Below are 57,671 nucleotides of genomic sequence, written 5' to 3' on the forward strand. Positions count from 1 at the left end.
ACGTTGGTGTTTACAGGACGGATATTGCTTCGCCATCGCATTCCAAAAGCCTAAAGCACCGTCACCAATTGCCAATTTTGGGCTGGTTTCCAAACCTTTCAAACGCAAGCCAGTCAACACTTCTGACCAACTGACTTCAGATTCCCGATAGCCATCTTCAACCGCCACCAACTCGTTATGTCCTTGATCGGTCACGCCAATGATGACCAATAAGCACAGCCTGTCGTCCAATCTCACATTGCTGTAAATGCCATCCGCCCACCAATAAACATAGCGTTTGCCCTGTAAATCCCGCTGACTCCATTGACGATGTTCATCCGTCCAATGCTGCTTCAAACGACTGATGGTATTGGCCGACAAACCTTTGGCCTGCTCTCCCAATAAAGCCACCAAAGCTTGTTGATGGTCACCAGTGGAAATGCCTTTCAAATACAACCACGGCAGCAATTCTTCGATGCTTTTGGTACGCTTCAAATAAGGCGGCAACAATTGACTGTTGAAACACACACCGTCGCCACTGCGATCGCGTACCTTCGGCACTTTCACCTGTACATCACCAATGCCAGTCTGCACTGTTCGTTCCGGCAAATAACCATTTCTGACCAATGCTTGGCGACCATCGGGAAGTTTCTTGGGTGAATGTTGCTCCAGCAAAATCTGCAATTCGGTTTCAACCGCTTTGGCAATCAACTCCCTGGCTCCCTGACGCAGCAAATCGGTCAATGGGTCATTGAATGTTTGCTGTGGTTGTACGAATGCATTTGGGTTAAAATCAGTCATAGCGTATTCCTTTTGTTGGTTGAAATCTTGGCGGAAATCAATCAACAGGATACGCCTTCTTCATTTGTACGTCATACACCAGAAATGACTATAGCTCAGAATTCGCACCAATAAAGCCACTCGTGCTGTGCTAGCGTCATCTTCTAAATAAAACCGTTAAAGATTTTCATACCAAGCGTCCTGTAAAGCTTACAGGACGCTTTTTTAATGTCTTTTTATTAATACTCAATTCAAGAAAATCTTTTTTAAAACAATTACAAACAATGTTTTTTATGATTTATGGGCATATTTTACCTATGGCAATTATTGAAAATATCAATGCAAATCAAAATGTCGATTTTAAGCAAAATAGTGTGTGGTATTACGCAGTTTCTCATAAAAAGACATGCCTATACTGATCACAGATTCAAAAACCAATGTGTGTGTTTCCAACCATTTCTCATGCAGGTAAAGGATAAAAAATGACTCAATCTTTTGTGGATACTACAGGCGGTATTTATTTGATTAAAGCAGGCAGCCAACAAGCCAACGAGTTGTCTGAATTGAAAAACATACCTGAGTTAAAAGGGCAAATTTTAGACATTCCTTTGACTTTATCCAATCAGCAAGCTTTGACCTTAGGCTATTTCTCACTTCAGCCATCGGTCAGCTATGAGGCTGTTTTTAATTTTATCGAAGTCAAAATTGTCACCAAAGGCAAGATGGTGGTTCGAGATGGACGCAATCAAAAATATGTCGCTTATGCCGGTGATGTGCTGGTATTCATGCCCGACACTTTGGTGATTTTTGATGGTGAAAGCGATGGTGAAGCGGTGTATTTCAAAAATGTTGCCGCCACCGAAAGCTATTTAAGCCCAGCTGTAGCGACAATGAAAGCATAAACAATACTGGTCATTTTGTATGGCTCAAATGAATTTCAAGGAGTAAGAAACATGTATATCGATATCTCAGCAAAAAAATGCCAATGCTCAGACAGTGACTGAAACTGCCAGCCATCATTTTATTTTGACATTCACTTGTCCAGATCAAGTGGGTATTTTGTCAGCGGCCAGCGAGTTTTTGTCTTCACGAGGTTTGAACATTCGTGAGCACCAACAATTTGATGATGTGGGCAATGGCAAAGTGCATGTGCGCACCGCTTTTCACACTCAAGAAGCCAAATTTTTGAGCCAATTACAAGCTGATTTTCAAAATGTGGCCAATCGTTTTGACATGCAATTTGCCATCCATGATGCAACTCAACAATCGCGTTTGTTGTTGATGGTGTCCAAACAAGGCCATTGCTTGAATGATTTGATTTTCCGCTGGCGTACAGGTGCGTTGAATGCCCATATTGCCTTGGTGGTATCCAATCATGAAGATTTGCGTCCTATGGCCGAAGCAGCTGGCATTCCTTATGTTCACATACCTGTGAGTGCTGCGACCAAACTAGAAGCCGAAGCACAATTATTACAATTGGTTGCAGAACATAAAATTGATTTGGTGGTGTTAGCGCGCTATATGCAGATTTTTTCAGATGAATTGTCTGCCAAATTGTCTGGTAAAGCCATCAATATCCATCATTCGTTTTTACCTGGTTTCAAAGGTGCCAAGCCTTACCATCAAGCTCATGCTCGTGGCGTAAAAATGATTGGAGCCACCGCACATTATGTGACAGCTGATTTGGATGAAGGTCCTATCATTGAACAAGAAGTTATCCGTGTAAACCATACCAATGATCCACGCGCTTTGTCGCAAGTGGGTCAAACCGCTGAAGCGCAAGCTTTGAGTCGCGCAGTGCAATGGCATTGTGAGCATCGTGTGTTACTTGATGGCCACAGCACCATCGTCTTTCAATAACAATCAAAATGAAGGTTTACAGGAGCATAAAGAATGGAAAATAACAAACGAGTGGTGATTATTGGTGCGGGCATTGTGGGTACCAATGTGGCAGATGAATTGGTACAACGCGGTTGGAACCATATTACCGTCATTGAACAAGGTCCTTTGGCTTTGCCTGGTGGCTCAACGTCTCATGCGCCTGGCTTGGTATTTCAAATCAACTCATCCAAAGCGATGACGCAATTTGCCAATTACACAGTCGAAAAACTCAAATCATTGGATGCGTTCACACCTGTAGGTGGTTTGGAAGTGGCAACAACACCAACCCGTTTGAATGATTTGCGTCGAAAACATAGTTGGGGACAATCTTGGGGCACTGAAACCAAATTATTGACAGCAGCAGAATGCAAAGCCTTATATCCTTTGTTAGACGAAGAATTTGTATTAGGCGGCCTGCATATTCCTTCAGATGGTTTGGCTTTGGCAGGCAAAGCGGTAAATGGTTTGATTGAGCGCACCCAAGCTGCAGGCGTGGTTTATCGTGACCGCACCACCATTACTGGCATCAAACATGAAAACAACCAAATCAAAGGCGTTTGGATTGGCGAAGAATTGATTGAAGCCGATGTGGTGGTGTGTTGCGCAGGTTTTTGGGGGGTGAACGTCGGCAAAATGGTCGGTATGAAAGTGCCATTGGTGCCTTTGGCGCACCAATACGCCAAAACCACGCCTGTTAAAGGCTTGAAAGGTCGCAATACCGATCCTAATGGCGTGAGCTTGCCGATTTTACGTTTCCAAGACCAAGATTTGTATTACCGTGAACATGGCGACGGCTATGGTATCGGTTCTTATTTGCACAAGCCTATGCCAACTTTGTTGGAACATTTGCCTAAAATTCCTTTGGATGAATACACCAAAGACAATATGCCATCGAGCCAAAAATTCACCCCTGAGGATTTTGCCTCTTCATGGGAAGCATCAAAACGTTTGTTGCCTGATTTGGCTGATGCTGAAATTGCCAATGGCTTCAATGGTATTTTCTCGTTCACGCCTGATGGTGGCTCATTAGTTGGCGAATCGCCTAAAGTACAAGGCTTTTTCTTAGCCGAAGCGGTTTGGGTGACGCATTCTGCAGGTATTTCACGTGCGGTCGCTGAATTGATTACTACAGGACGCTCAGAAATCGACTTGTCCAGTTGTGACATCAACCGCTTTGAAGAAGTGCAATTGGCACCGAGTTTTGTCTTGGAAACCTCTAAACAAAATTTCGTGGAAATTTACGATGTGCGCCATCCTTTAGAGCCACGTTTGATTGCCAGAGATTTGCGTGTAAGCCCGTTTCATGCTCGTCAAGGTCAGTTGGGCGCCCACTTTTTAGAAGGCGGCGGTTGGGAGCGTCCATATTGGTTCCAATCCAATGCCAAACATTTTAAAGATTTGCCTTGGACTTGGCAGCCTGTCAGCCGTGATTTGTGGAGTAGTTTGCATCACTCGCCTATCGCAGCTATTGAAGCTTATAAAACGCGTACCGCTGTTGCGATGTATGACATGACGCCATTAAAACGCTTGGAAATCTGCGGATCTGGTGCTTTGGCTTTATTGCAACGACTAACCACCAGTGAAATGAACAAGTCCATTGGTTCGGTCACTTACACGTTGATGGTGGATGAAAAAGGCGGCATTCGCAGTGATATTACCGTAGCACGCTTGGATGAAGAAACCTTCCAAGTCGGTGCGAACGGCAACATTGACACCGCTTATTTTGAAGTGGAAGCCAGAAAACAAAACCAAGGTCAGTTGCCTGGTGGTTGGGTACATGTACGAGACATCACCGGCGGAACATGTTGTATCGGTTTGTGGGGTCCTTTGGCACGAGAAGTAGTGGCTAAAATCAGTACTGATGACTTTTCCAATGAAGGCTTGAAATACTTCCGCTCTATGCAAGCACATATTGGTGGCGTACCTGTCACGGCATGGCGCTTGTCTTATGTCGGAGAATTGGGTTGGGAAATTTACACTTCCGCAGAAAATGGTCAGCGCTTATGGGGCGTTTTGTGGGAGGCAGGTCAAGAGCATGGCATGGTAGCAGGTGGCCGTGCGGCATTTGCATCATTGCGCTTGGAAAAAGGCTACCGCTCTTGGGGTACAGACATGAACACCGAACACAATCCGTATGAAGCGGGTTTGGGTTTTGCAGTGAGTGCCAAAAAAGAAGCAGATTTTGTGGGCAAAGAAGCCTTGGCAGCACTGCGTCAACAGCCTCAACAAAAATACTTGCGTTGTTTGTTAATTGATACCGCCAACGACGTTGTTTTAGGCAGTGAAGCGGTTTATCACCAAAACATGGCTGTGGGCTATGTGACCAGCGCAGGTTTTGCTTATACCGTTGGCCGTCCGATTGCTTATGCTTGGTTGCCTGCCAACATTGACATTGATGACAAAGTACAGATTGATTACTTTGGCAAGAAAATTTCGGCAACGGTAACACAAGATCCCGTTTATGACCCAGAAATGCTGCGTTTGCGTGGCGTCTCAAATACCATTTCAGCAATTTAGGAGTTTGAAGAATGATTGCTAACGAAACAGTTTCGTCTTACTTGTCTCGTTTAGCATCTAACGCCCCCACCCCAGGTGGGGGGGCTGTAGGTGCTTTACATGTTGCACATGGTGCTGCTTTAATCAGCATGGTTGCCAAATTTACAGTGGGTGAACGATTTGAACATGTTCAAAATCAAATCGAACCATTGATTATTCAATCTGAACAATTAATAGAAGAAGCTTTGCTGATTGCAGATCAAGATGAATATTTATTCAATGATTTGATTCAAGCTTATCGTTTACCACGCGATACTCAAGAACAAAAAGCGTATCGCCTGCAAGTGATTCAGGCCGCCACCAAAACAGCGACCATCCCGCAAATCCGTACCGTTAAGTTGTCTGAGCGCATTTTGCAAAGTGCTGATACCTTGGTTTTAATAGGCAATAAAAGCGTCATCAGTGATGTGGCAGCGGCGGCTGAATCAGCCAAAGCTGCACTTGCAACGGCTTTGGTAACCTTGGAAATCAATATCAATTCTATTGAAGAAAAGCCAACCAAATCTGAATTGATAGATTATGCCAAACTGGCTGAGAAATTGATTCAATTTGCCGACACCATCACGGGCAAAGTTCGTCAAAAACTCAAACCCCAACCCAACAATGATGGTCAGCTAAATTCAACACTCAGCGGCAAACCAGTCGCAGAAAAGCTCAAAACCACCATACAACATCAGGTCGCTGTTTTGGCTCAACAAGATGTGACAGCATGTCTTGCTGTGATTTTGGCAACCGATAATGAAGCCACTATTTGGTATGTCAATTCCATCAAAAAAGCTGCTCAATCACAAGGCATCAAATGTGAGGTCTATACACTTCACAATCCAAGTGAAGAAGCATTAAAAACCCTGATTCTTGAATTGAATCAAAACACTGCTGTACACGGCATTATTTTACAAACGCCTTTGCCAAAAAATATCAATATCAATCATTTGATTAATTTGATTGATAAAAATAAAGACATCGATGGTGCCAATCCGTTGAGTTTGGGCTATTTAAGTGCGGGGCAAAAGGCTTTTGCACCTGCGACGGCTCGCGCTGTCATGGAAATTTTAGACTATTATGATATTCCATTGGCAGGTGAAGAAGTCACAGTGATTGGGCGCTCGAATGTGGTAGGCAAACCATTGACGCAACTGTTACTGAAACACAATGCGACGGTCACTTTATGTCATTCACACACACAAAATTTATCACAACGCACCAAAGCTGCCAAAATCGTGGTCGTGGCGGTGGGACAAATCAATTTATTAAAAGATAGCCATATCACCACCGATTCTATTGTGATTGATGTTGGCACCAATATTGATGAAAACGGCCGATTGGTTGGCGATGTCGCACCAGAAGTAGCAGAGATCGCACATGCTCTTACTCCCGTTCCCGGTGGCGTGGGCACGGTGACGACCACTTTATTGTTGTTACATACTGTGGAAGCGGCAATGAGTTTAAGCAATGCCAATGTGTTAAATGTCGCTTAAATCATTTCATTTATAAAGAAATTCTCCCATTTTTAATGGGAGTTTTTTCTTTATATCGAGCCAATTTGGATTTCAACCATCAAGCCGCCAAAACCATATTGCTTCGAACACACAGCCAATATCTGCAACTTAATCAGTAAAAATACCAATATGAAATCTGTTTTTATGACAAAACCACTCATCAATCATTGCGCCTCATATCACAACCACAGTCATTTTTCGCCCACACCATCAGGATAAAAATGACATGGAACAGTTAAATTCATATTATGAATAAAATGATTTAACAAGCGCCCTGTAAACTTTACAGGCCGCTTGATATATCTTATTACCCTTACAATAAATAATCCAAACCAATATCCAAATACGGCGCACTGTGCGTCACATAGCCCATTGCTAAAAAATCCACGCCCGTTTCAGCAACCGCCACTGCAGTGGCTGGAGTCAAACCGCCTGAAGCTTCTGTTTTGCATTTGCCCTGACACATGGCGACTGCTTGCTTGAGTTGTTCGATATTCATATTGTCCAACAACACCAAAGCCACACCTTCTTGCAATACCGCTTCCAATTGCTGCAAAGTATCGACCTCAACTTCTACTGCAATCAAGTGCCCTGCATACGCTTTGGCTTTTTGAATCGCCTCTGCCATGTCTCCGCCAGCCAAAGCAATGTGGTTGTCTTTAATCAAAATTGCATCGTCCAAACCCATACGATGGTTACGCCCACCACCCACACGCACGGCATATTTTTGCAAAGCACGCAAACCCGGTATAGTTTTACGAGTACAAGTCAATTGTGCATTTGTATGGGCGATACTGTGTTGAATTTGCTGGGTGATGGTGGCAATACCACTTAAATGAGTTAAAAAATTCAAAGCCGTGCGCTCTGCCGCTAAAATGCCACGCGCATTGCCTTGGATACTCGCCAATACCATTCCTGCTTCTAATACATCACCATCTTGCACTTGCGCTTCAAACAAAACATCCGATTGCAAGGCTTGAAAACTCAAACGTGCCAATTGCATGCCACACACCACGCCGCTTTCACGCGCCACCATGTGTAAAGTCGCTTGCTGATCAATGTCTATCATTGCCTCGCTTGTCACATCACCACGGCGACCCAAATCTTCAGCCAAAGCAGTTTGAACCAAAGGTTGTAATAAAAGATGAGGCAAAGTATGGCGCATGACTGTGTATCCTAGAAATATACTCAAAAAGAGATAATATTCTCAAATTGGGCATAAAAATTCAATATAAATATAATAACAAACGTGAAAAATGATTTATGATGATGTACAAATTCGTCACGCAGTTAAAAAACATGAACACATTTTAAACTATTTCAAGACAGCATTATCATTGATTTTTGCCCTAAACAAATAAGGACATTTACATTTTTTGCATTGGGAATCAACCATACATTCAAAGCCATTGACATAACCATACATTCAAAGCCATTGACATATTAAAAATAAAAATTATTTATATACTCAAAAAGATACATATCTAAATACTCAAAATGAGCATATTTTGATTGATTTCAAATCACTCTTACGAGCATAATCTGCTTTCCTTAAAACGTCACATAGATGTCATAAAAACCATGAACACACATACTTCTGAACGTTTGTCTTACCCGTATGAAAAACCGTCGCTTGAACACATGCAAGCCCATGTAAATGCTGCAAAGCAACAACAAGAACAACAAGCATGTATCTTGCATGAAGCTTGGGCAAAAACACCTGCCAAACTCCAAGACAATGCCAAAGCACAAGCCATTGCCCATCTTCAAAACTTACTCACCCAACACAATGCTGTCATGGTAGCGCATTATTATGTTGCGCCTGAATTGCAAGATTTGGCATTGGCTACAGGCGGTATGGTGGGTGACTCTTTGGAAATGGCACGTTTTGGACAAAACCATTCTGCGCAAACCTTGTTGGTCGCAGGGGTCAAATTCATGGGCGAAACGTCTAAAATTCTCAGCCCTGAAAAAACCGTATTAATGCCCGATTTAGAAGCCACTTGCTCTTTGGATTTGGGTTGCCCTGTCGATGAATTCACCGCCTTTTGCGACCAATATCCAGACCGTACCGTTGTGGTTTATGCCAACACCAGCGCCGAAGTCAAAGCGCGTGCTGATTGGGTGGTCACCTCGTCCATTGCTTTGGAAATTGTGACGTTCTTACACAGCCAAGGCAAAAAAATCATTTGGGGGCCTGACCGCCATTTAGGCAGCTACATTCAAAAGCAAACTGGCGCAGACATGATTTTGTGGCAAGGATCATGCATTGTGCATCATGAATTCAAAGGTTTGGAATTGAGCTTACTCAAAGAAAAGCATCCTGAAGCCTTGGTGTTGGTTCATCCTGAATCGCCTGCCGAAGTTGTTGCTCAAGCCGACGTGATTGGTTCTACCAGCAAATTGTTACAGGCCGCTGTTAATCATTCTGCAAAATCCTTCATTGTCGCCACCGACCAAGGCATTTTGCACGAAATGCAAAAACAAGCACCGCACAAACAATTTTTTGCAGCGCCTACTGCAGGCGATGGCGCGACGTGCAAATCGTGTGCATTTTGCCCTTGGATGGCGATGAATGGTTTGCAAAACTGCATCAGCACATTAGAAGACCAAAGCCATGCAGTCCAAGTATCTCACACAACTTTACATGCCGCTCGTCGTTCGATTCAGCGAATGTTGGATTTTTCTGCCGCTTACCGTGAATTTGGTGTGGCGAAAGATGGCGCGGACTTAAATGCCCACATTTCACAATTTCAACAATGGCTGGAACAAAACCATGAACATGCCCAAAAACTCGTATGATGTGGTGATTATCGGTGCTGGTTTGGCTGGTTTGAGCGTGGCTTTGTCGTTACCAACACATTTATCGGTATTGCTATTGAGCAAAGAAGATTTACACACTTGTTCTAGTAACCGCGCTCAAGGTGGCATTGCTGCGGTGATGGATTTACATGACAGTGTAGAAGAACATGTACAAGACACCCTCATTGCAGGAGCAGGCTTGTGTCATGAAACAGCAGTCCGACATATTGTCAGCCAAGGCAAGACCGCCATTGAATGGTTGTGTGCACATGGTGTGCCGTTTACATATGAGCAAGAAGATGCCACACAATTGCATTTAACCCGTGAAGGTGGTCATGGTAAACGCCGCGTGGTACATGCCGCTGACCACACAGGTTTTTCAGTCACACAAACTTTGCAACAACAAGTGCGCCAATATCCCAACATCGACATTGTGTCACATGTTCAAGTAACACAATTACAAGTGCAAAATGGCGTGTGTGTGGGTTTGTCCATACAAGATGCGCAACAACACAACCACAGCATCCAAGCTGCAAAAATCGTACTCGCCAGCGGTGGCGCAGGTCAATTGTTTGCCCTGACTACCAATCCCATCACCGCCACTGCCGATGGCATGGCTTTGGCAGCGCACGCAGGTTGCCATTTGCATCAAATGGCATTTATACAATTTCATCCAACCGCCTTGGCATTGCCACAAAATCCTTGCTTTTTGATGTCAGAGGCTTTGCGTGGTGAGGGAGCGATTTTGCGCAATGCTATGGGCGAGCGTTTCATGCCCGCTTACGATGAACGTGCCGAATTGGCGCCTCGTGATATTGTGGCGCGCGCCATTGCCGACCAAATTCAAAAAACCTCACAAGTGTATTTGGACATCACACATAAGCCTTTAAGCTTCATCCAACACCATTTCCCGAGTATTTATGAGTTTTGTTTGACACAACATCAATTGGACATCAGCCAACAATGGATTCCTGTGGCACCTGCAGCTCATTATGCTTGTGGTGGCGTGGTCACAGACGAACATGCCCGCACCCATGTAACCCATTTGTATGCAGTAGGTGAAGTGGCATGCACAGGTTTACATGGTGCCAACCGTTTAGCGAGCAACTCTTTATTGGAATGTGTGGTTATGGGCCAACAAGCGGCGCAACACATCGTCAGCAATGGCGCTTGGGATGATTTTGAACCACCCTTTTCTAACAGCTTCACATGGCAAAACATCGATTGGCACATGACACTTGATTTACAGGACGCTGAGGATGATTTTTCACCCGAGCTGTTACAACAACAAATGAGCCAATTTTTTGGCATTCAACGTCAAAGCCAAGCAATGCAAGCTTTGTACCAACGCTTATTGACTTGGTGGCAACAAAGTCTTGCCTCTGAACACAAGCGCCGTTTGATGTTGACCGCCGCCATTTTGATGGTGTATGACGGTTTACAACAAACAACCAACCACGGTGCATTTTTCAATGTGGATTTGGAAGCTGTGGTGGCGTGAGTGGGTACAATGGGCATGAAAAAAGCGTCCTGTAAAGTTTACAGGACGCTTTTTAAACATACACAATCGCTTAACGCTTCATTTGATCAAAGAAATCAGCATTGTTTTTCGATGATTTGATTTTGTCTTGCAAAAATTCCATCGCTTCCACATCGTCCATCGGATGCAAGAATTTGCGCAACAACCACATGCGTTGCAATTGATCGTTTGGCACCAACAATTCTTCACGACGCGTGCCTGAGCGGTTCAAGCTGATGGCTGGGAAGACGCGTTTTTCGGCCAAACGGCGTTCCAAATGCAATTCCATATTGCCCGTGCCTTTGAATTCTTCGTAAATCACATCGTCCATGCGGCTGCCTGTATCGACCAAAGCGGTGGCGATGATGGTCAAAGAACCACCTTCTTCCAAATTACGCGCCGCACCAAAGAAACGTTTTGGGCGGTGCAAGGCATTGGCATCCACACCACCGGTCAAAATTTTGCCCGATGCTGGTACCACAGTATTGTAAGCACGTGCCAAACGGGTAATCGAATCCAATAAAATCACCACATCTTTGCCATGTTCAACCAAACGCTTGGCCTTTTCAATCACCATCTCAGCCACTTGTACATGACGCTGGGCAGGTTCATCAAAAGTTGACGATACCACTTCACCACGCACAGAGCGGGTCATTTCAGTCACTTCTTCAGGACGCTCATCAATCAACAATACAATCAATTCCACATCAGGATAATTGGTCGTGATGGCAGTGGCGATGTTTTGCAACATCACAGTTTTACCTGTTTTAGGCGGGGCTACCAACAAAGCACGTTGGCCAAAACCAATGGGCGCAACCAAATCAATGGCGCGGCTAGTGACGTTTTTGTCCTCTTTGGTTTTACCATCGCGCTCTAATTTGAATTGGCGCGTTGGGAACAACGGCGTTAAGTTTTCAAACAAAATTTTGTGTTTGCATTTTTCAGGGTCATCACCATTGATTTTGTCCAATTTCACCAAAGCAAAATAGCGTTCACCGTCTTTAGGTGTGCGGACACTGCCTTCGATAGTGTCACCTGTGTGCAAATTGAAACGGCGGATTTGACTTGGGCTGACATAAATGTCGTCCGGACCTGCCAAATAAGACGTATCTCGACTGCGTAAGAAGCCAAAGCCATCTGGTAAAATTTCCAAAGTGCCTTCGCCTGTGAAGCTTTCGCCTTTTTTGACCAAAGCGCGGACAATGGCAAATACCAAATCTTGTTTGCGCAAGCGGTTGGCATTTTCAATGCCATTTTGTTCGGCCAAAGTCAATAATTCAGAAACGTGTTGTTTTTGTAGTTCGGAAACGTGCATTTTAATGTGTCAGTATAGAATTTTAATTTAGAAAGAATTGTCCGCATCAAGCTATGGCTAGCAGATGTTATTTTGAGCAGAACACCTAAAAGATCCATTCAGTTTATTTGGTGAATTAAGATTGAAAAGATTACTTGAAGATAACGGAAATTATGATGGTGTATGTACAGATATTCCTTTGCATGCTAATTCTTTTTGACCATTTTTGTCAAGCGGAACACCAAGATACAGTAAAGCGTCCATTCCAAAACATCTTCATCTCTTTAGCAATTTTTTTCCAAACCCACACAAAAACAGTCATACCAATAGCAAAACTAAGCAGTTTGTTTTAAAAAACGCTTTTAAGTTCATTTAATCAATCATCATATAAAAATCCCCAACTTTAGCTGGGGATTTTTTATCAGACTGACTCAATCAATTAATTAAGCAATAGAAGCATCAATAAAAGCGACCAATTGACCTTTTGCCAATGCGCCGACTTTGGTTGCTACATTTTGACCGTCTTTGAAAATCATCAAAGTTGGGATGCCACGCACACCATATTGGCCTGGAATGGCTTGGTTGTCATCCACGTTAACTTTAACAATTTTCAATTTGCCTTCATATTCAGGTGCAATATCGTCCAATACAGGGGCAATCATTTTGCAAGGACCACACCAAGGCGCCCAAAAATCAACCAATACTGCGCCTTCGGCTTTCAATACTTCTTCTTCAAACGTAGCATCAGATACGTGAACAATCAATTCGCTGCTCATAAACATTCCTTTGGATATTGAATCAATAAATTTGACTTAAAAGGATATAGACACTGCCACTTTTTTTCAAGTATGTTGCCTCGCAATAAATTTTAGGTATAAAGCTTATAGTTATTTATGCTTTCATAAGCTGAGCTTGACGCAGATTATGGCGCCATTTAAATATGACAGATGCTTTTGATTTTTATAAAAAATCACCAAACTTCTGTTAATTCTCATTTAACACGCTATGCCAAAATCTTAAGACAGGTACCTAAACCACACTGTTAAAAAAATTTATTTCAAGCGCAAATAAGCTTGATTAACATATTCCCAATACAAGTAATTTAAAAATTCTAAGGTTTTAGACAAATCAAAATTTCTAATTTGAAATGGCTTAGGATTGCCAACATAATGCAACACTTGAATGTCTTTAAATGCCAAAAAGCGCATTTTAATCAAATCTTCAATGCCCATCACAAACACATTCAAAGTCGGCTCTAATTGCAAATGTGGACTGTCCATCCAATGCGGCCACAAAGCACGGAACACGTCTTGATCATAGCCCACTTGTGCGTCCATTAAAGCCAATGCGTTATGATATTCGGATATATTAGGCTCTATCACCAATAACCCACTGTTCAAACCTTGATGACGCGCCATACGGCTTTGACCACACCAATCCCACACCGCACTGGCATGAGGCCTGTCAAACAAATCATCGATATTGGCTCTGACAATCATGTCTGAATCCAAATACACTATTTTTTCATAATCAACCAAAGACAAAATTTTCAATTTGGTGGCGCTGTGTATGACTTCAATCGGCCAAGCATCTTGAGTCATGCGCTCAATAACATCATCATGATATGCCAATGCAGAAACCACACAAACTTGCATACCTAATTTTTCCAAAGTCATCAAAGTCGCAGCCTCTAAAGTTTCGCTTGCCACAACCAACAAAGGATATTTTGCATCTACATTCAACAAACTTTGTTGCAAAGCCAATACACCAGGCAAATAATGGTCAGTAGTTAAGACCGTTACATAAGTTTTGGTTGGGGACATAGCAAGCTCTCTTGATGACATTCAAAATCATTTGTTTGTCATTATTGCCTTTTGTTCCAAACGCAGACACCACTATTTGAAATATTCATTTCAGGACGGTTCTAATCGGCGATGACAAATGTCTGAGCAATTCTTGTGTGTAAGGATGTTCAGCGGCAGTAAAAATTTCATGCACCGTACCCGACTCCACCACACACCCTTGTTTTAGAACCAACATATCAGATGCCAATGCCGCAATCACATCCAAGTCATGGCTGATAATCACCATGCTTAAATCATATTGCTGTTGCAATTTTAATAATAATTTCAATATTTGTTTTTGTAAGCGCACATCCAAAGCGCTGGTGGGCTCATCCAATAACAATATTTTAGGTCTGACCACCAAAGCACGAGCAATCGCCAAACGCTGTCGCTGTCCACCTGAAAATTCGTGTGGATAACGCTGCAAGCTGTCATGTGGCAAGCCGACATCATCCAAAACTTCTAACAAACGTGCTTGCTGTTGCTCAGGGCTTAAATGGCTTTTTTGAATGAAAAATGGTTCTAACAACGCCGTTTGCATATTCATGCGTGGATTGAACGCAGAAAATGGATCTTGAAACACCATTTGCATGTTTTGTCTGTGGACAACCAAATCATTCAAACCCAAAGCCAGCCAGTCTTCCGCACCCACCACGACTTTTCCTGTCGCAGGCATCAAACGCATCAAAGCTTTGGCAAAAGTGGTTTTGCCACTGCCTGACTCACCCACAATGCCCAAAGTTTTGCCAGCTTGCAATTGTAAAGATAGCGGTTGCAATAACACTTTGTTGCTGTGACGCCACCATGATTGTTTTTGTTGGATGCTCACACTGACATTCTGTACATCCAAAACAACTGCACTGCTGTTTTTTTCTGCCGCAACAAGATTCAAAGCTTCAGGGCGGGCATTCAATAAATCTTGCGTATAAACATGTTGCGGCTGAGCAAAAAGTTGTGCTGTCGCAGCTTGCTCCACTACATGCCCTTGTTGCATCACCACCACCTCATCAGCAAAACGTTCCACCAAGCGCAAATCATGGCTGATGTACAACAATGCCATTTGATACTGGTTTTGTAAACGTTCAAGCAAAGCCACAATTTGTGCTTGCACCGCCACATCTAAAGCGGTGGTGGGTTCATCTGCAATCAACAATTTCGGTTGCGCCGCCACAGCCATGGCAATCATCGCTCTTTGTCTTTGACCACCTGACAATTGAAACGGATAGGCTTTGACCTTATCACAAGCGTCCTGTATGCCCGTTTCTTGCAAAATTTCAATCGCGGCTTGCCAAGCTTGTTTGGCGGTTAAACCCAAATGCTGTTGGTAGACCTCGGCAATTTGGTTGCCAACTGTATACACAGGATTCAAAGCCGTCATCGGCTCTTGAAACACCATGCCAATATCGCGTCCACGGATTTTACCCAGATGTTTTTCAGACAGAGTCAACAAATCTTGCTCTAAAAAATCAATGTTGCCATTCAAACTCACCATCGGATTCAAGCGCATGATACCTTGAGCCAACACAGTTTTACCACTGCCTGACTCACCCACTATCGCTATCTTCTGCCCACGAGCGACCTGTAAATTCACATCGAACAATACTTGTGTTTGACCAAAATAAGCATTCACATTTTTTGCCGACAACAAAACATCCATGTCATTTTTCCTTATGATTTGCAGACTTTATAGCAGATGGATTTGATTTTGAGCAATGCTTGTTACGTTTACTTTGTAGCATAAGCGTTTTAGTATGTTCATTCACAATATTTAAGTATGCATTAAATGCGTTATGTTAATTAAGGAATAAGATATGAAGCAGTATTTATGGATGTTGGGATTGGTTTTGGGATTCAGCCAAGCTGCAAGCGCAGCTCCCGTCAAAGATGTGTCCAAAGAGTTAGACCAAGCCACCCACGCCGCCATCAATGTGTATCGCAATCAAGGCATGACAGGATTGCAAAAAGCCGTCAATGATTGTTATCGCCAAGTCGGTTATGCCACACCGTTTTGCGTGTATTTAGATGCGGCAGGACGTGAAATTGATTTCACTGTCGCGCGCGCTTACAAGGAATTGGGACGCAATGTGTTGCCAAGTACTTTTTTCCAAGCCAAATCTTTTGGTGAGCGCACTGCTTCTTTTTACATTTTGCACCAACACACGCGCAAAGAATCCAACGCACACATGCAAAAAATTCAAAAACAAATCCAAAAACAAGTGAATAAAAACCTGTTCCCACAAGATTGAAATATCTAAAAAAAGCGTCCTGTAAAGGTTTACAGGACGCTTGATCCAGCAAAATTGAATCAATGAGCCAAACGGTATAATTGATACCCAGCTATTGCACCACCCACATCGTAGGCCAAATCTTTCCAACTGAAACCACTGCCTTGCGCACGAGCATCATACAACTCTTTACCCAAACCCATAGAGACGCTAAAGCCAATAGCCGCAGTGGCTCGATGAGATGGCGGCATGTGGTTGCCGTGCAAAGATTGTGCCGCTGCAGCACTTAAACCTGCGGACACGGCAAAATGTTTGACTTTGTCTGGACCGACCCAAGCATCGTTGGCTGAGTGCCAAGTGCTGCAAGCACCTAAGCCCAAGCTGATGATAATGAAACCAATGTAACGAAACCACTTCAACCAATAATCCCTTCCACGTTTTGCCCTTGTATGTGTTGCTCTAATGTTTGCACATATGCTAGCAATTGCTCGATATACGCTTGTTGCTGTTCCATGTAAATTTGCTGCTGCGCCACCAAAGCTTCTTGTTGATGCAATTTTTGCATCGCATCACTTACAACAGGCTCATCTTTTTTATGCACCACCACCACATCACTGATGTCCACACCATGCATGTTTTTGATGTTTGGCAACACATGGAACGTTTGACCGACCACCACTCGCTTACCCAAAACATTGTGAGCGGCAGATTTTTTACGAATAATGCACATTGAATTATTGAAAGTGATGGAATGTATCACACTCAAATCCACTTGATCTATGCCTTGCGCAGCTGCAAAGGCTTGGAATAAGTCCGCACGAGAAGCACTGACATCCCAATGTTCATAATTGACCACGTCAGCCAGCAATTTTAAAAATTGCATGGCCGAGCTTTCACGATTGACGCCACCTTCCCAATTTTGCCAATAACTACAACACAAATCTTCAGCAATATAAATACCGTCCTCTTTTAGCAAAGGAAACAAGCGCACAAATGCAGCAATAATATCAGAGCTGATGTGTGAACCATCGTCAATGATGATGTCAAACTGTGGGCAAATGGCAGTAATTTGATGGACCGTATCATGATTTTTAACATCACCAATGACCACATCAATATGACGACCATTCAACGCAATATTTTGACATTCAGGATTGATGTCACAGCCAACGATGTGTTGAGCATAAGGAAAATAACGCTCCCATATTTCCAAAGAGCCACCGTTACACACGCCCACTTCCAACAAAGACACATCTTCACCTTGAAAAGGCTTCAAAACCTCATCGTAAGTGTTCAAATAATGTTGCCATTTATCCGAACCATTACCAGTATGTGCTGTATTCACTTGACTAAACAATTTCATATTGGCTCCTCAATAGTCATATTTATGCTTCTCAAATATGATGACCCACTAATTGCCTAACAGTTTCAAAATGCCTTTAATTTGTTTGATGCGCTCTTGCACGCTGTCATTGCGCAAATACACTCGCAGCTTATCCGCGCCCAATAATTGGAAATCACGGTTGGTTTGAATCAGTTGTATGATTTGCGTTGGATCTATGTGATTGTGTTTGTCTATCATCAAAGTCATCGACTCAGAATGGGCATCCATGCTGCTGATACCCAATGCTTTGGCCATCAAACGCAAACGGTGTGACTCCAATAAAGTTTCTACCGCTTGTGGCAACAAGCCAAAACGATCGACCAACTCCTCATGAATATCATTGATTTGATTTTGAGTTTCACATGTTGCCAAACGCTTGTACAACACCAAACGCTCATGAATATCTGGACAATATTCTTCTGGTAGCAAAGCCGGGCTGTGCAATTTAATTTCTGTCGTCACACCCAAAGGCGCATCCAAATCGGGCACACGCCCTTTTTTCAAATCACGTACCGCTTGCTTGAGCATTTCGGAATACAAAGTCAAACCGACCTGTAAAATTTCGCCCGATTGCCCATCACCCAAAATCTCACCCGCCCCTCGAATTTCCAAATCTTGCATCGCCAAAGTAAAACCTGAACCCAATTCATCGGCTGCGGCAATGGCATCTAAGCGCTTTTCAGCATCTTTGGTGATGTATTCAGGTGTGAGCAAATAAGCATAGGCTTGATGGTGCGAACGCCCGACACGACCACGCAATTGATGCAATTGCGCCAAGCCAAATTTGTCAGCACGATTGATGATAATGGTGTTGGCGTTCGGAATGTCGATGCCTGTTTCAATGATGGTCGAACACAGCAACACATTGTAACGATGTTGCATAAAATCACGCATCACTTGTTCCAATTCACGCTCACGCAGTTGACCATGCGCAATCGCAATTTTGGCTTCAGGCACCAAACTGCTCAAGCGTTCATACGCGTTTTCAATGGTGTCCACTTCATTGTGTAAAAAATACACCTGCCCGCCACGTTTAAGCTCACGCAAAACCGCTTCGCGAATGGTGCCTTCTGAAAACGGCTTCACAAACGTCTTAACCGCCAAACGCCGACTTGGCGCGGTAGTAATCAATGAAAAATCGCGCAAACCTTCCAAAGCCATAGACAAAGTGCGTGGAATAGGCGTTGCCGTCATCGTCAACACATCAACATTGGCACGCAAACGCTTGAGCTGTTCTTTTTGGCGCACACCAAAACGGTGCTCTTCATCGATAATCACCAAGCCTAAATTGTGAAACTCAATATCAGGCTGCACCAATTTGTGCGTACCAATCACAATATCTACTTTACCGTCCTGTAAGCCTGCCAAAGCTTCTTTGGTTTGCTTACTGGAATTAAAACGCGACAATTGCGCCACTTTGACTGGAAAATCAGCAAAACGATCGGCAAAATTTTGCGCATGTTGCTCGACAAGCAACGTCGTGGGTGCCAAAACCGCCACTTGTTTGCCACCCATCACCGCTACAAATGCCGCTCGCAACGCCACCTCAGTTTTACCAAACCCGACATCGCCACAAATCAATCTGTCCATTGGTTTGCCGCTGATTAAATCTTGGATGGTTGCTGCAATCGCTGCTGCTTGGTCTTCGGTTTCTTCATAACCAAAACCATCGGCAAATTGTTGGTAATCGGCCTCATCCAAAGCAAACGCATGACCTTCTAATGCCGCACGTTGCGCATATAAATTCAGCAATTCTGCGGCTGTGTCATGCGCTTTTTCAGCGGCCTTACGTTTGGCTTTGGCCCAAGAGGCATGACCCAACTTATGCAAATGGACATTGTCCGCAGCGTGTCCTGCATAACGTGAAATCAAATGCAATTGCGCCACAGGCACATACAATTGGCTACCGCCATCGTATTCCAACAACATCATTTCATTGTCACCATCGCCCAAATCCAAATTCACCAAACCCATATAGCGACCAATGCCATGCTCTTCATGCACCACAGGATCACCAAGATTGATTTCGGCCAAATCACGTAAACTGCTGTCGGAAGATTGGGCATGTTTGCGGCGGCGATGGCGCTTACCGCCACGTACCACATGTTGGTATAAATCCGCTTCACTGATGACGGCAACACCAGCTTGTGGCATTTGAAAACCACGCGAGATAGCAGATACAGTGACATTTAACCGCGCATCCGATGCCAAAAACGCTTGCCACGATGCCACTGTTTTGACAGCCAATTGTTGCTGCTGCAAAAATGCCAACATGGTTTCACGTCTACCTAAGCTTTCAGCACACAACAAAATTTTGCCATCAAAAGCGGCCTGAAAGTCTTGTAAAGCTTGCAAAGGCTGTTCTTTTTGGCGATTCACAGCCACATTGGGCAATTCTTGTTCAAGCGCTTGAGGCTGAATATGGATATGTGGCAATGCCTTAAGCTTGGCGCCAAACTCATCTTCGCTTAAAAATAAGCTTTGCGGTGACAATGGTGGGTAGCTGGCATCGGCTTGCGCCATATTAAAACGCGATTTGACATCCAGCCAAAAACCATGCGTTTGGGCATGGACATCATTCAAAGACAGCACCACACTGTTAGCAGGTAAATAATCAAACACAGTGGCCAATGGCGTTTCAAAAAACAAGGGTAGGTAATATTCAACGCCACCGCCAAACTGACCTTTGCTCACGGCTTGATACACATACGCTCGTGTTGGATCACCTTCTATTTCTTCTCGAAAGCGGTGGCGAAAAATAGTCTGTGCCGCTTCATCCGTTGGAAACTCATGCGCAGGCAATAGGCGGATTTCGGTCACATCATCTAATGTACGCTGCGTATCCGCATCAAACGTCTTGATGCTGTCAATTTCATCACCGAACAAATCAATGCGATACGGCCACTCTGAACCCATAGGAAAAACGTCTAACAATCCACCACGCAAAGCAAATTCGCCCGCCGCCACCACATTAGAAACATGCTGATAACCAGCATTGACCAATTGCGCTCGAAACATGTCCGCATTTAAGGTTTCACCACTTTTCAACCAAAACGTGCGGCCTTGAATAAAAGACAATGGTGACAAGCGCTGCATCGCAGTAGCCACAGGCATCAAAACACAGTCGAGTTGCTCATGGCTCAATTGCCACAACGCCGACAAACGCTCAGATACCAAATCTTGATGTGGCGAGAAACGTTCATACGCCAACGTTTCCCAATCAGGCAAAAAAGCTGTTCGCCATTTGGGACAAAAAAATGCCAAAGCTTCTTGCAAACGCAAGGCTTGGTCGGCATCTTCGGTTAAAAAAACCACTGTATTTTTCTGCAACGATGTTTGCGCCAAATACCATGGCAAACTTCCTAAAGAAACTTGAGTCAAAACGCTTTTCTGACCGGATTGGGGAATGGTCAATACTGTCACTGCATCATCCTTGTTGATTATTCTGAAAGGCTTTGGTGCTGATATTGGCATAAAATATGGGTCATCAGAAAAATTTCAAATTAGATGTATTTACACACTCATTTGTATTATTTACCTGTTATATCTCGCCATACCATACCTTTATTCTAAAGTTTGTATTAAAATAACCGACTTCGAAAATGAAAACTTCTCTCTTTACACCCACATTTGCACGCTAAACATCTAACATATTCCTTCTAAAATGGCTTTCCCATGGCAACACAGGCCCTTCTACAAGAAATCAATTAAATAAATGCAAAGAAAAGAGCTTTCCTCACTCATCTAATGATTACTTTGGAAAAATAAATGAGCTTCAATATTACAACAACTGACGATGCAGATTTAGCAGAATTTTTAAGCCACAACGGTTTTAGCCAAATCGATGCTGACTGTTTGCAAACTTTATTCCCATTGGTTAGCCCTGCATTACCTGCAATGACCGAAGCGTTCTATGAACGCATTTTAAATTCAGATGCCATGCGCCCTTTTGTAGAAGGCAAAGTCGATTCTTTAAAACAAACTCACTTGCGCTGGATGGGCATGTTGTTCAGTGGTCCATTTGATGATCAATTTGTCAAAATTCACGAACACATTGGCGAGGTACACTTAAAGCAAAAAATTCCACCTTTATTTGTGGCAGCAAGTATGGCTTTTTTGCGTGCAGAAATGCCAAAATTGTTAACCCCTGACTTATTGGCCAAAACCTCTTACCAATACGCAGATTGCACTGCATCATTATTGCGTTTGATTGACTTGTGCCAATTTTTGGTAGATCGCACCTACTACCGTTCTTTAATGGATTTGCTAGGCATTTCACCAAAATTATTCTTGCGTCTGATGACCACATCTAAGACCCAATAAAAAAACCATAAAACCACCTAATACGGTGGTTTTATGGTTTTTTTGAAACTATTTGCTGCTAACCCACACGGTAAAAAGCCAAACTGCCTAACAAATTGGGCATAAATTCAATACGCTGACCGCCTGTCATCACAGCACGCTCTAATACCGACAAGCCTGTTTTGGCACACAGCGCATCAAAATCCGCCAATGTACACCAATGAATATTAGGCGTGTTATACCATTCATACGGCATAGATTCAGACACAGGCATGCGTCCTTGTGCAATTTGCACACGGTTGCGCCAATAACCAAAATTGGGAAACGTCACAATCGCTTGGCGGGCAACACGCTTCATTTCATACAAAATATGCTCGGTATTTTTCATCGCCTGAATCGTTTGTGACAATACCACCACGTCAAAACTGTGGTCGGTAAAAGCACTGCGCAGACCTTGTTCCAAATCGACTTGGATCACGTTCACGCCCTTATTCATCGCCGCAATCACGCTGTCCGTATCCAATTCAACACCATAACCTTGACAACCTTTGTCTTGTACCAAAGCCGCCAATAATTGCCCATCACCACAACCCAAATCCAATACTTTGGAGCCAGGTACAATCCAGTCATATACCAAACGCAAATCCTCACGCAATTGCTGCATCAGGCCACCTCTTTCGCTACTTTATCCAAATAAGCATACATACCACGCATATACGCCTCATCTTCCATCAAAAACGCATCATGACCATGATGAGACTGTACTTCCAAATATTGCACCGATTTTTCTGCCGCAATCAAAGCCCGCACAATCTCATGCGAACGCTCAGGGCTAAAACGCCAATCAGTACTAAAAGATGCCACAAAACATTGGGCTTGAATGCGTTGGAAAGCGTCCTGTAAACAATCTTGGTAATCACTGGCAGGATCGAAATAATCCAAAGCCTTGGTCATCAACAAATACGTATTGGCATCGAAGATTTCAGCGAATTTATCCCCTTGATAGCGCAAATAAGATTCCACTTCAAAATTGACATCGTAATTGAATTGATAATCACCATGACGCAATTGTCGACCAAACTTATGACCTAAGCCATCCTCAGATAAATATGTGATGTGACCCATCATGCGCGCAATGCGCAAGCCTCGACGTGGCAAAGTCTCATATTCAGAGTAATGTCCTGCATGAAAATCAGGATCGGTCAAAATCGCTTGGCGTGCCACATCGTTAAATGCGATGTTTTGCGTTGACAATTTTGGTGCAGAAGCAATGATGATGGCGTGGCGCACACGCTCAGGCAAATCAATCGCCCATTGCATGGTTTGCATGCCGCCCAAACTGCCGCCGACTATCGCTGCCCATTGCTCAATACCAAAATAATCCGCCAAACGCGCTTGCGAATGAACCCAATCTTTGACCGTCACCATGGGGAAATCCGCCCCATAAGGTTTACCAGTGACAGGATTGATGCTCAACGGTCCGCTGCTGCCATGGCAACCACCCAAATTGTTCAAGCCCACCACAAAAAAACGCTCGGTATCAATCGGCTTACCCGGACCGACCATATTGTCCCACCAACCACTGTGTTTGTCGTTTTCATGGTGCTTGCCAGCGACATGATGATGTCCCGACAAAGCATGGCAAATCAATATGGCATTGCTTTTTGCCGCATTCAGTTGCCCATATGTTTCTACCATCAACTCAAAGCGCGGCAACACTTGCCCATTTTGCAAAGGCAATGCCTCTTCAAACGCAATCAATTGCGGCTTTACCAAACCTACACTACCTGATTTTTTATTCATCGTTTCAACACACCAAAAGCCATGTCGCAAAATGCCCATTATAGCGATTTTATTCCCATTGGGCAGATGCCAACAGTTCCAATTGGCACAAAAATCCTTCTTAATGCGGTTTAAAGCTGCCGCTATTGCCATGACAGCCATTCAAAGCCCCACCCATTAGCCCTCACTTTCGTTTTGACCCATGCCCCAGCCTGTAAGATAATGAGAGCCTGTCTTGGCACCAAGCTTACAGCTGGCCATACCATTCTGACTTATCCATTGAGAACACCATGTCCCGTATCAGCGTTTTAATCCTCGCCAAAAATGAAGCTCACAACATCCGTGAATGCATAGACAGTTGCAGCTTTGCCGATGAAGTCATCATCATTGACGACTCCAGCACCGATGACACCCGCGCCATTGCTGAAAGCTTGGGTGCACGCGTGATTGAACGCAATATGAATGGTGATTGGGGCGGTCAACAAACGTTTGCCATCTCACAAGCCTCACACGAATGGATTTTTTTCATTGATGCCGATGAGCGTTGCACACCATCATTGTGTACCGAAATTCGCCAAGTGGTACAAAGCGGTGAACAATATGGTTATTGGATCAAGCGCATCAACCATTTCCAACACAAACTGGTGCAATACGGTCCGTTAAGCCCAGATTGGGTCTGCCGCTTGATGCCTACTAAAGGCAGTTATGTCGAAGGTTTTGTCCATCCTAAAATTGTGCACCAACACACAGACAAAAAATTGAGCCAAACCATGTTGCATTACACCTATGAAACGTGGGAGCAATATTTGCGTAAAATGAACCAATATTCGACTTTGGCTGCCGAGAAAAATTACCAAGAAGGCAAACGTTGCAACGTATTGCTCGATGTGGTGTTGCGCCCTGCTTTTGCTTTTTTCAAAATGTATGTGTTGAAAAAAGGCTTTTTAGACGGTGCTATCGGCTATATGTTGTCTAAAAATTATGCCAATTACACCATGAACAAATACGTCAAACTCAAATATTTGCAAGACCAAGCTAGCCAAAACCGTTAATCTGGCTAATCTATATAAGTATCATTCAAGCACAACATTTGTCCAAGCGTCCTGTAAGTTTACAGGACGCTTTTTAATGCCTCTTATCCACGCTTAGAATCATTGTATTAATAAATAGGATTTAATGATTAGAAAATATCCATATTGTGATATTTATACAAATAAACCACCCAATTTAATTGTACATTAGCAAGTATCCATCTTTGTTATTTTTATACAATTTGTCTAAAAATAACAATTTGTCTAAAAAGTTCCGTCAAATAATGAAATAATTCACATTATCTTGGACAAATTCTTGCCAAATTTCGTCCAAACGCCTAATATACAGCCTCGAAACAACATCATAACAATTCCAGCCAACCCAAACCGGATGCACCGAATGAGCGCTTTTACCTTATACGATAAATTATGGAACAGCCACATTGTCGAACAAGCCGATGATGGTACTGTTTTGCTTTATATTGACCGCCATTTGGTCCATGAAGTGACCAGCCCACAAGCCTTCGAAGGCTTGAAGCTGAACGAACGTCCTTTATGGCGCCAAGACAGCATAGTCAGCACTGCCGATCACAACACCCCAACTGACCATTGGGATGAAGGCATTAAAGACCCCATCTCTAAATTGCAAGTAGACACTTTGGATGCCAACATCAAAGAATTTGGCGCATTGGCTTATTTTCCATTTAAAGACAAAGGTCAAGGCATTGTGCATGTGATGGGTCCTGAACAAGGCGCAACCTTGCCTGGGATGACTGTGGTGTGTGGCGACTCACACACTTCAACACACGGTGCCTTTGGTGCTTTGGCACATGGTATTGGCACATCAGAAGTGGAACATGTCATGGCGACCCAATGTATTACCGCCAAAAAATCCAAATCTATGTTGATTGAAGTCAACGGTGAATTGGCGCAAGGCGTGACCGCCAAAGACGTGGCTTTGTACATCATTGGTCAAATTGGCACTGCAGGAGGCACAGGCTACGCCATCGAGTTCGGTGGCAGCGCCATTCGCTCTTTGTCCATGGAAGGTCGCATGACGCTGTGCAATATGGCCATTGAAGGCGGTGCACGCTCAGGCTTGGTGGCCGTTGACCAAACCACAATGGATTATGTTCAAGGTCGCCCATTTGCACCCAAAGCAGAACAATGGGAACAAGCGGTTGCATACTGGAAAACTTTGGTGTCTGACGAAGGTGCAGAATTTGATTCGGTCTTCCATTTTGATGCCGCTGACATTCAGCCACAAGTGACTTGGGGCACATCGCCTGAAATGGTATTGGCTGTCGATGGCATTGTCCCTAATCCTGAAGACGAAACCGATGCTGTCAAACGCGAAAGCATCACTCGCGCTTTACAATACATGGGTTTAGAAGCTGGCACGGCATTGACCGACATTCCTGTGGACATCGTATTCATTGGTTCTTGTACCAATAGCCGTATTGAAGACTTGCGTGAAGCTGCAAGCGTTGCCAAAGGCCATCAAAAAGCCGACAACGTTTCTCGTGTATTGATTGTCCCAGGTTCTGGCTTGGTGAAAGAACAAGCCGAACAAGAAGGCTTGGACAAAATCTTCATCGAAGCGGGTTTTGAATGGCGTGAACCGGGCTGCTCTATGTGTTTGGCAATGAATGCCGACCGCTTAGAAGCAGGTCAACGCTGTGCATCGACTTCAAACCGCAATTTTGAAGGTCGTCAAGGCAATGGTGGTCGCACCCATTTGGTAAGCCCAGCGATGGCAGCAGCAGCAGCCATCAAAGGTCACTTTGTAGACGTGCGCCAATTATTGGCTTAAATATTAAAACAGCAGGAACCATTTGCCACCGCCCCATCTCTGATTCCTCGTTAAAATGCTTTATTTATTTTGTATAAAGCATTGAAACCTAGTGTATGTTAACCAAACACTCACTTTTAAAAGAATCGGAAAATTGAAACATGTGAAAATTACAATTGGATTTTCACATGTAGGTGACAATCGTTCTGTTAGCAAATTTATTTGCAAAAGGTGCGAATCAGGACATTAAAGCCAGCGGTTAACCGCTCAATTATCCCTTTTCACGTTGATTTAAATAGATTAGAGGACAATATCATGAAACATTTGGCTTTGATTGCTTGTGCAGCTATTGTATTTTTAGCTGGGTGTAACACTGTAAAAGGTATCGGTCGCGACATTTCCGGTGGTGGTCAAGCTGTCTCAGGTGCAGCCAAATCTGTCCATCCGAATATGTAACGACCAAATTGATTGCGGTGTTTCGGGCGGTTTCAGGCCGCCTCTTGCTTGCCCGGCTTTTATTGGAAAATAAACATGAAAGCCTTTACTACATTGACCGCATTGGTCGCGCCTCTCGACCGTGCCAACGTTGACACCGATGCCATCATTCCCAAACAATTCTTAAAATCCATCCAACGCTCAGGCTTTGGTCCTAATTGTTTTGATGAATGGCGCTATCTTGACCATGGCGAACCGGGTATGGACAATACAGGCCGCCCATTGAATCCTGATTTCTCATTGAACCAAACCCGTTATCAAGGTGCCAATATTTTGTTAACACGCAAAAACTTTGGCTGCGGCTCTAGCCGTGAACACGCACCTTGGGCTTTGGACGACTACGGCTTTCGCGCGGTGATTGCACCATCGTTTGCCGACATTTTCTTCAACAACTGCTACAAAAATGGCTTATTGCCCATTGTTTTGTCAGAAGAAATCGTCGAACAATTGTTCCAAGAAGTGGAACAAAACGAAGCTTATCAATTGACCGTCGATTTGACAGCACAAACCGTGACCAGCCCTAGCGGCGCAGTCTATTGTTTTGACATCACCGACCATCGCAAACATTGCTTGCTCAATGGCTTGGATGAAATTGGCTTGACTTTGGCGCACGCTGACAATATCAAAGCATTTGAAAGCCAACACCGCGCTGCACAACCGTGGCTTTTCCACAATTAAATAATCAATTAAAATATCCAGACCCTTACAGGACGGCCATTAAGCGTCCTGTAAACTTTATTCATTGTGTTTCAAGGTTCAAACATCATGACTCAAACCATCGCAGTTTTACCCGGTGACGGCATCGGCCCAGAAATCATTGCACAAGCGGTACGTGTCTTAGAAGTTTTCCAACAAAAAGGTTGGGACATTCAGTTTCAATACGCACCTTTAGGCGGTGCAGCTTACGATGAATATGGTGTACCTTATCCAGAATTCACGCAAAACATTTGCCGCCAAGCCGACGCCGTATTGCTAGGTGCGGTAGGTGGTCCACAATATGACAATCTTGACCGCCCTTTGCGTCCTGAACGTGGTTTGTTGGCCATTCGCAAAGATTTGAATTTGTTTGCCAATTTGCGCCCTGCTATTTTATATCCAGAATTGGCGAATGCTTCGACTTTGAAACCAGAAGTGGTGGCGGGTTTGGACATTTTGATTGTGCGTGAACTCACTGGTGATATTTATTTTGCCGAGCCACGCGGTATCAGCCAATTGGCAGATGGCACGCGCGAAGGCGTGAACACCATGCGTTACCATGAATCTGAAATTCGCCGTATCGGTCATATTGCGTTTCAAGCAGCACAAAAACGCAACAAAAAATTGTGTTCTGTAGACAAAGCCAATGTTTTGGAAACCACAGAATTGTGGAAACAAATCATGAACGAAATTGCAGCCGACTATCCTGACGTTGAATTGAGCCATATGTATGTGGACAATGCGGCAATGCAATTGGTCAAAGCACCCAAACAATTTGATGTGATGGTTACAGGCAACATTTTTGGTGATATCTTGTCTGATGAAGCGTCTATGTTGACAGGCTCTATTGGCATGTTACCATCGGCCTCTTTAAACGAAACAGGCAAAGGTTTGTACGAGCCATCACACGGTTCCGCACCTGATATTGCTGGTCAAAACAAAGCCAACCCATTGGCAACGATTTTGTCAGCGGCGATGATGTTGCGTTACTCGTTCAATCAAGATGGCTTTGCTAATGCAATTGAACAAGCCGTACAAAGCGTCCTGAAACAAGGTTTGCGCACTGGCGACATTTACGAAGATGGCTGCCAATTGGTTAGCTGTTCAGAAATGGGCGATGCAGTGGTGGCAGCTTTACAAAGCATCTGATGATTAAATTTTCTGTCTTCAAGAGGTGGTGGTCACAAAAACGCCACCTCAGCATGGCAAGCTTGCCAACGCACACCACTCAATGCCCTTGCTGTGGCCTTGAGTCGGTGGTGCCTCAAATGTCTCAAGGTGAGTCAGCCAATTGCCCGCAATGCGGGCAATTATTGGTTAAAATCAACCGCAATCCTTATACCGCGCCCTTGGCTTTTGTCAGTGCGGCATGGATTTTAATGCTTTTGGTCGGCAGCCAAGTGTATTTAAACATGGACATGATAGGCGTGTCCGAGCATCTGTCTGTCATCGATATTTTCCAAAACCTCAAACACCATGAATATGGATTTTTAGCCACTGTCATGTTGCTGCTGGTATTTTTCACGCCCGTTTTATTCATGTCCATGTATATGTACGTGCACATTGCCCTATACCGCCAACACTATCTGCCAGGAACCAATCTTTGCGCGCGTCATATGATACGTTTGCGACCATGGTTAATGGTCGATGTATTTTTTGTCGCGACCTTAGTTGCCTTAGTCAAAATTGCTGCTGTCAGCGATTTTACAGTGGGTCCTGCCTTTGGCTTTGTATTTGTCTATGCTTTGTTTCTCATTCACATGGGCATCAATATCCATCCTCATTGGCTGTTTTACCAATTGTCACAATTACAACCTGATGCCCAACCTTTGTGCATCAGTCAACACAAACCCAATACTTTGTATTGCACCCGCTGCTTGCACGCTCAAAATCATACTGACAACGAATGCGATGTCTGCGGCGCATTTTTATACCACCGCATTCCCAATAGTATTCAAAAATCTTTGGCCTTGCTGATTACCGCCATGATTTTGTTCATTCCTGCCAATACATTCATCATGATGTCTACTGACAGTTTGCTCAGCAGCGCACAAAGTAATATCTTTGATGGTGTCTTGATTTTGTGGAAAGAAAAAGACCATTTGGTCGCTGTCATTGTGTTTATTGCCAGCATTTTGATTCCAGTGGTCAAAATTTTGATGTTGATGATTTTATTGTACAGTGCCCGCTTTCAGCTTTTATTGCCACCCAAAGTTTTGAACAAAATGTACCACTTTGTCGAATTCATCGGCAGATGGTCTATGATAGATATCTTTGTCATCATTTTGTTGATGGCGGTTTACCGTACGAACATTGCCTCTGTCACCCCTGGTATGGCATCAGTCTATTTTACCTTGGTCATTTTTGCTACTATGTTGTCTGCCGAGGTATTGGATTTGCGTTTAATCTGGGATCGATACCACCAACAACAACGAGCCAAAAAACATGCAAGCCACCGACCCTGATACCTCAACACCGCCACCATCTGAGCCTCCTGTAGCTCAGGTGAGCAAAAGCCGCGCTTTATCAATTATTTGGTTGGTACCTATTGCCACATTGATTGTCGCCATCGTCTTGCTCGTTAGCTATTTGCGTAACAATGGTACAGAAGTCACTTTGCATATGCCCAGTGCAGATGGCGTAGAAATCAATAAAACGCCCATCAAAATTTTAAATGTCGAAGTCGGTAAAGTGATTGATGTGCGTTTGAACGATGCTGGCGATGGTGTGTTATTGACCGCTAAAATCAATGGCAATATGCAACACCAATTGCGCTCAGATTCTCTATTTTGGATTGTTAAACCAGAGTTTGACCAACGTGGCATTCGTGGCTTAGGAACCTTGGTTTCTGGTGCGTACATAGGCTTTAAACCAGGTAATGCGGCAGAAATCAAAAATGAGTTCATCATCAGCGATGATCCTCCTAGCGCTGATTTAGGTGAAGGTTTGCATCTAAAATTGAGCAGCACGCGCGCCAAAATGTTGCCTAACGGCGCGCCTGTATTTTATGAAGATTTACAAGTAGGCCAAATTACCCAATCAACGTTTGATACCAAAAATCAGCATGTCCATTATGATATTTTCATTCAAAAAAGCCACCAAGATTTGGTGGGCGATCATGTCAAATTTTGGATTAAATCAGGGGTAAACATCCAAACCAACAGCCAAGGCATACAAATTGATGCGGCCCCTATTGGCTCTATTTTGAGCGGCGCTATTGCCTTCACTCAGCCACTGAGCACTGGTAAAGGTGCTTCAGTCAAAGATGGTCATACCTTTACGTTACACAGCAATATCAGTGATGTGATGGAACCTGCTTCCCCCCGAGCCTTTTATTTGGTCGCTTTTTTTGACCAAAGCATGCGCGGTGTGAGCGCAGGTGCCACAGTGGAATACAAAGGTTTACCCATTGGCGTGATTGAAAAAACCCCGTTTTTTCACAACAATGACCAATTAAATCTACTGGAAAACCGCTATATTCCCGTTCAATTGCGCATTGAACCAAGCGCCATAGAAATGGGCGCCAATCCGATAGAAACCAAACAATGGCAGCAAAAATTTGACCAAGCCATTCGCCAAGGATTGTACGCTACCATCATCAGCAACAATATCGTCACAGGCAATATGTCGATTGAATTAACCGATGAGTTGTCTGCCGATCCAAGTTTGAAACCACAAGACCGTTATGCAGGACTAAGCGTCATTCCTACGCGTGCAGTGGGCTTGAATGCCACAGTGAAAAACTTGAACCGCTTACTGGTCAAATTCAACCATTTGCCATTAGAACAAACAGTGGGTCAATTGAATCAAAATTTAGCCGAATTGCAAAAAACCTTGGGTTCAGTCAACCAATTGCTCAACAACCCCAATACCCAAAGCATCCCCAAAGAACTGAATCAAACTTTGAAGCAATTGCGTGGTACTTTAGAAGGGGTCTCGCCTGACTCACCAGCGTATCGTGATGTCCAAAACACATTACAAAGTTTGGATCGAACCTTGCAAAAATCCAATCCATTATTGAAAAAACTGGGTGAGAAACCAAACTCTTTCATTTTTGACAGCAAATCTGCCGATCCTATTCCGAAAGGACAACCATGAAACTCTGGTTCATCACCGCGTGTTTGGCATTGGCTGTGGGTGCTTGTGCCAGTGCGCCGACCACTCAGTATTACCGTCTGTCCGATACGGCTTACCGCTTGCCAGCCACCCAAAAATCCAATGTGGTTTTGCGGGTGGTGGTAGCTGAACCATTAAAAGGTCAAAATTTGCTCTACCAAACCGATGCACACACGCTGCATTTTGCCAAACAACACTTATGGGCAGAACCTTTAGATATTGCCATACGCAACCAATTGGCCAATGCACTCAACCAACAAAATCGTCCCGTTCGCTTTGTGCCACCAAGTTTGCAAAACAACGACACGCCCGAGTTAACCGTTTACATTGAGCAGTTTCATGGTCGCTTTGATGGGCAGACCCAAATAGAAGGTTACAGTGTCTTCAAACACCAAGGCAAAACCACAGCAGGCTCCAATTTCAGTGTTTTGACGGCGCAACAAGGCGATGGTTATGCTGCCATGATTGACTCATTAAGCACAGGCTTGCAACAAGTGGCCACTCAAATTGCACCTTAAAACTTAATACTCATTATTTAAAGATTTAAAGCGTCCTGTAAATATTTACAGGACGCTTTAAATGAACCATGCACAGCATCATCATGCCATGCCAATCTGTGATTTTTACTTATTCTTTTTCATGGAAAAAGTCATAAGTAACATCATGGAACACATCCGCATAAGGATGGTCATGGTAATTGAGCTCACCCGATGCATTTTCAAATGCAATTTGGATAGATTCCACCACGTCACCTGCCAAATCTTGCGGTAAGCCTTTCAAAATCCCTTTCAAAGCCGTACTCAAGACACGGTTTTCCATGCGCAAGATTTCGATTTGCTCTTCCATATATTCTAAGCGCTGTGTTATTTCATGTGACATTTGATTTTCCTATTTCGATGTACCATTCCAACGCATTTTAACGTGTTTGACACCACCATCGTCAAATACATCGCCAAAAGTTTCAAAACCAAATGCCTCATACCATGTTTGCAAATGAATTTGTGCCGACAAATGCACAGGTAAATTGGGAAATTGACGCTTGGCTGTATCCAAAGCCACTTGTAACAACTCGCTGCCCATGCCTTGTGAACGCAATGCTTCGACCAAAGCGATTCTGCCAATTTGCACGTATTCCATGCTCAAGTGTGGCGGCACAATCCGCGTATAGCCAACGAGCTTCGGTCCGTCATACAACATGATGTGCGTGGCATCCAAATCATCGTTGTCAGCATCCAAATACAGGCTTTGCTGCTCCAACATGAACACACGTTGGCGCAATTGCAAAATTTGGTGCAATTGGTATAAATTCAAAGCGATAAAAGGTTCTATGATTAACTCATATTGATTCAACATACACAAACTCCTTCAAACAATGCCCTTAACCTTAATACCATTTGAACGCTTCGTCTAATCAATCCGCACTATCACCATGTTGCGACAAACCACACAGACGCTCGATTTTTATCTGTTCTAACATTCTGACACCTATGCCTTAGCAGGCTCGTGTTATATTCAATCTTCATGAATATTATCTAAAACATACTCAATATACCTTGTATCGACACTTTTAAAAGGCAAGGCTATTTTATTAACACATTGTTTTTATAAGCAAGGCTAAGACACATCATGACAAACATGAGCACACAAGACAAAATCGGCGCTTTATTGGTGGTGGTTTTATGGGGTTTGAATTTTTATTTCATCTATCTAGGCTTACAGGACGCATCGCCTTTATTATTAGGCTGTTTGCGCTTTATCTTTGTCAGCTTTCCCGCAATTTTCTTCATCAAAAAACCCAATATTCCATGGCGTTGGCTCATCACTTATGGTTTGTTAATCAGTTTTGCGCAGTTTACCTTCTTGTTTTGGGCCATAGCCGCAGGCTTACCCACAGGCTTGGCAGCGATTGTCTTGCAATCACAAGCTTTCTTTACCATTATCATTGCTGCCATTATGATGGGCGAAAACGTCAAAGCTTATCAAATCATCGCCATGGTCGTTGCCGCACTGGGCTTGGGTTTGATTGCTTATGGTCAATATCAAGGGCAATTGCCCGTCCTTGCAGTATTTTTAGTGGTTATAGGCGCATTCGCTTGGGCATGTGGCAATATTACGGTCAAACATATTGGCAGTTTAAAACGCTCGGTCAATCCTTTGGCACTGGTCGTTTGGGGCAATTTGATTTGCCCATTGCCATTTTTCATCGGGGCGGTCGCAATAGATGGCTGGGAACAAGTACACGCTCAATTGACCCAATGGAGCGTGAACCGTGTCATTGCTTTGGCGTATTTAAGCTGGGTTGCCAGCATTATTGGCTACGGCTTATGGGGCAAACTCATGAGCAAATACGATGCAGCCAGCATTGCACCATTGTCTTTGTTTGTCCCTGCGGTGGCTTTGGTCGTGGCTTTTTTGGTATTAAACGAGCCTTTGAATCGTTGGCACAGCATTGGTATTGCGGTTTTAGCAGTTGGTTTGTGCATTCATTTGCTTTTACCCAGCTGGATTCAATCTCAAAAAACCAAAATGTGAAGATTTTTTCATTCTAAAATGGGCTGTTTTGACCACACAGTCCATTTTTAACACCCAATTTATACCTGCACAATCACCGTAAAAATCACAAATTCACCCCATTTTTGCATTTCAGGACGCTTAAAAATGCTTTTTTTGCCTGTTTTTTAAAATTTTTTAGACATGAGACTTCTTAAAACAAAAATGAAATGGCTCAAATACTTGATGTTGTGAAACTGCCGCTTATTGCGCAACAGACTGCCATTTACGCTCCATAAATTCAAAAATAATTACAAAAACCGCTTGCCAATATACAAAGTCATCTCTATAATTCGCCTCCGTTGTCGCAGTTAAGCAATCACAAGCACTGACAAGTGATAGCAATGCACCCGTAGCTCAGTTGGATAGAGTATTTGGCTACGAACCAAAGGGTCGGGCGTTCGAATCGCTCCGGGTGCACCAACAAGCTCGCAACCAGATGCGCCCATCGTCTAGCGGTTAGGACACTGCCCTTTCACGGCGGCAACCGGGGTTCGATTCCCCGTGGGCGTACCACAGAATTTCAAAAATTCCAGCCAACAGCTGGTTTTTTTAACCAAGCTTAAATGCACCCGTAGCTCAGTTGGATAGAGTATTTGGCTACGAACCAAAGGGTCGGGCGTTCGAATCGCTCCGGGTGCACCACAGTTTACAATCAATCTTTGATTGATACCGCGCCCATCGTCTAGCGGTTAGGACACTGCCCTTTCACGGCGGCAACCGGGGTTCGATTCCCCGTGGGCGTACCAATACCGAAGCAGGCTTTTACGGCAAGTTTCAAAATAAGTTTTACAGTCAATCTTTGATTGATGCCGCGCCCATCGTCTAGCGGTTAGGACACTGCCCTTTCACGGCGGCAACCGGGGTTCGATTCCCCGTGGGCGTACCAACAAAAAAGACCAGCTTTTAAGCTGGTCTTTTTTGTTGTCATGGCAATACATCACATTCATTCAATCTTTCAAAACCGATTCACAACACCATTGTCATGCGTTATCTTAGACAAGCACTATCACATCATCATTTTGCATTCAATGCTCTCACTAGGGGGAAACACATGTTAAAAAAAATGGGCTTTTTGATGACTTTAATCGGATGTAATGTTTACAGCATGGCAGCAGATCAAACAACTTCTTGGTCTTATCACGGTAACAGTGCGCCCGAATATTGGGGTATTTTGGCACCAGAATATGCCACCTGTAATGGTTACAACCAAACACCTATCAACATTACTGGCAGTATCGATGCCCAATTGCCCAATCTCAATATTGACTATCCATCTCATGCACACACCATCATCAACAATGGTCACACCATCCAAATTGCTTATACTGATGGCAGCAGCATTGAAGTCGATGGCGAACGCTTTGCGCTGAAACAAATGCATTTTCATACCCCAAGCGAAAATCACATCGAAGGCCAATCTTTCCCTATGGAATTGCATTTGGTGCATGCCAACGCTGCAGGTGCTTTGGCGGTGATTGGTGTGATGTTTGAATATGGTCAAGCACATCCTCAATTGAAACAACTGTGGCAAAACATGCCCAAAACCAAGAATCAACCCAAAGTAATCCACACCCCAAACCCGATAATAGCCACCGAATTTTTACCTAAAAAACAAGACTATTATCGTTTTAGTGGCTCTTTGACCACGCCACCTTGTTCAGAAGGTGTGCGTTGGTTGGTGATGAAACAACCGTTGCAAGCTTCAAAAGATCAAATCCAACAATTTGACGAAGTCATGGGCACTCACACCAATCGCCCCTTACAAAATTTAAATGGTCGAATGATTGTTCACTGATGATATGTAATTTGAAACCAATATTAATAGGCGTTCTGTGACTTTACAGGACGCTTTTATGTTAATTTTAATAAAATATTTTCACTTTGATTAAAAATGGGTTTAAAACCGTATCAAACTTGACCCAATACAATCCCATCTTCACAATCTTGGGTACAATAGAAGGTTAAGATACCAATTTCAAATTGTACAGAGAACACCATCATGAATTTTTTGTCACGCCAAGCACCTGCTACGCGCATGCGCCGCATGCGCCGCGATGCTTTTTCACGCCAATTGATGCAAGAAAACACCTTAACTGCCAAAGATTTGATTTTACCAGTCTTCATTTTAGAAGGCAGTAACATCGAGCAAGACATCAGCGCGATGCCAGGGGTCAAACGCCAAAGCTTGGACAAATTGTTTGCCACTTGTGAGCGTTGCGTTGAACTGGGCATTCCATTGATTGATTTGTTTCCTGCCGACTTAAGCGGCAAAAGCCTGATGGCAGAAGAAGCTTACAATCCTGATGGTTTGGTGCCACGAGCGGTGCGTGAAATTCGCCAGCGTTTTCCACAATTGGGCGTGATGACCGACATTGCCTTAGACCCATACACCACGCATGGACAAGACGGGATTATTGACGATACCGGCTATGTTTTAAATGACATCACCATTGAAGTATTAATCAAACAAGCTTTGTGCCACGCCGAAGCAGGCGTACACATCATCTCACCTTCGGACATGATGGACGGTCGTATTGCGGCACTGCGTGAAGCTTTGGAAGCCAACGGCCATGATTTGGTGCGCATCATGTCTTATTCTGCCAAATACGCCTCTTGTTTTTATGGCCCCTTCCGTGAAGCAGTGGGTTCTGCTGGCAGCTTGGGCAAAGCCGACAAAAAAACCTACCAAATGGATCCTGCCAACAGCAACGAAGCGTTGCACGAAGTGGCTTTGGACATCCAAGAAGGTGCAGACATGGTGATGATTAAACCGGGTATGCCATATTTGGACATCATTCGCCGTGTCAAAGACGAGTTTGCCGTACCTACATTCGCCTATCAAGTATCAGGCGAATATGCAATGTTACAGGGAGCCATTCAAAACGGTTGGTTAGAGCGTGACCAAGCGATTTTAGAAAGCTTGATGGCTTTCAAACGCGCGGGTGCCGATGGCATTTTGACGTATTACGCCATTGAAGCAGCGCAATTGCTACAACAATCAGCCTAATCATGGTTCATCTTGGGCTGTCATGCAGCCCAAGAATATCAATAAAGACAATATCATGACACTCAAACCTTTATGGCAACTCGGTTTCAGCACAGCCATCATGATGGCAATCTCTGCGTGTTCCCAAGAGCCTGCCCCCGCTTCTGTCGCCATTCCGCCGACACCTGCCTCCATACCACACACCAACCACACCATGGCAAGCTCACCTGAAGCTGCATCCACACCAACGTCCCATACCAGCCAAAACGATTGTGAAATTGCTTTAAATGGCACCGATGCGATGCAGTTTAGCCTCAAACAAATCGAAATTCCTGCGCATTGCACGCAAGCGACCATACATTTGAGCCATACAGGCAAGTTACCCAAAACTGCCATGGGTCACAATGTCGTGATTACCAGCCAAGCCCATTTACGTGGTGTATTGTCCGATGGTTTGCAAGCGGGCAAAGAGCATGAGTTTGTAAAGCCAAACGATGAGCGTGTATTGGCGCACAGCAAATTGCTTGGCGGCGGCGAGTCAGACAGCATCACTTTTGACACTGCGCTACTGAAAACCGAACCTTATGTGTTTGTGTGTAGCTTCCCCGGCCATAGCGGTCCGATGCGTGGCACAATTGTCATCCAATAAAAATAAGCGTCCTGTAAACATTTACAGGACGCTTGTTGTACATACCCATTCACATCACACTATTTACCACCACATATGGCTTAATTGATTGCTGATGTGGGCAATCTCCACAAAAGCCTCACGAGCGACTTTGCCTTCGTGATTGTGCAAAACGGTATCCCCTCGCACCAACAGCAAAGCCTGTTTGGTCGGTTCATAGACAAATTGCCACTGTGTATCGCCACAATCATGCGGCTTACAAAAAGTACCCGTAAAAACAGTCGGGCCACCTGTTAAGATGGGTTTCACTGGCGTCGTCACCATGCCACCACCATTAAAACCTTCTACCACCCAATCTTCTAACTGACCATGGTTGCCCAAAACTTCCAAAATATTCAATTTCAAAGCAGGTGTAGATTGTAAAACCTCAGGCAAATACGGCGCACCAAGATGTTGATTCAAATTGGGATTCCAAGTATTTTGCGCTTGCGCAACCAACGCCACTGTACCCAATACCCAACCACAACACCACTTGATTGCTTGCATGATTTATTCCTCATTATATAAAACCACAAAAAAGCGTCCTGTAACCTTACAGGACGCTTAATTTATACCATCAAATTCATGACGATGTATTGATATTAGCCATAACGTTTTTGGAATTCGCCCATGAATTCAATCAACGCTTCCACGCCTTGCAACGGCATGGCATTGTAAATGGAAGCACGCATTCCGCCCATAGTCTTATAACCTTTGAGCAAACGCAAACCGCGCGTGGTCGATTCTTGTGCAAACAATTTGTCCAATTCAGGCGTTGGTGCGTGGAAAATCACGTTCATTTGCGAACGTGCACGCGCTGCGACTTTGTTGGTATAAAAACCGCCACTGCCATCAATCGCTTCATACAATTTGCGGGCTTTCAAAGCATTGATGGTTTGCACCGCCGACACACCGCCTTGCGATTGCAACCAACGGAATACCAAGCCAGAAATGTAAATTGGATAAGTTGCAGGTGTGTTGTACATGCCTTGACGCTCGACGTGTGACTTGTAATTCCACACATCAGGAATGCGGTCTGAACAACGCTCTAACAAATCCTCACGAATGATAACTATCGTTGCGCCTGATGGACCAATATTTTTTTGCGCACCAGCGTAAATCAAACCAAAATCAGAGACATTGATAGGACGTGACAAAATTTCACTCGACATGTCACACACCAATGGCGGCATTTGATTGGCAAACGGCTTAGGCACATCACGGTATTGCAAACCATGTACGGTTTCATTGATGACGTAATGCACAAAAGCCGAATCAGGGCTGATATCCCAGCTTTCAGGGTCAGGCAAATCGGTATAATCGTATAGCTCACCACCATGAGCGGCCAAATGGATTTTGGCATCGGACAATTTACCCATTTGATTGTGGGCAATGCGGCTCCAATTGCCTGTGACCACAGAGTCCACACGCTTGAAACCATTGGCCAAATTCATCACAGCCATATTGAATTGCGAACTGGCACCGCCTTGCATGAACAAGACTTTGTAATTGTTTGGAATGTTCATCAACTGACGCAAATCTTGCTCAGCATGGTACATAATGCTCATGAACACATCTGAACGATGGCTCATGGTCATGACTGAAAAGCCAGTACCATTGTAATCAAACATTTCCGACTGCGCTTGGCGCAAGACAGAATCGGGTAAAACTGCAGGACCTGCTGAAAAATTGTAAATGGGCATGCTCATGGTGAATCGGCCTTTCGGCGGGAATTTGCAAATAAAACGGCGTTGCCTTCTTAAACCCTTGCAACGTCACACTGTTGTGACCCCTTTTTGCCGCACAAACATTATGAAATTAATAATGTTGACAGCAAATGTTTTCAATCGTTTCAAACTTTGGAGGGGCTTGCTTCGATTTTAGTGCGTTGCAACACATGAGGCAAGTCATAGTTGTCACCTGTTTGGCGTCATAAATGTCTTATAAACAAGCTTAATGCTTTCTTTTCCCACTCAAAGCGAGTAAAATCCAACTTGTTTTTCAATTACGAGAAATGGGCACTTGCCCATTTTTTTATTTGCGGGAGCCAAATGGACGTCCAAACCATATTAGACAAGACCTTACCTGGTTTAGGTTATGAGTTGGTTGATTTCGAATTAACCGCCCAAGGGGATTTGCGTGTTTTCATCGATAGCCCAACTGGCATTACTGTGGAAGACTGTGCCACAGTAAGCAACCACTTAAGCCGTGTGTTTTTGGTAGAAGACATTGATTACAAGCGCTTGGAAATTTCTAGCCCAGGCTTAGATCGCCCTTTGAAAAAAGCAGCAGATTTTGCTCGCTTTAACGGTCATATGACCAAATTAAAAACCCGCTTGCCAGTGGATGGCCAAAAAAACTTTTTGGGTCGCATTGTTGCCAGTGATGAAGAAAATGTGACTTTGGCCTTTGATGGCAAAGAAGCCACCATCGCCATTAACAACATTGACAAAGCGCGTTTGAAGCCAGAATTCTGATCCATCGGAAAACACGTTTGGAGAAACCATAATTATGAGTCGTGAAATTTTAACCTTGGTTGATGCCTTGGCAAGTGAAAAAAATGTAGACCGTGAAATTGTATTCGGCGCATTGGAATTTGCTTTGGCAACAGCTGCTAAAAAGAAGTTTGATCAAGAACACATTGAAGTTCGCACTGCCATCAACCGTGAAAACGGTGAATACCAAAACTACCGTCGTTGGTTGGTAGTCAAAGACGAAGACTATACTTACCCTGATGTTGAAGTGACTGAAGAAGAGTTAGAAGAAAAATTCCCTAACGACGCTAGCAAGCACTTACCAGCAGGCGAATATTACGAAGAAAAAATTGAAAATGTAGAATTCGGTCGCATTGGTGCGCAAACAGCCAAACAAGTTATTTTGCAACGCATCCGTGATGCCGAACGCGAGCAAATTTTAAACGAGTTTTTACAACGTCGTGAAAACTTGGTTTATGGCACAGTCAAACGTGTGGAACGCCATGGCGCGGTAATTGAAATTGGTCGCTTAGAAGCATTATTGCCACGCGATCAAATGATTCCAAAAGAAACATTGCGTTCAGGCGACCGTGTACGTGCTTACTTGAAAGAAGTCGTACAACAAGGTACCCGTCCTGTAGTGATGTTGACCCGTACTTCAGGCGAATTTTTGCGCAAACTGTTTGAAATTGAAGTTCCTGAAATCGAAAACGATTTATTGGAAATCAAAGAAGTCGCTCGTGACCCAGGCTTTCGCGCGAAGATTGCAGTAAAATCCAATGATCCTCGCATTGACCCACAAGGCACTTGTATCGGTGTGCGTGGTTCACGTGTGAATGCGGTGACCAATGAATTGGCGGGTGAACGCATCGACGTGGTGTTGTGGTCTCCTGACACAGCACAATTCATCATCAATGCATTGTCGCCTGCCGAAGTCACACGCATTGTGATTGATGAAGACCGTCACACAGTAGATGTTGTGGTCGCAGAAGATCAGTTGGCTTTGGCCATTGGTCGCGGTGGCCAAAACGTGCGCTTGGCAGCTGAATTGACCGGTTGGAGCCTCAATATTATGACGGTAGCCGAAGCCGATGAGCGCCACCAAGAACAAGATGCTCAAGTACGTGCTTTGTTCGAACAACATTTGAACATCCAAAGCGATGTGGCTGAAATCTTGGTACAAGAAGGTTTTGTGACTTTGGAAGAGGTAGCATACGTACCCGTTAGCGAAATGTTGGCCATTGAAGGCTTTGATGAAGAATTGGTCAGCCAATTGCGTAATCGTGCACGCGATGCCATTTTGACTTTGGCAATCGAGTCTGAAGAGCAATTGGAAAAAATGGATGAAGACTTAAAATCATTGGCTGGTGTGGATCAAGAAATGTTACGCGATTTGGCTCAAAGCGGCATCACCACTCGTGATGACTTGGCTGAATTGTCGATTGATGAATTGATTGAAATCACTGGTGTAAGTGCTGAAGCGGCCAAAACCATTATTTTGGATGCAAGATCGCACTGGTTTACTGAAGAAGGAGGTGCGAATGAGTAATAATACAGTACAACAATTTGCTTCAGAAATGAAAATGGCGGAAACACGCCTGCTAGAACAATTGCGTGCCGCAGGTGTGAACAAACAATCAGCTTCTGATGAATTGAGTTCTGACGACAAGCAAAAATTATTGGCTTATTTAAAGCAATCGCATGGTAACGAAGCTGAAAACAGCCAAATTACAGTCAGCCGCAAACAAACCAGTTCAGTGAAAACAGCTGGTCGTACGGTTGAAGTACAAACGCGTAAAAGTCGCAGCATTCAAATTGAAGTGCCTGTGACTGCAGCTGAAGAAACAGCTGAAATAACTGCACCTGCACCTCCTGCATCTATTGTCGCTGAAACAGTACAAGCAACGCCTGTAACTGAAATGCCTCAAGACGATGCTGAAAGCATTCGTGCTGCTAAAAAAGCACAAGCAGAAGCGGAAAAAGAGCGTATTTCTCGCTCTAAAAACAAACCTGCTCCTGCGCCAACTAAAAAAGAAGAAGCACCAGAAGCCCAACCCGTAGAAACAGCTGCGCCAGCACCTGTTGCTGAGGTTCCAGAGGCTCCTGTTGTTGTCACTCCGGAGCCAGCACCGCAAGTGGTAACTAAAGCGCCAACACCTGTTGCCGCTGTTGCCCAAGAAACGGTTGCTAAAACTCCCGTCAAAAACGAAGCCAAACAGGAAAAACCAAAAGAAGTGTCTAATCAACCAGCCAAGCCAGCTGCTACACCAGCACCAGCAGCACCGAAAGCGCCTATTTCTATCATTTCTGCAGAAGAGCAAGCGACGCGTGATGCCGAAGTCAAACGTGCAGAAGCCTTAAGAGCGCACCAAGAAGCCTTATTGCGTGAAAAACAAGAGCGTCAAGCACGTCGTGAAGCTGCTAAAAAACAAGCTTTAGCAGATGCTTTGGCTCAAAAACAGCAAAAAGAAAACCGCTCAGCCTCTCCTTCTGCGAAAAAAGCAGAAGAAACGGCAGCCAAAGCACAAAACGCGCAAAAATCCACAGCCAAACCTGCTGATAAAACAGCGGCAGCAACACCTAATGCAGCAGCAAAGCCTGAGAAAAAAGCCAATACCGATCGTCCAGCGCGTACCACTCAGCCTCAAAATGAAGACAATCGTGGTGGCAAGCCTAAGTCTAAGTTAAAAGGTCGCAGCGAAAGTAGCAATCAACGTGACGATAGCAAATGGCGCTCAGGTAAAAAAGGCAGAAAAGGTGGTCGTCATCAAGTAGATATCGACAACCAACACACTTTCCAAGCCCCTACTGAACCTGTGGTACATGAAGTATTGGTTCCTGAAACCATTACCGTCGCTGATTTGGCACACAAAATGGCTGTTAAAGCCGTTGAGGTGATCAAAACATTGATGAAAATGGGCTCTATGGTCACCATTAACCAAGTGTTAGACCAAGAAACTGCCATCATTTTAGTAGAAGAAATGGGTCATATTGCCAAAGCAGCACAACCTGATGATCCAGATGCATTCTTGTTAGACGGCGAAGAAGCAGCACAAGCGGAATTGTTACCTCGTGCGCCAGTTGTTACCGTTATGGGTCACGTTGACCACGGTAAAACCTCTTTGCTGGACTCTATCCGCAAAGCCAAAGTGGTTGCAGGCGAAGCCGGTGGTATTACTCAGCACATCGGTGCTTACCACGTAGAAACCCCACGCGGCATGGTGACTTTCTTAGACACTCCAGGTCACGAAGCGTTTACCGCCATGCGTGCTCGTGGTGCCAAAGCCACTGACATCGTGATTTTGGTGGTGGCAGCCGACGATGGCGTGATGCCACAAACCATCGAAGCAATCAACCATGCCAAAGCTGCAGGCGTGCCTATGGTGGTTGCGGTGAACAAGATTGACAAAGACTCAGCTAACCCTGAGAAAATCCGTCAAGAGTTGAGCATTCACGGTGTGAACCCAGACATTTGGGGCGGTGATACTCAATTTATCGATATCTCAGCGAAAAAAGGCATCAACATTGATGGCTTATTAGAAGCTGTCTTGTTGGAAGCAGAAGTATTGGAGTTGACTGCAGCGATTGAAGCACCGGCTAAGGGCATCATCGTTGAAGCACGTTTGGACAAAGGTCGCGGTGCAGTAGCCACCTTATTGGTTCAATCTGGTACTTTGCGCAAAGGTGACATGTTATTGGCTGGCTCTGTGTTCGGTAAAATCCGCGCGATGACCGACGAAGACGGCAAAACCATTACTGAAGCAGGTCCTTCTATCCCAGTAGAAATCTTAGGTTTGTCTGACGTACCAAATGCGGGTGAAGATGCGTTGGTATTGGCTGATGAGAAAAAAGCACGTGAAATCGCTTTGTTCCGTCAAGGTAAATACCGCGATGTACGTTTGGCCAAACAACAAGCAGCCAAAATGGAAAACTTGTTTGCCAATATGGGCGAAGGCGAAGTACAGAAATTGTCTGTCATCATCAAAGCCGATGTTCAAGGTTCTTACGAAGCTTTGGCTGGCAGCTTGCGCAAATTGTCTAACGGTGAAGTTCAAGTAGACGTCTTGCACAGCGGTGTAGGTGGCATCAATGAATCTGACGTGAACTTGGCCATTGCATCTAACGCAACCATTATCGGCTTTAATACCCGTGCGGATGCGGCAGCGCGCAAATTGGCTGAGAGCGAAGGCATTGACATTCGCTACTACAACATCATTTACGATGCGATTGATGATGTGAAAGCAGCGATGAGCGGCATGTTGGCACCTGAGAAGAAAGAACAAATCTTGGGTACTGCTGAGATTCGCCAAGTCATTAGCGTGTCTAAAGTGGGCAATATTGCCGGCTGTATGGTGACCGATGGCGTGGTGAAACGCGATGCACAAGTCCGTTTAATCCGCAACAACGTTGTGGTTCACACTGGCGCGTTAGACTCTTTGAAACGCTTCAAAGACGACGTCAAAGAAGTGAAACAAGGTTACGAATGTGGCTTGATGTTGAAAGCTTACAACGAGATTATCGAAGGCGATACTTTGGAATTCTTCGAAATCATCGAAGTCGCTCGTAGCTTGTAATTTAAGACACAGCGTCATGTAACAAAAAGCTGTCTGGACGCTTGGCATTCAGGCAGCTTTTACTTTAGGAAAAAACATGAAAAAACAACAACGTGGTTATGCCCGCCAAGATCGGGTACAAGAACAAATCATGCGTGAGTTGGCGGAATTGACCCGTACAGGTTTAAAAGACCCACGTGCAGGTTTCATTACCATCACCGAAGTCGAGTTAACCCGCGATTACAGCCACGCCACTATTTGGTGGACAGTGATGAACAGCAGCACTCGCGAAGTAACGGCAGAAGCTTTGGACAATGCACGCGGTCATTTGCGTTCAGAATTGGCCAAACGCATCAAAGTATTCAAAACGCCTGAATTGCATTTTGAATACGATGAATCACTAGAGCGCGGTATGAGTATTTCTAGCTTGATTGACCAAGCCAACAGTGAAAAACCTGTACAAGACTAAAATGGTGATGGCAGTCATCTAAACCGGTTTTCAATATTTACAGGCCGCTTATATTGCATAAGCGGCCTGTAAACATCAACACAAATAAAAAAACTATCGTTTGCGGTAGACTTGCCAATGGGTTTTCAATTCTCGCATCAACAAATATTCCTCAGCTTTTAAGTCTGCCAATTTAATCCACAAAATGGCATCGCTTGATTTTTCATCCAATTGCGGGTAGACCGAAATGGCAATATCAGGAATATAAGAATCATCTCTAGCGTATTATTTGCCTACGCGTATATCCACAATGTGTTCCCATCTGACCGACCTTCTTTTGTATTTGACGCCTCGCTCATTCAATACCAATAGAGGCTTATTGTTACCAGCCAAAGTCAACACTCGCAACGTCCAACTGACAATGGCGGCTGAAACAGGCAGCAAAATAAACAACGCCATAAAAATCATTGCCCCAAGACTGTATTGGCCTTGCACCAATATCGTCCACAGCCAATGTGCCCAAACATACAACACCACACAAAATAAAAACACCGCAAATGGCAGTTGTATCCAAGCCGAAGTACTTCGACTGTAATATTTAATCGGCAAGGTTTTGTTCACCGTGTAAGGCATACTCAGCTCCTATTTATCGGCCATCTGCAACCAGTCATCAAGCAGCATCAAAAAATGAATCCGCAATGCGCCAAGCTTTGAAAGCTTGACTTTTATCCTAAGGCATCCATATTTAAATGACCTTAGCATAAAAACAGTTTATTCACATAAGTCATCAATCGATTGATTTAAGATGCCACAAATTAACCTGTCCGATGTTTAGATATCATCGTTCAAAGAGAGTCTTACATACATCAAAGCGACCTGTAAGCCCCAAACACTTCACATTGACTCTTGCATGGCCTCCCACGCAGGCAAAGCCGCATACACCGCAGCAGGCGCATGGGCATCGTTGGCGGCATAGCGAATTTGGGCTTCGTTCAATTGTTTTTTCGCCCAATTACTGGTCGATTGGCGCTTGGATTTGTGAAAATTTTGCCCTAGCACCAAGGCCACTGCCCCACGCACACCGACAGAAGCAATGTATCCATGGCGCTTGAATACCCTATCTAAATCAACAACATTGTTCAATGCCATGCCCAAACGTTTAGGCAAACTGGCTGTATCGTGTTGTAAACCAAAACCAATTTTACAAATGCTGTCTGAATTCAAAATTTCAGCCGCCAAAGCCAACGCTTGCGAATGATGCAATTGTAAAATCCAAGCAGCCTGCGTGCTTGCCAATTGTACAATGTGCGGCCCTGTATCCACCTCACCTACTTTGAATAAAGGCTTGCTTTCGGTATCAAAGCCCAACACTGTTTGCGCCAGCAAAACCTCTCTGGCTTGGGCAAATTCTGCGGGAGTTTGTGGAATGAAAATATCAGATTCAGATAAAATATCAAAATCAGGCAATAATTGGCTAACTTCTTTAGAAGGTGGTTTCAATCTTGGTGGCATATCAATATTCATGTGCATTTAATATTGTGAAGTTTACAGGACGCTTGGCTTTTAAATAAGCGGCCTGTAAAGATATTTTTTTAATATCGAAACCACATTCTGATGGCATTTCAAACACATTGAGTAAAAAAAACAACCAGAGCTGAGCTCAAAAACCATCAAAGCCATTGAATTTCAAGAGCTGTATCTTCTGCGTTGCCGTTAGGAGGAATTCATATTCAATTGAGGCACATTCAATGGTAAACTTGCTGGCAATTTTTTTTGAAATGCTTGCATGACCACCTCAACCAAACCACCCAAACGCCGCATCAATGGCGTCTTGCTTTTGGACAAACCCAAGGGCAAATCCAGCAACACCGCGTTGCAAATCACCAAACGCCTGTTTCAAGCTGAAAAAGCCGGTCATACTGGGGTACTAGACCCATTGGCAACGGGCTTATTGCCTGTGTGTTTTGGTGAAGCGACCAAATATGCGCAGTATTTATTGGATTCGGACAAGGCCTATATTGCCGATTTAAAATTCGGCATCGAAACCACAACAGGCGATGTAGAAGGTGAAGCATCTTCAACCACCGATGTGCGCATCAATGCCCAACAGTTTCAGGACGCTTGCGTGGCATTTACGCGCTCGTATGAACAAATGCCACCGATGTTTTCTGCTTTGAAACACAATGGCAAGGCTTTGTACGAATACGCCCGCCAAGGCATTAACATTGAACGCAAACGTCGCACCATCACCATTTACCAAATTGATGTGTTGGCGTTTGACGAAGCGGCTCAAACCGCGCAAATTGCTGTGCGCTGCTCAAAAGGCACTTACATTCGCACCTTGGCTGAAGACATCGCCCGTCACGCAGGCTCTTTGGCACATTTGACCGATTTGCGCCGCACTGCCACAGCAGGTTTTGGTATCGAACACGCTTATAGCATTGAAACATTGGAAAGCTTGAACTTAGAGCAAAAAGATGGTTTATTGTTGCCATGCGAGGCTTTGGTGGCACATTTACCTGCCATTACACTGCAAAATGCTGAAATTGAGCGCTTGCAATATGGACAACAGGTGCAAAGCGATGCAATTTGTGAAATAATATCGCCCTTACGGGTATATGACGATGCGCAGCAATTTATGGGCTTGATCGAAGCGTCTGCTGAAGGCGTATTGAAGGCTTTGCGATTGATGAGTACTCAGAACAATCTGTAATTTTTTCGGAGACAGCGAGGGTTTCGGCTCTGTTGTCTTGCCGGGCTTGTAGCCCTGATATTTAAATGGAGTAATACCAAATGGCTTTGACCGTTGAACAAAAAGCGCAAATCGTTAAAGATTTCCAACGCCAAGAAGGCGACACTGGTTCTAGCGAAGTGCAAGTTGCATTGTTGACTTTCCGTATCAATGATTTGACTCCTCACTTCAAAGCAAACATCAAAGACCACCACAGCCGTCGTGGTTTGTTGAAAATGGTTAGCCAACGTCGTCGTTTGTTGAGCTACTTGCGTCGCACTGATGCGGAAACTTACCGCACTTTGATCGGTCGCTTGGGCTTGCGTAAGTAAGATCCTTTTAAAGTCGCAACTTCGGTTGCGACTTTATTTTCATTTGTATTTTCAAAATCTTGGGGTTAGGCTCTGAATAACTAACCATGCACATCTAGCAATATTTGATATGTGTGCATCATTAGGAATTCAGGTCGCCACCCAAACCATTCCAAAGGAAACTCATGTTTAACAAATTCGTTAAATCATTCCAATACGGTGATCAAACGGTCACCATCGAAACAGGCGAAATCGCACGCCAAGCCACTGCTGCTGTTAAAGTGTCTATGGGTGATACTGTCGTTTTGGTATCAGTGGTTGCAGCTAAAAAAATCAAAGAAGGTCAAGACTTCTTCCCATTGACTGTGGATTACTTCGAGCGTACTTACGCTGCTGGTAAAATCCCTGGTGGCTTCTTCAAACGTGAAGGCAAACAGTCTGAAAAAGAAATTTTGACCAGCCGCTTGATTGACCGCCCAATTCGTCCTTTATTCCCAGAAGGTTTCTACAACGACATCCAAATCATTGCAATGGTGGTGTCTGTAGACCCTGAAATCGATTCTGACATCCCTGCAATGATTGGTGCTTCTGCTGCTTTGGTTTTGAGCGGCGTGCCTTTCTCAGGCCCTATTGGCGCTGCGCGCGTGGGTTATATTGACGGTCAATACGTTACCAACCCAACCAAAGCCCAATTGACTCAAAGCCAATTGGATTTGGTCGTTGCTGGTACTGCCAAAGCCGTATTAATGGTGGAATCTGAAGCACAAGAATTGTCTGAAGCCATTATGTTGGGCGCAGTAGTACATGGTCACGAGCAATTGCAAACCGTCATCACTGCTATCAATGAATTGGCTGATGAAGTGAATCCTGCGGTTTGGGAATGGACAGCTCCAGTAGAAAATACTGAGTTAAAAACCAAAGTCCAAGAAATTGCTGGTGCCATTGTGGCTGAAGCATTCACCATTCGCTCGAAACAAGAACGTTCTGCCAAATTGAACGATGCTTGGGCTGCATTGGAAGCGGCTTTGATCACCGAAGAAAGCAGCACTTTGGAAGTGAACGAAATCCGCACTTTGTTCAAACATTTGGAAGCGAATGTGGTTCGTACCCAAATTTTGGATGGTCAACCGCGTATTGATGGTCGTGATACACGCACCGTACGCCCTATCGACATTCAAACCAGCGTATTGCCACGCACCCACGGTTCGTCTTTGTTCACTCGCGGCGAAACCCAAGCTTTGGCAACCGCTACTTTGGGCACACAACGTGACGAGCAAATCATTGATGCTTTGAGTGGCGAATATACAGACCGCTTCATCATGCATTACAACTTCCCTCCATACTCAACAGGTGAAGTGGGCCGTGTCGGTATTCCGAAACGCCGCGAAATCGGTCATGGCCGTTTGGCAAAACGTGCTTTGATTGCTGTGTTGCCAGCGCAAGAAGATTTCAACTATACCATGCGTGTGGTGTCTGAAATCACCGAATCTAACGGTTCGTCTTCTATGGCATCTGTTTGTGGCGGTTGCTTGGCATTGTTGTCAGCAGGCGTACCATTGAAAGCGCACGTTGCGGGCATCGCGATGGGCTTGATTTTGGAAGGCAACAAGTTTGCGGTATTGACTGACATCTTGGGCGACGAAGACCACTTGGGCGACATGGACTTCAAAGTAGCAGGTACTGAAAACGGCGTGACTGCTTTGCAAATGGACATCAAAATCCAAGGCATTACGCCTGAAATCATGCACATCGCTTTGGAACAAGCCAAAGAAGGCCGTGCGCACATTTTGGGCTTGATGAAAGATGCAGTGGAAGGTCCTCAAGAAATGTCGACCCATGCACCACGCTTGTACACTTTGAAAATCAATCAAGACAAGATTCGTGATGTGATTGGCAAAGGCGGCGAAACCATTCGTGGCATCATCAAAGACACTGGTACTGAAATCAACATCGACGACACAGGTACTGTGGTGATTGCAGCAACCACTGCTGAAGCGGGCGAAGCGGCTAAAAAACGCATCGAAGAAATCACGGCTGAGGTGGAAGTGGGCGCAGTATACGAAGGCACTGTGTTGAAGATTTTGGACAACAACGTTGGCGCGATTGTGTCTGTGATTCCAGGCAAAGATGGCTTGGTACACATCAGCCAAATCGCTCACGAACGTGTGAAAAACGTGTCTGATTACTTGCAATTGGGTCAAGTTGTGAAAGTTAAAGCTTTGGAAGTAGACGACCGTGGTCGCATCCGCTTGTCTATCAAAGCTTTGTTGGACAAACCAGAAGCAGAATCTGCTGAATAATTCAGCATTTTGTCACACAAGCCACTCTTTGTAGAGTGGCTTTTTTCATGCATAAAGTTTACAGGACGCTGAATATCTCTTACAGAAGCGGCCTGTAACAACAGATGACATGACAAAAATCATATTTTAAATAAATTCTTTGAAAACAAACAAATATTCTATTGATTTATACCATTAAGATGGATAAAACATGAATATTCATCATCCAATATGGCACTAAAAGGAATCCAGCATATGTCTTTATGGTCATGGCAATACTCATTTGGCAAGTGGCTTTCATGGGCTTTCATGGGTGTCAGCATGTATGCTCATGCAGAGGCGACCGTTCACCCTAAAGCCATGTTACAAGCACACAATCAAGTACGCGGTGTGGAGAATTTGCCATCATTGACGTGGTCGCCACAATTGACACAATATGCCCAAGAATGGGCACAATATTTGGCTCGCAATAACCGCTGCGAAATGCAACACCGTAAAGGCAAAAATAATCCGTTGCAAGCTGGTGAAAACATTTATTGGAGTGGTCCCTTACAATACTCCAATGGCAAACGCGCTGTGGCATCTGTAAACGACAGACAAGTGGTACAAGACTGGGCGAGCGAAAAAGAATATTATTCTTATAAAAATAATAGCTGTCGCACAGGGGAGCAATGTGGACATTACACCCAAATCGTTTGGCGCAATACTCAAAAAGTCGGTTGTGGCGCAGCTTTGTGTTCCGATCAAGGGCAAATTTGGGTTTGTAATTATGACCCACCCGGCAATTGGCAAGGTGAGCGCCCTTATTGAATTGAGGTCACTATTTCAATCAGCATTAAACATAATAAAATAGTATGGAGAGACAAAAAATACAGCGGTATTGGCAAACAAAATTCTCTACCAATCATCCGACTTCATATAAATTAATACGATATTAATAATGGTGCAATGCACAAATGCAATTAAATACAATTTGATTGTAAAACAAGACACGACATATATAAAATAACTATGCTTAATGATGGACACTGACAACGATTTTTATATAAAATTAACATGAGTATATTAATCGGTGTCATGGTGATTTGGATGGTTTTGTAATTTAATATCAAGAAAATTTTAAAAGTAAGAGGATTATCAAAACAATCCTCATTCAATTAGAATAAAATCCAAAAAAATCTCGCAATCTGCATATTTTTTTCTTAAAAAATACCTGTTTCATAGTCAGTTACATTGACTGAAAAGCTGTGAAGGTCGATACTCTCAACGTTTCATAAAAGCAAATGGTTTATCAAGGCTGCGACACACAAACAGCCTAACCAATTAACTCAAGCAAGGAGCTCTATAATGACTGGTGAAAAGTCAACCATCTTTTATACAATGACCGATGAAGCGCCATTGTTGGCCACTTACTCGTTCCTTCCTATTGTCGAGACTTTCACACAGCCTGCTGGTGTTGAAATTATCAAAAGCGACATCTCTGTTGCCGCTCGTGTTTTGGCTGAGTTTTCAGAATTTTTGACTGAAGAGCAAAAAGTAGAAGACACTTTGGCCAAATTGGGCAAATTGACTCAAAACCCAGACACCAACATCATCAAATTGCCTAACATCAGTGCTTCTGTAGCGCAATTGACTGCTTGTGTCAAAGAATTGCAAGCCAAAGGCTACAACATTCCTAGCTACCCAGAAAATCCAACGACTGATGAAGAAAAAGCCATCAAGACACGTTTTGGTAAATGTTTGGGTTCTGCGGTGAATCCTGTATTGCGTGAAGGCAACTCTGACCGCCGTGCACCTGCTGCAGTGAAAAACTATGCGAAAAAACACCCTCATTCTATGGGTGAATGGAAACCTTGGTCACAAACCCATGTATCGCACATGCAAGAAGGCGACTTCTACCACGGTGAAAAATCCATCACTTTAGACCGTGCTCGCAACGTACGCATGGAGTTGGTGACTGAAGCTGGCGAAACCATCGTATTAAAAGAAAAAGTGGCGTTGCAAGACAAAGAAATCATTGACTCAATGTTCATGAGCAAAAAAGCTTTGTGCGACTTCTACGAAAAAGAATTAGAAGATTGCAAAGAATCAGGCATTTTGTTCTCATTGCACGTGAAAGCGACCATGATGAAGGTATCACACCCTATCGTGTTCGGTCACTGTGTCAAAATCTATTACAAAGATGCGTTTGAAAAACACGGTAAATTGTTCGACGAATTAGGTGTGAACGTCAACAATGGTATGGCGGGTTTGTACGAAAAAATCGAAACCTTGCCAACTAGCCAACGCGAAGAAATCATCCGTGATTTGCATGCTTGTCAAGAAAACCGCCCTGCTTTGGCGATGGTTGACTCTGCCAAAGGCATCACCAACTTCCATTCTCCTAACGATGTGATTGTGGATGCCTCTATGCCTGCGATGATTCGTGGCGGCGGTAAAATGTGGGCAGCAGATGGCAAGCCTTACGATTGTAAAGCGGTCATGCCTGAATCTACGTTTGCACGTATTTACCAAGAAATGATTAATTTCTGCAAATGGCATGGCAACTTTGACCCTAAAACCATGGGTACCGTACCTAACGTGGGCTTGATGGCGCAAAAAGCAGAAGAATACGGTTCACACGACAAAACTTACGAAGTGCCTGCTGCTGGTGTTGCTAACATCACCGACATTGAAACTGGCGAAGTATTGTTGTCTCAAAACGTAGAAGCTGGCGACATCTGGCGTATGTGTCAAGTCAAAGACGCTCCAGTACAAGACTGGGTGAAATTGGCTGTGACGCGCGCTCGCAACTCTGGCATGCCAGCAATTTTCTGGTTGGACCCATACCGTCCACATGAAAATGAATTGATCAAAAAAGTAGAAACTTACTTGCAAGACCACAACACTGAAGGCTTGGACATCCAAATCATGTCTCAAGTACGTGCAATGCGCTTTACTTTAGAACGTGTGGCGCGCGGTTTGGATACCATTTCTGTGACTGGTAACATCTTGCGTGACTACTTAACCGACTTGTTCCCGATTATGGAATTGGGTACTTCTGCGAAAATGTTGTCTATCGTGCCTTTGATGGCAGGTGGCGGCATGTACGAAACAGGCGCAGGTGGTTCAGCACCGAAACACGTACAACAATTGGTAGAAGAAAACCATTTGCGTTGGGACTCTTTGGGTGAATTCTTGGCTTTGGCGGTATCTTTGGAAGAGTTGGGCATCAAAGAAAATAATTCTAAAGCCAAATTGATTGCTAAGACTTTGGACCAAGCAACGGGTCAATTATTGGACAACGACAAATCGCCTTCACGTCGCACTGGTGAATTGGACAACCGTGGCAGCCATTTCTACTTGGCCAAATATTGGGCAGAAGCTTTGGCAGCACAAGACGAAGATGCTGAGTTGAAAGCACAATTTGCGCCTTTGGCAAAAGCTTTGGCTGAAAACGAAGACAAAATCGTGGCTGAATTGTCTGCGGTTCAAGGTCAAGGCGTGGACATCGGTGGTTACTACAAAATCGATCCAGTAAAAGTAGAAGCGATTATGCGCCCTAGCGCGACTTTGAACGCGGCTTTGTCTGCAATCTAAGCAATATTTTCGTATTATCCAAAGCCGATGTGTTCGCACATCGGCTTTTTTTTATCTCTGATTGACGCAATCATAGACATGCTACTCAAGCAAATTGACACCTAAATGAATCTTGAAAATACAGTGATATTTTATTTACAGGACGCTTCATATTAGAGATTGCCAATGCCAATGCATTGGTATTAATATGCCATATCACTAAAAATGAGAAAACATCATGAGCGGCTCACAACCAAAATTGCGTCATGTATTTTGTTTAGAAGGCGATTGGAACAGCGATTTGCGCGCACAAAGTTCGATTTTGGCTGGCTTGGAATTGGTCAAATCCATTAACGACATCGACTACATTTACAAAACCTGCATCACCAGCGAAGAATTTTATCAACGTTTGGACTGTCTGCTAGCAGGAAGTCATACTGAGCGCTCAAAATACGGCAAATTCAAAATTGTCTATTTGGCATTTCATGGCAACGAAGGCTGTTTGTATTTAAGTGAAAATTCCGAACAAAGCATAGAATTAAATGATTTTGTCGAACGTTATGCAGGCTGCTTCAGCGGCAAAATCATCCATTTTGGCAGTTGTGAAACCTTGAATTTACCAGAAGCCGAGTTACGCCAACTCTTGCGTCAATTGGATGCCGATGCCTTGGTCGGTTACACTACTGAAATTGATTTTTTATCCAGTACCTTAGTGGATTTGTTATTTTTTGAAATCTGCCAAGCTTATACCACCATGTCAGCCATTAAAAGCAATATGTTTAAAAAATATGCTGGCTTGTGTGCAGATTTGGGATTTGTAATGGTACACCGATCATCATGACCGTCCTGTAACCATCCAAACTGACCATTAAGGATACCAAACATGAAACCTTCACGACTGTTACAACCTGTATTCATCAGTGGATTAAGCTTGTATCTGTTCAGCCCCATGGCTTTTGCCGACACCTCACAACATCCTACTTACCGCTACGCCCAACACCACCATTTTGATGTTTTTTATCAAGATTTCAAAACCGCTTTACAACACGAAGACAAACATGCCGTTTTTAAAATGACTCAAATGCCTTTTGTTTGTCATGCTATCGAATGTGGTGCTTTGTCGCGTGAAAATGGCGAAGAATATGATAAAAGCAAAGATTTGAGCATGCACAATCAAAAAGAGTTTTTACAAAAATACAACCAAGTCTTCACCATGCGCATGCAAGACTTCATGCGTGGAAAATTTATGAATTTACATGAAGCAGGCGATGATGAAAACGTGCGCCAGTTTTTTTCCCAAACCGAGCAAGTATTGCAAAGCTTTTATCAAGACTCTGACTACAATGAATCCGATGTGTTTAGCTTTGATGTGAACAATCAAGGCAAATACCAATTGCAAAGTATTCCTTATCGTCCTTAAAAAGGGTTTACAGGACGCTTTAAAATATGCCATTTACCAATGATTGATTGGTACAAATGGCATATTTATTTTGCATGAAACGGATGAAGATTAACGAATGTCTATCTGCCCCATCATGCCCAAGGCTTCATGTTCTAAAATATGGCAATGAAACATTCTCAAACCTTTAAAATCCTGTTTGCATCGAACCCTGACGCTTTGCAAAGGTTTTACATTCACCGTATCTTTCAAAGCACGATACGGCGGTTGGCTGCTTTCGCCAAACTCCATGAATTCGATGACTTCAAATTGTGTGCCATGCAAATGAAATGGATGATCCATGTGCGATGCATTGGTAATCAACCAATCTTCTGTGGCATGTACTTGTCCTATCAAATCGATTCGGTTCATGTCAAACGTTTGTCCATTGACTTTGAACATTTGCTCCAAAGCCACATTATGCTCTTCACTGAAATTGACGATGTGCTCCGCAGTCGGCGTTGCAAATCGCGGCAATGAGCGCAAGGTTTTCGGCAAATTGAATTCAGGCATGGCAAGATGAATAGATGCCAATTCAGATGTTTTTGTATCAAAAGTTGTCATCATTTTTTTACGGTCATATGGCAAATTCTGCAACACCAAACGCCCTTGTTTGCGCGGTTTTAAAATGATTTCATAACGCTCAGCAGGCACAACCAACAATTCTGACACAGGCGCTTGTGGCTGCTCTAACAAGCCGCCATCCGTTCCCACAACGATGATGTCACAATCGGGAATGTGCAAACGCAAATAACGGGCATTGCACATATTCCATACCCGAATGCGTGTGGTCTCTTTCAGTTCGATTTGAGGTTTGTATGCCCCATTCATCAATACAAATTCGCCCTCGCGCCCATTGATCCAATCCATTTGCGTGTTTTCAGGTATTTGAGCGTGCGCATCCAAACGCAAATCACTGAAAACCCAATGTTGTTCAGGCAAAGCGGCCAAAGGATCGTTGCGGCTTTTAACGATACAAGTACCCGCCAAGCCACGAAATGCTTGCTCTGCCGACAAACCATGCGCATGGGTATGATACCAATATGTGCCTGCCGAACCTTTCGGCAATTTGAACGTGTAAGTACGGGCTTTGCCCGATAATACGGCATCGTGAGGATTGCCGTCTTGCGATGGCGGAATGGGCAAACCATGAAAATGTACGGTCGTCGGTTGGTCTAATTCGTTGACAAACAAAATGCTCACTTCATCTTCTTCATACAACACAATTTGCGGCCCACCCAAAATGCCGTTGTACAACCAAAATTCGGTTGGCATGCCTTTGACCAATTCCAAAGTCTGTTTTTTGGCTACCAAGCGTCCGACAAACTGCTGCGCACGTTTGGATTCGTTTTTTAGCAAGGGCATCATCGGCAACAAGCCTGCCACAGGAAAATGTGTTTCATCCAGCAGTTTTTGTTCTTCAGGACGCATCAGCAAGGTTTTTTGATTGTACAAGCTGTTGTTCATACCCATATGGCTGTCTAAATGCGATGCAGCAGTATGTTCAGCGCCTGAAGCTGGTACATTTTCAAGCTTGGTATTGGAGGATCTTTGACAGCTTGCCAACAAACCCATGGCACCCAAACTGAGTCCATAACTTAAAAAACGCCTTCTATTGATCATATACTTGCCTAAAAATCAGTTGTTAGAAATGACGATGATGTCCCACATACCATCAAGCGGCTTAATATCATTT

General features: G+C 44.0%; 49 protein-coding genes and 5 tRNA genes. 36 read left to right on the top strand and 18 right to left on the bottom strand.

Going from position 1 to position 57,671, the window contains the following annotated elements:
- Positions 1 to 780, bottom strand: a 780-nt coding sequence (locus H150_RS14180; protein WP_019958830.1) for an IS256 family transposase, incomplete at its 3' end; no start/stop codon positions are given.
- Between the two features lie 461 nt (positions 781 to 1,241).
- On the opposite strand from H150_RS14180, the gene H150_RS0109520 reads away from it, so the two are divergent.
- The 4 genes from H150_RS0109520 (at position 1,242) to H150_RS15005 (ending at position 6,674) form a co-directional block, all read left to right on the top strand.
- A complete protein-coding gene (locus tag H150_RS0109520) occupies positions 1,242 to 1,661 on the top strand; it encodes a cupin domain-containing protein (protein ID WP_019958832.1) in 420 nt (139 codons plus the stop codon).
- A 94-nt stretch (positions 1,662 to 1,755) separates the two neighbouring features.
- Positions 1,756 to 2,619 carry a formyltetrahydrofolate deformylase gene (gene purU, locus H150_RS0109525; RefSeq protein ID WP_019958833.1) on the top strand — a complete coding sequence of 288 codons (864 nt, stop codon included), beginning with the start codon at positions 1,756 to 1,758 and terminating at the stop codon, positions 2,617 to 2,619.
- A 33-nt stretch (positions 2,620 to 2,652) separates the two neighbouring features.
- Positions 2,653 to 5,157: a GcvT family protein gene (locus H150_RS0109530; protein WP_019958834.1), complete on the top strand. Its 2,505-nt coding sequence runs from the start codon at positions 2,653 to 2,655 to the stop codon at positions 5,155 to 5,157.
- 11 nt (positions 5,158 to 5,168) lie between these two features.
- Positions 5,169 to 6,674 carry a cyclodeaminase/cyclohydrolase family protein gene (locus H150_RS15005; protein ID WP_019958835.1) on the top strand — a complete coding sequence of 502 codons (1,506 nt, stop codon included), beginning with the start codon at positions 5,169 to 5,171 and terminating at the stop codon, positions 6,672 to 6,674.
- A gap of 334 nt (positions 6,675 to 7,008) precedes the next feature.
- Here H150_RS15005 and nadC read toward each other — a convergent pair whose 3' ends face one another.
- Positions 7,009 to 7,860 carry a carboxylating nicotinate-nucleotide diphosphorylase gene (gene nadC, locus H150_RS0109545; RefSeq protein WP_019958837.1) on the bottom strand — a complete coding sequence of 284 codons (852 nt, stop codon included), beginning with the start codon at positions 7,858 to 7,860 and terminating at the stop codon, positions 7,009 to 7,011.
- 416 nt (positions 7,861 to 8,276) lie between these two features.
- Between nadC and nadA the strand changes: the two genes are divergently transcribed.
- Both nadA and nadB read left to right on the top strand, forming a co-directional pair.
- On the top strand, positions 8,277 to 9,497 hold the full coding sequence (gene nadA / locus H150_RS0109550) for a quinolinate synthase NadA (RefSeq protein ID WP_019958838.1): 1,221 nt from the start codon (positions 8,277 to 8,279) through the stop codon (positions 9,495 to 9,497).
- Positions 9,472 to 10,998 carry an L-aspartate oxidase gene (gene nadB, locus H150_RS0109555; protein ID WP_104932383.1) on the top strand — a complete coding sequence of 509 codons (1,527 nt, stop codon included), beginning with the start codon at positions 9,472 to 9,474 and terminating at the stop codon, positions 10,996 to 10,998. Before nadA ends, nadB begins: the two co-directional genes overlap by 26 nt.
- Positions 10,999 to 11,068: 70 nt before the next feature.
- Here nadB and rho read toward each other — a convergent pair whose 3' ends face one another.
- From rho to H150_RS0109575, 4 genes are all read right to left on the bottom strand, one after another.
- Positions 11,069 to 12,331 (bottom strand): transcription termination factor Rho, encoded by a 1,263-nt coding sequence (gene rho / locus H150_RS0109560; RefSeq protein ID WP_019958840.1) that lies wholly within the window; start codon positions 12,329 to 12,331, stop codon positions 11,069 to 11,071.
- Between the two features lie 422 nt (positions 12,332 to 12,753).
- Positions 12,754 to 13,086 carry a thioredoxin TrxA gene (gene trxA, locus H150_RS0109565; protein ID WP_019958841.1) on the bottom strand — a complete coding sequence of 111 codons (333 nt, stop codon included), beginning with the start codon at positions 13,084 to 13,086 and terminating at the stop codon, positions 12,754 to 12,756.
- Positions 13,087 to 13,362: 276 nt separating this feature from the next.
- On the bottom strand, positions 13,363 to 14,133 hold the full coding sequence (locus tag H150_RS0109570) for a glycosyltransferase (RefSeq protein WP_019958842.1): 771 nt from the start codon (positions 14,131 to 14,133) through the stop codon (positions 13,363 to 13,365).
- A gap of 85 nt (positions 14,134 to 14,218) precedes the next feature.
- Positions 14,219 to 15,811, bottom strand: a complete 1,593-nt coding sequence (locus H150_RS0109575) for a dipeptide ABC transporter ATP-binding protein (protein ID WP_019958843.1) — start codon at positions 15,809 to 15,811, stop codon at positions 14,219 to 14,221.
- Between the two features lie 154 nt (positions 15,812 to 15,965).
- Between H150_RS0109575 and H150_RS0109580 the strand changes: the two genes are divergently transcribed.
- Entirely contained in the window at positions 15,966 to 16,400 is a 435-nt protein-coding gene (locus H150_RS0109580; protein WP_019958844.1) for a hypothetical protein, read from the top strand.
- Between the two features lie 59 nt (positions 16,401 to 16,459).
- Here H150_RS0109580 and H150_RS0109585 read toward each other — a convergent pair whose 3' ends face one another.
- The 3 genes from H150_RS0109585 to mfd are packed head-to-tail and all read right to left on the bottom strand — an operon-like array spanning position 16,460 to position 21,186.
- Positions 16,460 to 16,798: a YfiM family protein gene (locus H150_RS0109585; protein WP_019958845.1), complete on the bottom strand. Its 339-nt coding sequence runs from the start codon at positions 16,796 to 16,798 to the stop codon at positions 16,460 to 16,462.
- Entirely contained in the window at positions 16,795 to 17,742 is a 948-nt protein-coding gene (locus H150_RS14190; protein ID WP_019958846.1) for a class I SAM-dependent methyltransferase, read from the bottom strand. The genes H150_RS0109585 and H150_RS14190 overlap by 4 nt, the downstream gene beginning before the upstream one ends.
- A gap of 48 nt (positions 17,743 to 17,790) precedes the next feature.
- Positions 17,791 to 21,186, bottom strand: a complete 3,396-nt coding sequence (gene mfd / locus H150_RS0109595) for a transcription-repair coupling factor (RefSeq protein WP_019958847.1) — start codon at positions 21,184 to 21,186, stop codon at positions 17,791 to 17,793.
- Between the two features lie 345 nt (positions 21,187 to 21,531).
- On the opposite strand from mfd, the gene H150_RS0109600 reads away from it, so the two are divergent.
- Positions 21,532 to 22,086 (top strand): protoglobin domain-containing protein, encoded by a 555-nt coding sequence (locus tag H150_RS0109600; RefSeq protein WP_019958848.1) that lies wholly within the window; start codon positions 21,532 to 21,534, stop codon positions 22,084 to 22,086.
- Between the two features lie 58 nt (positions 22,087 to 22,144).
- On the opposite strand, the gene metW is transcribed toward H150_RS0109600, so the two are convergent.
- Together metW and metX are read right to left on the bottom strand one after the other, a co-directional pair.
- The gene (gene metW, locus H150_RS0109605) at positions 22,145 to 22,729 is read right to left on the bottom strand and encodes a methionine biosynthesis protein MetW (protein ID WP_019958849.1); all 585 of its coding nucleotides are present in this window, start codon (positions 22,727 to 22,729) and stop codon (positions 22,145 to 22,147) included.
- Positions 22,729 to 23,868 (bottom strand): homoserine O-succinyltransferase MetX, encoded by a 1,140-nt coding sequence (gene metX / locus H150_RS0109610; protein ID WP_026353624.1) that lies wholly within the window; start codon positions 23,866 to 23,868, stop codon positions 22,729 to 22,731. The genes metW and metX overlap by 1 nt, the downstream gene beginning before the upstream one ends.
- A gap of 269 nt (positions 23,869 to 24,137) precedes the next feature.
- Between metX and H150_RS0109620 the strand changes: the two genes are divergently transcribed.
- The 8 genes from H150_RS0109620 (at position 24,138) to H150_RS0109655 (ending at position 32,495) form a co-directional block, all read left to right on the top strand.
- Positions 24,138 to 24,899 (top strand): glycosyltransferase family 2 protein, encoded by a 762-nt coding sequence (locus H150_RS0109620; RefSeq protein ID WP_019958852.1) that lies wholly within the window; start codon positions 24,138 to 24,140, stop codon positions 24,897 to 24,899.
- 379 nt (positions 24,900 to 25,278) lie between these two features.
- Complete coding sequence (gene leuC, locus H150_RS0109625) at positions 25,279 to 26,691, top strand: 3-isopropylmalate dehydratase large subunit (protein WP_019958853.1); 1,413 nt, start codon at positions 25,279 to 25,281, stop codon at positions 26,689 to 26,691.
- A gap of 294 nt (positions 26,692 to 26,985) precedes the next feature.
- Positions 26,986 to 27,126, top strand: coding sequence for an entericidin A/B family lipoprotein (locus H150_RS0109630; protein WP_019958854.1), 141 nt, complete (start codon positions 26,986 to 26,988; stop codon positions 27,124 to 27,126).
- 75 nt (positions 27,127 to 27,201) lie between these two features.
- Positions 27,202 to 27,843: a 3-isopropylmalate dehydratase small subunit gene (leuD, locus tag H150_RS0109635; RefSeq protein ID WP_019958855.1), complete on the top strand. Its 642-nt coding sequence runs from the start codon at positions 27,202 to 27,204 to the stop codon at positions 27,841 to 27,843.
- An 87-nt stretch (positions 27,844 to 27,930) separates the two neighbouring features.
- On the top strand, positions 27,931 to 29,010 hold the full coding sequence (gene leuB, locus H150_RS0109640) for a 3-isopropylmalate dehydrogenase (protein WP_026353625.1): 1,080 nt from the start codon (positions 27,931 to 27,933) through the stop codon (positions 29,008 to 29,010).
- Positions 29,010 to 30,326, top strand: a complete 1,317-nt coding sequence (locus tag H150_RS14195) for a paraquat-inducible protein A (RefSeq protein ID WP_081619575.1) — start codon at positions 29,010 to 29,012, stop codon at positions 30,324 to 30,326. The genes leuB and H150_RS14195 overlap by 1 nt, the downstream gene beginning before the upstream one ends.
- A complete protein-coding gene (locus H150_RS0109650; protein WP_019958858.1) occupies positions 30,307 to 31,959 on the top strand; it encodes a PqiB family protein in 1,653 nt (550 codons plus the stop codon). Before H150_RS14195 ends, H150_RS0109650 begins: the two co-directional genes overlap by 20 nt.
- Complete coding sequence (locus H150_RS0109655; protein ID WP_019958859.1) at positions 31,956 to 32,495, top strand: PqiC family protein; 540 nt, start codon at positions 31,956 to 31,958, stop codon at positions 32,493 to 32,495. The genes H150_RS0109650 and H150_RS0109655 overlap by 4 nt, the downstream gene beginning before the upstream one ends.
- 109 nt (positions 32,496 to 32,604) lie before the next feature.
- Here the strand turns inward: H150_RS0109655 and H150_RS0109660 are convergent, their stop codons facing one another.
- The gene (locus H150_RS0109660) at positions 32,605 to 32,856 is read right to left on the bottom strand and encodes an NGO1151 family protein (protein WP_019958860.1); all 252 of its coding nucleotides are present in this window, start codon (positions 32,854 to 32,856) and stop codon (positions 32,605 to 32,607) included.
- Positions 32,857 to 32,865: 9 nt separating this feature from the next.
- Positions 32,866 to 33,330, bottom strand: coding sequence for a GNAT family N-acetyltransferase (locus H150_RS0109665; protein ID WP_019958861.1), 465 nt, complete (start codon positions 33,328 to 33,330; stop codon positions 32,866 to 32,868).
- A gap of 282 nt (positions 33,331 to 33,612) precedes the next feature.
- On the opposite strand from H150_RS0109665, the gene H150_RS0109670 reads away from it, so the two are divergent.
- The 9 genes from H150_RS0109670 (at position 33,613) to azu (ending at position 38,165) form a co-directional block, all read left to right on the top strand.
- Positions 33,613 to 34,509 (top strand): EamA family transporter, encoded by an 897-nt coding sequence (locus H150_RS0109670; protein ID WP_019958862.1) that lies wholly within the window; start codon positions 33,613 to 33,615, stop codon positions 34,507 to 34,509.
- Between the two features lie 364 nt (positions 34,510 to 34,873).
- Positions 34,874 to 34,950, top strand: a tRNA-Arg gene (locus tag H150_RS0109675).
- An 18-nt stretch (positions 34,951 to 34,968) separates the two neighbouring features.
- Positions 34,969 to 35,043 (top strand) — tRNA-Glu (locus tag H150_RS0109680).
- A 52-nt stretch (positions 35,044 to 35,095) separates the two neighbouring features.
- A tRNA-Arg gene (locus H150_RS0109685) sits at positions 35,096 to 35,172 on the top strand.
- A 29-nt stretch (positions 35,173 to 35,201) separates the two neighbouring features.
- Positions 35,202 to 35,276, top strand: a tRNA-Glu gene (locus H150_RS0109690).
- A gap of 65 nt (positions 35,277 to 35,341) precedes the next feature.
- Positions 35,342 to 35,416: transfer RNA gene (locus H150_RS0109695), tRNA-Glu, on the top strand.
- A gap of 165 nt (positions 35,417 to 35,581) precedes the next feature.
- Positions 35,582 to 36,325, top strand: a complete 744-nt coding sequence (locus tag H150_RS0109700; RefSeq protein WP_019958863.1) for a carbonic anhydrase — start codon at positions 35,582 to 35,584, stop codon at positions 36,323 to 36,325.
- 204 nt (positions 36,326 to 36,529) lie between these two features.
- Positions 36,530 to 37,537: a porphobilinogen synthase gene (gene hemB, locus H150_RS0109705; protein WP_026353627.1), complete on the top strand. Its 1,008-nt coding sequence runs from the start codon at positions 36,530 to 36,532 to the stop codon at positions 37,535 to 37,537.
- 55 nt (positions 37,538 to 37,592) lie between these two features.
- The gene (gene azu, locus H150_RS14200; protein ID WP_211206683.1) at positions 37,593 to 38,165 is read left to right on the top strand and encodes an azurin; all 573 of its coding nucleotides are present in this window, start codon (positions 37,593 to 37,595) and stop codon (positions 38,163 to 38,165) included.
- 63 nt (positions 38,166 to 38,228) lie between these two features.
- On the opposite strand, the gene H150_RS0109720 is transcribed toward azu, so the two are convergent.
- On the bottom strand, positions 38,229 to 38,690 hold the full coding sequence (locus tag H150_RS0109720; protein WP_019958868.1) for an Ivy family c-type lysozyme inhibitor: 462 nt from the start codon (positions 38,688 to 38,690) through the stop codon (positions 38,229 to 38,231).
- A 95-nt stretch (positions 38,691 to 38,785) separates the two neighbouring features.
- Positions 38,786 to 39,892, bottom strand: a complete 1,107-nt coding sequence (gene serC, locus H150_RS0109725) for a phosphoserine transaminase (protein WP_019958869.1) — start codon at positions 39,890 to 39,892, stop codon at positions 38,786 to 38,788.
- 342 nt (positions 39,893 to 40,234) lie between these two features.
- On the opposite strand from serC, the gene rimP reads away from it, so the two are divergent.
- The 4 genes from rimP to rbfA all read left to right on the top strand — a co-directional run bounded on the left by rimP (position 40,235) and on the right by rbfA (position 45,679).
- Positions 40,235 to 40,660 carry a ribosome maturation factor RimP gene (rimP, locus tag H150_RS0109730; RefSeq protein ID WP_019958870.1) on the top strand — a complete coding sequence of 142 codons (426 nt, stop codon included), beginning with the start codon at positions 40,235 to 40,237 and terminating at the stop codon, positions 40,658 to 40,660.
- Between the two features lie 34 nt (positions 40,661 to 40,694).
- Complete coding sequence (gene nusA / locus H150_RS0109735; protein WP_019958871.1) at positions 40,695 to 42,206, top strand: transcription termination factor NusA; 1,512 nt, start codon at positions 40,695 to 40,697, stop codon at positions 42,204 to 42,206.
- Positions 42,199 to 45,231 (top strand): translation initiation factor IF-2, encoded by a 3,033-nt coding sequence (infB, locus tag H150_RS0109740; RefSeq protein ID WP_019958872.1) that lies wholly within the window; start codon positions 42,199 to 42,201, stop codon positions 45,229 to 45,231. Before nusA ends, infB begins: the two co-directional genes overlap by 8 nt.
- A 76-nt stretch (positions 45,232 to 45,307) precedes the next feature.
- Complete coding sequence (rbfA, locus tag H150_RS0109745) at positions 45,308 to 45,679, top strand: 30S ribosome-binding factor RbfA (protein WP_019958873.1); 372 nt, start codon at positions 45,308 to 45,310, stop codon at positions 45,677 to 45,679.
- Positions 45,680 to 45,943: 264 nt separating this feature from the next.
- On the opposite strand, the gene H150_RS0109755 is transcribed toward rbfA, so the two are convergent.
- Both H150_RS0109755 and H150_RS0109760 read right to left on the bottom strand, forming a co-directional pair.
- Complete coding sequence (locus H150_RS0109755; RefSeq protein WP_019958875.1) at positions 45,944 to 46,291, bottom strand: hypothetical protein; 348 nt, start codon at positions 46,289 to 46,291, stop codon at positions 45,944 to 45,946.
- Between the two features lie 261 nt (positions 46,292 to 46,552).
- Positions 46,553 to 47,170 carry a 3'-5' exonuclease gene (locus H150_RS0109760; RefSeq protein ID WP_019958876.1) on the bottom strand — a complete coding sequence of 206 codons (618 nt, stop codon included), beginning with the start codon at positions 47,168 to 47,170 and terminating at the stop codon, positions 46,553 to 46,555.
- 274 nt (positions 47,171 to 47,444) lie between these two features.
- Between H150_RS0109760 and truB the strand changes: the two genes are divergently transcribed.
- The 7 genes from truB to H150_RS0109795 all read left to right on the top strand — a co-directional run bounded on the left by truB (position 47,445) and on the right by H150_RS0109795 (position 55,957).
- On the top strand, positions 47,445 to 48,371 hold the full coding sequence (truB, locus tag H150_RS0109765; protein WP_019958877.1) for a tRNA pseudouridine(55) synthase TruB: 927 nt from the start codon (positions 47,445 to 47,447) through the stop codon (positions 48,369 to 48,371).
- Positions 48,372 to 48,451: 80 nt separating this feature from the next.
- On the top strand, positions 48,452 to 48,721 hold the full coding sequence (gene rpsO, locus H150_RS0109770) for a 30S ribosomal protein S15 (protein WP_019958878.1): 270 nt from the start codon (positions 48,452 to 48,454) through the stop codon (positions 48,719 to 48,721).
- Between the two features lie 164 nt (positions 48,722 to 48,885).
- Positions 48,886 to 51,000 carry a polyribonucleotide nucleotidyltransferase gene (gene pnp / locus H150_RS0109775; RefSeq protein ID WP_019958879.1) on the top strand — a complete coding sequence of 705 codons (2,115 nt, stop codon included), beginning with the start codon at positions 48,886 to 48,888 and terminating at the stop codon, positions 50,998 to 51,000.
- 234 nt (positions 51,001 to 51,234) lie between these two features.
- Positions 51,235 to 51,789 carry a CAP domain-containing protein gene (locus H150_RS0109780; protein WP_019958880.1) on the top strand — a complete coding sequence of 185 codons (555 nt, stop codon included), beginning with the start codon at positions 51,235 to 51,237 and terminating at the stop codon, positions 51,787 to 51,789.
- A 537-nt stretch (positions 51,790 to 52,326) separates the two neighbouring features.
- Positions 52,327 to 54,558: an NADP-dependent isocitrate dehydrogenase gene (locus H150_RS0109785; RefSeq protein ID WP_019958881.1), complete on the top strand. Its 2,232-nt coding sequence runs from the start codon at positions 52,327 to 52,329 to the stop codon at positions 54,556 to 54,558.
- Positions 54,559 to 54,775: 217 nt separating this feature from the next.
- Entirely contained in the window at positions 54,776 to 55,378 is a 603-nt protein-coding gene (locus H150_RS0109790) for a DUF6642 family protein (RefSeq protein ID WP_019958882.1), read from the top strand.
- A 42-nt stretch (positions 55,379 to 55,420) separates the two neighbouring features.
- Complete coding sequence (locus tag H150_RS0109795) at positions 55,421 to 55,957, top strand: hypothetical protein (protein WP_019958883.1); 537 nt, start codon at positions 55,421 to 55,423, stop codon at positions 55,955 to 55,957.
- A gap of 90 nt (positions 55,958 to 56,047) precedes the next feature.
- Here H150_RS0109795 and H150_RS0109800 read toward each other — a convergent pair whose 3' ends face one another.
- Positions 56,048 to 57,598: a multicopper oxidase family protein gene (locus H150_RS0109800; RefSeq protein WP_155970537.1), complete on the bottom strand. Its 1,551-nt coding sequence runs from the start codon at positions 57,596 to 57,598 to the stop codon at positions 56,048 to 56,050.
- Positions 57,599 to 57,671 lie beyond the last annotated feature (73 nt).

The organism is Vitreoscilla stercoraria DSM 513, from assembly GCF_000382305.1.
Classification (GTDB): Bacteria; Pseudomonadota; Gammaproteobacteria; order Burkholderiales; family Neisseriaceae; genus Vitreoscilla; species Vitreoscilla stercoraria.

Excerpts from the sequence above, each read along its gene's own strand:
- H150_RS0109520 (WP_019958832.1), top strand. The coding sequence starts at position 1,242 with ATGACTCAATCTTTTGTGGATACTACAGGCGGTATTTATTTGATTAAA.
- H150_RS0109530 (WP_019958834.1), top strand. The coding sequence starts at position 2,653 with ATGGAAAATAACAAACGAGTGGTGATTATTGGTGCGGGCATTGTGGGT.
- H150_RS15005 (WP_019958835.1), top strand. The coding sequence starts at position 5,169 with ATGATTGCTAACGAAACAGTTTCGTCTTACTTGTCTCGTTTAGCATCT.
- nadC (WP_019958837.1), bottom strand. The coding sequence starts at position 7,860 with ATGCGCCATACTTTGCCTCATCTTTTATTACAACCTTTGGTTCAAACT.
- nadA (WP_019958838.1), top strand. The coding sequence starts at position 8,277 with ATGAACACACATACTTCTGAACGTTTGTCTTACCCGTATGAAAAACCG.
- nadB (WP_104932383.1), top strand. The coding sequence starts at position 9,472 with ATGAACATGCCCAAAAACTCGTATGATGTGGTGATTATCGGTGCTGGT.
- rho (WP_019958840.1), bottom strand. The coding sequence starts at position 12,331 with ATGCACGTTTCCGAACTACAAAAACAACACGTTTCTGAATTATTGACT.
- trxA (WP_019958841.1), bottom strand. The coding sequence starts at position 13,086 with ATGAGCAGCGAATTGATTGTTCACGTATCTGATGCTACGTTTGAAGAA.
- H150_RS0109570 (WP_019958842.1), bottom strand. The coding sequence starts at position 14,133 with ATGTCCCCAACCAAAACTTATGTAACGGTCTTAACTACTGACCATTAT.
- H150_RS0109575 (WP_019958843.1), bottom strand. The coding sequence starts at position 15,811 with ATGGATGTTTTGTTGTCGGCAAAAAATGTGAATGCTTATTTTGGTCAA.
- H150_RS0109580 (WP_019958844.1), top strand. The coding sequence starts at position 15,966 with ATGAAGCAGTATTTATGGATGTTGGGATTGGTTTTGGGATTCAGCCAA.
- H150_RS14190 (WP_019958846.1), bottom strand. The coding sequence starts at position 17,742 with ATGAAATTGTTTAGTCAAGTGAATACAGCACATACTGGTAATGGTTCG.
- H150_RS0109600 (WP_019958848.1), top strand. The coding sequence starts at position 21,532 with ATGAGCTTCAATATTACAACAACTGACGATGCAGATTTAGCAGAATTT.
- metW (WP_019958849.1), bottom strand. The coding sequence starts at position 22,729 with ATGCAGCAATTGCGTGAGGATTTGCGTTTGGTATATGACTGGATTGTA.
- metX (WP_026353624.1), bottom strand. The coding sequence starts at position 23,868 with ATGAATAAAAAATCAGGTAGTGTAGGTTTGGTAAAGCCGCAATTGATT.
- H150_RS0109620 (WP_019958852.1), top strand. The coding sequence starts at position 24,138 with ATGTCCCGTATCAGCGTTTTAATCCTCGCCAAAAATGAAGCTCACAAC.
- leuC (WP_019958853.1), top strand. The coding sequence starts at position 25,279 with ATGAGCGCTTTTACCTTATACGATAAATTATGGAACAGCCACATTGTC.
- H150_RS0109630 (WP_019958854.1), top strand. The coding sequence starts at position 26,986 with ATGAAACATTTGGCTTTGATTGCTTGTGCAGCTATTGTATTTTTAGCT.
- leuD (WP_019958855.1), top strand. The coding sequence starts at position 27,202 with ATGAAAGCCTTTACTACATTGACCGCATTGGTCGCGCCTCTCGACCGT.
- leuB (WP_026353625.1), top strand. The coding sequence starts at position 27,931 with ATGACTCAAACCATCGCAGTTTTACCCGGTGACGGCATCGGCCCAGAA.
- H150_RS14195 (WP_081619575.1), top strand. The coding sequence starts at position 29,010 with ATGATTAAATTTTCTGTCTTCAAGAGGTGGTGGTCACAAAAACGCCAC.
- H150_RS0109650 (WP_019958858.1), top strand. The coding sequence starts at position 30,307 with ATGCAAGCCACCGACCCTGATACCTCAACACCGCCACCATCTGAGCCT.
- H150_RS0109655 (WP_019958859.1), top strand. The coding sequence starts at position 31,956 with ATGAAACTCTGGTTCATCACCGCGTGTTTGGCATTGGCTGTGGGTGCT.
- H150_RS0109660 (WP_019958860.1), bottom strand. The coding sequence starts at position 32,856 with ATGTCACATGAAATAACACAGCGCTTAGAATATATGGAAGAGCAAATC.
- H150_RS0109665 (WP_019958861.1), bottom strand. The coding sequence starts at position 33,330 with ATGTTGAATCAATATGAGTTAATCATAGAACCTTTTATCGCTTTGAAT.
- H150_RS0109670 (WP_019958862.1), top strand. The coding sequence starts at position 33,613 with ATGAGCACACAAGACAAAATCGGCGCTTTATTGGTGGTGGTTTTATGG.
- H150_RS0109700 (WP_019958863.1), top strand. The coding sequence starts at position 35,582 with ATGTTAAAAAAAATGGGCTTTTTGATGACTTTAATCGGATGTAATGTT.
- hemB (WP_026353627.1), top strand. The coding sequence starts at position 36,530 with ATGAATTTTTTGTCACGCCAAGCACCTGCTACGCGCATGCGCCGCATG.
- azu (WP_211206683.1), top strand. The coding sequence starts at position 37,593 with ATGACACTCAAACCTTTATGGCAACTCGGTTTCAGCACAGCCATCATG.
- H150_RS0109720 (WP_019958868.1), bottom strand. The coding sequence starts at position 38,690 with ATGCAAGCAATCAAGTGGTGTTGTGGTTGGGTATTGGGTACAGTGGCG.
- serC (WP_019958869.1), bottom strand. The coding sequence starts at position 39,892 with ATGAGCATGCCCATTTACAATTTTTCAGCAGGTCCTGCAGTTTTACCC.
- rimP (WP_019958870.1), top strand. The coding sequence starts at position 40,235 with ATGGACGTCCAAACCATATTAGACAAGACCTTACCTGGTTTAGGTTAT.
- nusA (WP_019958871.1), top strand. The coding sequence starts at position 40,695 with ATGAGTCGTGAAATTTTAACCTTGGTTGATGCCTTGGCAAGTGAAAAA.
- infB (WP_019958872.1), top strand. The coding sequence starts at position 42,199 with ATGAGTAATAATACAGTACAACAATTTGCTTCAGAAATGAAAATGGCG.
- rbfA (WP_019958873.1), top strand. The coding sequence starts at position 45,308 with ATGAAAAAACAACAACGTGGTTATGCCCGCCAAGATCGGGTACAAGAA.
- H150_RS0109755 (WP_019958875.1), bottom strand. The coding sequence starts at position 46,291 with ATGCCTTACACGGTGAACAAAACCTTGCCGATTAAATATTACAGTCGA.
- H150_RS0109760 (WP_019958876.1), bottom strand. The coding sequence starts at position 47,170 with ATGCCACCAAGATTGAAACCACCTTCTAAAGAAGTTAGCCAATTATTG.
- truB (WP_019958877.1), top strand. The coding sequence starts at position 47,445 with ATGACCACCTCAACCAAACCACCCAAACGCCGCATCAATGGCGTCTTG.
- rpsO (WP_019958878.1), top strand. The coding sequence starts at position 48,452 with ATGGCTTTGACCGTTGAACAAAAAGCGCAAATCGTTAAAGATTTCCAA.
- pnp (WP_019958879.1), top strand. The coding sequence starts at position 48,886 with ATGTTTAACAAATTCGTTAAATCATTCCAATACGGTGATCAAACGGTC.
- H150_RS0109780 (WP_019958880.1), top strand. The coding sequence starts at position 51,235 with ATGTCTTTATGGTCATGGCAATACTCATTTGGCAAGTGGCTTTCATGG.
- H150_RS0109785 (WP_019958881.1), top strand. The coding sequence starts at position 52,327 with ATGACTGGTGAAAAGTCAACCATCTTTTATACAATGACCGATGAAGCG.
- H150_RS0109790 (WP_019958882.1), top strand. The coding sequence starts at position 54,776 with ATGAGCGGCTCACAACCAAAATTGCGTCATGTATTTTGTTTAGAAGGC.
- H150_RS0109795 (WP_019958883.1), top strand. The coding sequence starts at position 55,421 with ATGAAACCTTCACGACTGTTACAACCTGTATTCATCAGTGGATTAAGC.
- H150_RS0109800 (WP_155970537.1), bottom strand. The coding sequence starts at position 57,598 with ATGATCAATAGAAGGCGTTTTTTAAGTTATGGACTCAGTTTGGGTGCC.